A 57,671-nucleotide genomic window follows, 5' to 3' on the forward strand; every position below is an offset into this window, starting at 1 on the left:
AGATAATCAACAGAAAAACCTTGTTTCTCCAGCTCTTCACAAGCCTCAATGACAGAAGGGTGTTCAATTTGGCTTGTAATGATATGTCGTCCCCTCGAAGCGTGCTGAATTACAGCTCCCTTTATAGCCAAATTATTACCTTCAGTCCCTCCCGAAGTGAAATAGATCTCGGAAGGGTGCACGCCCATAATCTCTGCCGTTTGCTTTCGTGCATGCTGCAGCAATTGATCGGCTTTTGCCCCGAATCCATGCAAGGAAGAAGGATTTCCGTAAAAATCACTGGAAACTTTTACAAATGAATCCAGCACTTCTTCATAAGGCTTGGTTGTTGCACTATTATCAAAATATATCATTATAAACACCTTCACTTATTTAATGCCGCTGATAATTCTTAATAGTACCATATCTATATGGAGAAAAAAATTACCCTGCGCTATTTAAACAAACTCCAAAACAGGATAATACTATACTTGTATACTGAAAATTTAGACTTTTAAAATTTTCGACAATTTTTATAATTCATGTGTTACTATGGATTTGCTCAAATATTAAAAGAAAATTCGACAATATTCGGGAGGGATTTCTTTGGAGAAGAAAGCGTTATCATCAAGAGAAATATTTACTATCGGCCTAATGCTTTTCGCCTTGTTCCTAGGTGCAGGAAATATGATTTTCCCCCCTTTCCTTGGACAAGAAGCCGGTAGACATGTTTGGCACGGAATATTTGGATTCCTTATTACTGGAGTCGGCCTTCCGTTATTAGGGGTAATATCCATTGCGAAATCTGGTGGAGATCTTCAAACGTTATCTAGTAGAGTACATCCGGTTTACGGTTTGATATTCACTGCCATTATGTACTTAGCCATCGGACCTTTCTTTGGCATTCCGCGTACAGGGACCGTTTCATTCGAAATCGGCGTCCTTCCATATCTTCCTGAAGATGTAAATGCAAACGGTCTTCCGTTGTTCATATACAGTATTGTATTTTTCGCATTGACGGCATGGCTTTCCATGAACCCATCCAAGCTTGTGGATAGGATAGGAAAGTTTTTGACGCCTGCCTTGATTATCATCCTTGCCGTTTTGGTCATAAAGAGCTTCGTTACACCAATGGGAGAACCATTGGCACCAAGAGGTCCATATGTGGACGGACCATTCTTCAAAGGATTCATAGAGGGATATTTAACAATGGATACAATCGCTGCATTAGTATTTGGAATTGTAGTGATTTCTTCTATTAAAGAAAAAGGGATAACCAATAAATCGACTGTGGCAAAAACATGCATTTATGCCGGCCTGATTGCTGCGGCGGGACTTGCCCTCGTTTATCTGTCATTAGCTCACATCGGGGCTACAAGTACTCAGTCCATCGGAATGCAGGATAATGGCGGAGCATTATTGTCTTCAGCAGCCAAGCACCTTTACGGTGATGCCGGAACACTTATCCTAGGGTTGGCCATTACGTTTGCCTGCATCACTACGTCAGTTGGCTTGGTTTCATCTTGTGCGAAGTATTTTGCAAAAATATTCCCTAAAATGCCCTACCAGCTGCTTGTCATTATTTTATCCCTGTTCAGCATGGTGATTTCCAATATTGGATTGACTCAACTTATTAATGTTTCTCTTCCAGTATTGATTATCATTTATCCATTGGCCATTGTCATGATTATCCTATCCTTTTTCCATAATCAATTTAAAGGATACAGGGCTGTCTATGTCGGGGCTTTAATCCCTACTGGCATTATCAGTCTGATTGATGGATTGAAAACAGCAAACCTTGATGTTTCATTCTTCACAGAAAACCTTTCCTTCCTTCCCTTATTCAATGAGGGGATCGGATGGATCATTCCAGCACTAGCAGGAGCTGTTCTGGGCTTGGTCGTAGCGGTTTCCAGACGCCATACTGCTCATGCAGCTGTGATAAATAGTAGTAATGAAGCCGCCTAAATTAGCTTAAAGAAGCAGTTAGAATACGATAGAAACACAAAAAAGCAGCCAATTGGCTGCTTTTTTTAGTCTTCATTAAGTTCTTGCTGAAGCAGATTTTCAATTCTTTTGAGCGAGCCCGGTTCCACTTCTTCTACTGCTGTTGCAGCCTGTTCAAGAGCTGCCCGGTATTCAAAGCTGCGGAAAGCTGCTTCTGCAGTGCGAAGATGCTCCGCTACAGAGCTGTACTTGCTTCGGTAGCGATTTCCATATTGGATGACTCGTTCAGCAAGCATTACATTTTCAATCAATTCTTCCGTCTTTTCATAGAAATGATTCACTGTGTCGGATGCTTTATGAAGGTGCTCCTGAACCGATTTAATATTTAATGGCTTTTCATTCAAACTGCTGAATACATTTTGAATATTATCTTCTGCTTCTTGAAGAAGCGACAAATAATCGGATGGCAGCCCCGGAATATTGCTTTTAGTGATTAGCCTGCTTGCCTCTGCAAGCTGCCTTCTTAAATCGGCCACCGTTTCCTTTGCATTCATTTCATCCTTGCGGAGGTTCTGCAGATACTCAGAGAATCCTTTTTGCTCTTTTTGAATTTCTTCAAGGTCATCCCTTATTTCCTGCATTTCCTGCTTTAAGATGGAATTCGCAGATTGATTTTCTGCAATCCTTATTTCCAATTGCTCATAGCGCTTCATTAATTGGTTCAGTTTCTTTCCGATATTCCGCTGGATGCTGATATCTTCTTCTACTAATTGATAGCTCTGTTGAACAAATTCTGTATCATTTTTCAACACTGACTGTGATTCTGCAATTTCCTTCAGCAGCGACTTGGTTTTAGGATCATTCTGCACAATGAAATGTTTTGAATGAACTTCATTTTCAAGCGCTTCATATAAGGAATCGATATTTTCCTTCATCTCTTCTATGCCTTTAGAAGCTTCTTGGATCTCAGCATTTTCAAGAAAGGCCATATACATCTGCAGTTCGCCTTCCATCCTTGTAATTTCTTTCTCGATGGAAATATGATCGAGGATGTAGCCATCCGCTTCCATTTCGGCAAAGCCCTCTTTCATTTCAGCCAGCTGTGCAGGAAGATGGTTTTGGCATTCTGAAAGCAGTTCCGGTAATTTCCCCATTGCATCTTCAGTAGCTGCCAGTTCCCCTTTCAATAAAAGGAGGACTTCACGTGCATCTAAATAATCTCCATTTTCTGTCAGTTCATTGAACTCATTGAATTTTTCCGTGAGACTATCTACTTTCTTTTCCAGTGCACCAGCTGATTTTCCATATGTATGGCGGTGAGCAAGCATTTGCTTTTTCACGTGGCGATATGTCTCCTGCAGTTCGTCAATTTCGATTCGATTGCTTTCTTCACTGCCCACAAGGTCCTTAAGTTCGCTCAGGATCAAATCGATTTTTTCTTCTGTTCCTGCAAGCATGTGATCGATCTTCTCTTGGACTTCCTTAGACTTCTTAAAGCGGTAGCGGTCTGCATATTCTTCTGCATCAAAGAGCAATTCTTCCACATCCGGAAGCTTGATCCCTACGATTTCGTCCCAACTCTGTCTCCAGCGTTCGAACATTTCTTCCGTCTGGCCTGTCATATTAAGCTGCTTCACTTTGGAAAGCTCTTCAAGAACAGGCCTATTCATAATATCGATCTTCCATTCTTCCAGACGATCTATTTCTTTAAAATGATTTTTCTTTGTCAGATATCCATATAAAAATAAAATAAATAATAATACGATTCCACCGATGACAAATTCCATCGTCAGCCCCCTGTCCTTCCATGTCGAATAAGACTGTTTTTCTATAAATTATTTAATGATAATTAAATTCATATATAATGTTTTAAGTTTACCATGTAAACGACAATTTTTGACTAATATTTTCACTTTTTTTGCATTTTCATTCCAAATGATAAAATATTTGCTGAATCATGGTGTCTGAAGTCTCCGATTCTATTTGTTGCTTTCAGTTTTCGCCTATTTTAGTATTATATCAGAGTTGTTCAATTATGAAGAAGGAGGAGGGGTCCTTTGCTAAGAGACGGACATATTCACACTCCTTATTGTCCACATGGATCACAGGATCATTTCCAGCAATATATTGAAAGAGCCATTTCCTTGGGCTATAAGGAAATCACGTTTACGGAGCATGCGCCACTGCCCTCAAATTTCAAGGATCCTGCTCCTGCAGAAGACAGCGGGATGAATCACGCCGGACTTGAACAATATATTCAAGACATTGAAAAGCTAAAAAATCAGTACTCTTCGGATTTAAAGATAAATACAGGATTGGAAGTGGATTATATAGAGGGATATGAAAACCAAACGATTGACTTTCTAAATCAGTATGGCCCTCACTTGGAAGATTCGATTCTTTCTGTCCATTTTCTAAAAAAAAATGATGAGTGGTTTTGTTTGGATTACAGTCCTGAGGTTTTTGAAGAAATGATCGGCAACTATGGCGGGCTTCCTGCACTATACGATCATTACTTTCAAACGGTGCTGAAATCGATTGTCGCTGACCTCGGTCCATTTAAGCCTAAAAGGATCGGACATATCACTCTCGTAAAGAAGTTCCAAAAGAAGTTTCCTTTAGAGGACTATGATTATCGGATCATTCAAAAGATCCTTCATGAAATGAAGGCTGGAGGGTATGAAATGGATTACAACGGAGCAGGCTTGTTCAAGCCCTTCTGCAAAGAAAGCTACCCACCAAGGTGGATAGCAGAAGAAGCGGACTCAATGGGAATCCCTCTTGTTTATGGTTCAGATGCACATCAAGCTTCAGACTTGGATCAAGGAAGAAAAGACCTATTTTGATAGGTGCTTTTTCTGCATGGCTGTTTTCGTAAACTTTGTTGTTAAAATCTTAATGCCGATTTTAACGTAAAAATACCTATTATGCACGTTGAAATGAAGTATCCAGGCTCTTTTCAAGTTGAATTTTCTGCATGGGTTGCATAAATTATTCTGATTCAATGCTTAAAGCAACAACCTTTGAGAAAAGAGCCTTCAGCATAGAATCTTTTTTGCATTAATTGATTCTGTCATCGTATCTTTGATCCACTGTTCGATGACTTGAAAGTATCTCGTGGCAAAATAAGCTTCCTGCGGATAAAGATTCCACACTTCCCGCAAGTATTGGCTGTTTAGATAAGGCATTGCAAGCATCCCTTTAAGCTGTATAATCAAGAAACTTTTAGAAGAAGGAGAGTATTTCTCACTATTTACGAGTTGATCAATAATTTCCTTGAAAAGGAAGCGTTCTTTCATTAAATAGGAAGAAATGATTTCTCTAACGACTTGGGAATCGAGAGAAATCTCACGCCATACAAAACGCGTGAGCAAGTGATGTTCACTCTGAAACTGTAAAATATTTTTCACAGCTTTTTTCAAACAAAGATCCGGGGCAGAGTGATCCAGATTTCGAACTTCCATTTCTAAAAATGATAAGTAAGGTTCGAAAAAGGCAACGAGGCATGCCTCCAATAGACCTTGTTTATTATTAAAATAATAGGCAATATTTGCAGGATTGATCCGGGCTTTTTGGGCGATATCCCTTATGGATACACCATCAAACCCTTTTGTATTAAACAAATAAATTGCAGATTCCAATATGGTTTCTTTAGTCGATGTAGCCTGTCTCATATTATGAGTCCCCCTTGTATTCATTTTAGGCCAAGCCTTGAGGGAAATTTGGCGTTTAGACGCGGATGTTTCCGTCGTATTAAAAACTTCTAGGCTGCAAGGCTAAATCCTGTTAAAATATATCGACAATATCTGTTGCCATACTGCAGAATCTGCTGAGAAATGAGGGATTTACGTGTTTAACGTCGAAACGTACAAAGGCACAAGAGATGACCAATATGAATTGGTAAAAAAACAATTAAAAGCATTAATTGAGGATGAACCAAATAGAATTGCCAATTTGAGCAACGCAAGCTCCCTTTTGAATCAATTCCTTGACCGGGTGAATTGGGTAGGGTTTTACTTGTTAGAAGAGAATGAGCTTGTACTTGGACCATTCCAGGGACTTCCGGCATGTGTGAGGATTCCATTGGGCAGAGGTGTATGCGGGACTGCCGCATCCGATAAGAAAACGGTCCTTGTGGAGGATGTTCATGCTTTTCCTGGGCACATTGCCTGTGATGCAGCAAGCAGGTCTGAGATTGTGGTTCCGATGATTAAGGATGGTCAGTTGATTGGGGTTCTTGATATTGATAGTCCTGAGACGAATCGGTTTGATGAGGTCGATAAAAAACACCTGGAAGAATTCACTGCGATCTTAGTCAACCAAATATAATAAATAAAAAAATGAGGCCAACGGATACCGATGGCCTCATTTTTTTATTTCAATCCATTCAATGCTTCTTCCAGGTCGCTCCAGATATCTTCCCACGCTTCCAGTCCTACGGAAAGTCTGATCAGTTGATCGGAAATGCCCATTTCTTCCCTTGCTTCTTTCGGGACGACTGCATGCGTCATGGTAGCAGGGTGCTGAATAAGTGTCTCAGCATCCCCAAGACTCACGGCGATTTTAATCAGATTGAGCCGGTCAAGGAAATCCTGTGCTTCTTCTTTTGTCCCTTTTATCGTAAATGAAATGAGGCCGCCGCCTTTTTTCATCTGTTTCTTCATGATTTCATAGCCCTGGTGGGTTTTTAGACCGGGATAATATACCTCATCCACAAATGGATGAGCGCATAATTTTTCAGCGATGATTTCTGCACTTTGGCAATGGCGGTCAAGGCGGACAGGCAATGTCTTTATTCCACGGAGCAAAAGCCAGGCGTCAAATGGGGAAAGCACCCCGCCGATATCTTTTTGAGTGGTCATAGACACTTCCTTGATCCACTCGCTCTTTCCAGCCACTAGTCCCGCAATGACATCCCCATGGCCGCATAAGTATTTCGTTGCACTATGGATGACAATATCGCACCCAAGCTCCAGCGGTTTTTGAAGATATGGGGAACAGAAAGTATTATCGACGACCACTGGAATCCTCTTTTCTCTTGCAACGGAAGCGACCATTTCTAAATCGATCAGCTGCATGGTTGGATTTATTGGAGTTTCAATATAGATACAGGCTGTTTCAGGCCTGATTGCTTGTTCAACCTGCTCCCTCGATGACATTTCCAAGAATTGATGCGTGATATTGAATTTGGCTTCCATCATTTCCAATAGGCCAAATGTACATCCATAGACACCCTGTGAACAAAGGATATGGTCACCTGTCTTCGTCAGGGCGATCAAGGTGGCTGATACTGCTGCCATGCCAGATGAAAAGGCAAGCGCGGCTTCGGCTTTTTCCATTACCGCCACCCGATCCTCAAGCATCTTCACTGTTGGATTGCCGAGACGGGTATAAATATATCCTTCTTCTTCTCCGCAGAATCTTCTTTCTCCCTGTCTGGCATTCTCAAAAACATAAGTAGAGGTTTGAAAAATCGGAGGTGCCAGACTCCCTTTATACTCTCTGGAATCATAACCGCTATGAATGACTTCTGTTTCAAACCGTGTTTCTTTTTTCATCTCCATCCTCCTATAGAAAGCGCTTACAAAGTTTTGTTTATCTAATACCCCTTCTTATATAGGATATGACATCACACGGAATTTGGAAAGTAATTAGATGAATATAAAAAAACAAGCCCTCCACGGAGCTTGTTCTCTTAAACCATCATTTTTAAATCCTGTTCATGGACGACAGCCTTGTTCTTCCCATTATTTTTCGCAAAATATAGCGCTCTGTCTGCTCTTCTGAAGAGCATCTCCACTTCTTCGGTCTTTCTGATGTTCCAATAAGAAACACCGCAAGAAACCGTTACAGAAGGAGTAGTCTGTTCCTGCACTGTTTTTACAAGTCTGTCCGCCACACTGAATCCTACCCGAAGCGGCGCCCCCGGGAGATAGATTGCCAGCTCTTCCCCTCCCCAGCGTGCACCGATATCGGTCGACCGGATATTTTTTTGGATAAGGTTTGCAACTTGGATAATGACATTGTCACCTGCCTGATGGCCGTACGTATCATTGATCCTTTTAAAATTATCTATATCGACGAGGATAAAGGTCCCTTCCTTCTCCTCCACCATTGAGTTGGCAATGGCATCATCCAAATAATTTCGTGCATATAACTTCGTCAAATAATCTGTAATGACCATTTTTTCAAGCTCTTCCCGGAGCATTGAGTTTGACAACGCCAATGTGGAATGATGTATGAGCGACTGAAGCAGCTTATACATTTCAAACGTAAAGGCATATGGCTTTTCTTGAAGAACAATGCAGAAGCCTTTCATTGAATTGCTATGGACCATCGGGATCGCCATCAGAGAACAATATTCGTAGGAGAACGCTTCGCAGCAATTATTATTCAAATCGCCAATGAAAAGGGAATCACGCTCTTTTTTAATTTTTTCTTTGACGAATTGAATATATTTTTTCCCGCTTTCTTTCTGAAAATAAAGGCTGCTCCCCGGCAGCACTTTGCCTTCCCCATGCTCCTTATTCAACATGATAAACCCAACTTCCGTGGCATGGAAATAGCGTTCAATCTGATTTTTCAGATATTGGATTGTATCTGACAGCCTTAAGTTGGAATTCAGGCGGTGAGATGTTTCATTGATAAGCTGCAAATCTGAAATCAGCCTTCTGGATTGCTGATAAAGCTTTGCATTTTCCAATGCGCTTCCTGCGGTATTGGCGAGGAGGCTGATAAATTCCACTTCATCACCAGGAAAAATGACAGATGCAGGGGCAAGAGCCTGAAGAACCCCATAAACCCCTTGTTTCCCTCTTAAAGGTGCATAAAGAATCGTATTTTTCTCTGTGAAGGAATCTTCTATTTGAATAGTCCCATTCACGTAAGCCTGCATGGCTACCGTATTCTCGGAATCAAATTCAAGATCCTTGATCGGCAGGTCTATATTACGCTCATCATCGTTTGAGAGCATTAAATAATAAGTATAGGATGGATATACCCTCCTCAGGGTGGTGATGATTTCGGCTAAGACATTATCGATATTCATACTGGAATGGAACTTTTCAGTTATCCGGAAAAGCTCCTTGTACTGCTGTTCTTTCCGAATGTTATCAAAAAGCTTATGGAGGCGGTTCAAAAACCGCTCACTTTCCATTTTTGAACCCTTGATGGATTTTTCCAGCTCTGATCCAGTGCCTTTCGGTTTTTCAAAAAACATGATGAGGCTGAAATTATTGTCCATTTGGAATCTGACAGCAGCGTTATAGATTGAAAGTGGACTCTCTTTGATGTGCAGCTGCATATCGACATCTAGTATTTCAGGCAAGATATGATTGGAATGGCCGATAGAAATAAAGGAAGGCAAAGACGGAGGTGCTCCGATGGATTCTGTCAATCTGCAGCGGATTTCCTCTGAATGGTCTTTCATATAGATTGAAGCGTGCAAAACACCGTTCATTTGGCAAAAAAGTTCAAACCATTCCTTAAGTATGCTGCCGAAGCTATTATTTTCATTGACCTTTTCCAATAATTCATAGAGTAGCGATTTATAATGCAAGGTTTGTTCATGATCATTAAAATCATTAGCCATTATCAATTATCCTCACTTTGTCCTTCAAATCTTTCACGCTTCACGTTCAAAAACAGCCATTATCCAAGGGATTTATCATCGTTTAAAAGGAATAATTTAATATTTTATTTCAAAATCAAGATATTTTAATTAATATGAAAAGTATACCATAACATAGACTTTTTTCCTATAAATAATAAAGGGAGACACAAACTAATTTTCTATACTCTATTGACTCCCGTTAATAGAAATAATATAATGGTCTTTGTGTAAAATAATGCAGCTTCAGTACACACCTTTTTGTTTCATTTTATTCCTCCACAGGAGGTGCATCGCGTAACCCGCTGCTGCTAGGGCGATGATGCATGAAAATAAAATGAGCATGATTGTTGATTGTACCTGTTTTTATTTTACAACAAAATAAAAACAAAAAGGAGGAGTCTTAAATGGCTCGATATACTGGTCCAAGCTGGAAACTTTCCCGTCGTCTTGGAATCTCTCTAAGCGGAACTGGAAAAGAATTAGAAAAGCGTCCTTACGCTCCAGGACAACATGGTCCTAACCAACGTAAAAAAATCTCTGAATACGGATTGCAGCTTCAAGAGAAGCAAAAACTTCGTCACATGTATGGTGTGACTGAGCGTCAATTCCGTAATCTTTTTGATAACGCTGGTAAATTGCAAGGTAAACACGGTGAAAACTTCATGATCCTTCTTGAAGCTCGTCTTGACAACGTTGTATACCGTTTAGGTTTAGCGCGCACTCGCCGCCAAGCTCGTCAGCTTGTAAACCACGGTCACATCCTTGTTGACGGAAAACGTGTTGATATCCCTTCATTCCGTGTACAACCTGGCCAAGCAATCAGCTTGCGTGAAAAATCCCGCAGCCTTTCAATCGTTAAAGAAGCAGTTGAAGTTAACAACTTCGTACCTGATTTCTTAACTTTTGATGCAGATAAGTTAGAAGGAACTTTCACTCGTATGCCTGAACGTTCTGAACTTCCTGCTGAAATCAATGAAGCATTAATCGTTGAGTTCTACTCTCGTTAATCGATTTGATCCTAAAAGCCTGTCAACTTTGACAGGCTTTTTTGCTGTCTATAATATTTTTCCGCATCAGAAAGTGTGAACGAAGTTTTTATCGTCCTGAAAACGGTTATGTTAGTAAGGAGGTGATTATTGTGTTCGAAAAACGGACAGGTGAAGTATTGACCGACATTATGATCGATTGGGGCATAGACCATATTTATGGACTACCCGGAGATTCAATTAACGAATTAATGGACGATCTGCGAAAGAAAAAGGAAGAAATTCAATTTATTCAAGTACGGCATGAAGAGACAGCTGCGCTGGCCGCTGCGTCATATGGAAAACTTACAGGGAAACTTGGTGTATGCCTTTCCATTGCCGGCCCAGGTGCTGTCCACTTATTGAATGGTCTTTATGATGCTAAAGAAGATGGGGCACCCGTTCTTGCGCTTGTAGGACAGGTTACAAGTGATGAAGTTGGAACCGACTCCTTTCAGGAACTACATCTGGAAAGGCTATTTTCAGATGTTGCGGTTTTCAGCAAGCGGGTCCAATCTGAACACCAGCTTCCTGATTTATTGAACCAGGCGATCCGTTCGGCCTATACAGAAAATGGCGTGAGTGTATTGATCATTCCAGACGACTTATCAGCTCAAGCCTATAAAACAAAAGAACCGCTTACTTCTTCTGTAAAAGTCGAACAAGATGTTTTCCCTTCCATCCAGCAGCTTGAAAAAGCACATGGACTCATTAAAAAAGCAAAAAAACCGATCATCCTGGCAGGCAGGGGCACAAAGCACGCCCGCGATGAGCTTCTCTCTTTTGCAGAAAAAATCGGCTCTCCTATCATTGTCAGCCTGTTAGGAAAAGGAGTCATACCTGATGAACATCCGTATTGTCTTGGGCATCTCGGCCAAATCGGAACGCGGCCTGCCTACCATGCAATGAAAGATACAGACCTTCTCATAATGATCGGAACTTCCTTTCCATATCGCAAATTCCTGCCGAAGGAAGTAGAAGCTATTCAAATCGATGTCGATCCAAGAAAAATCGGAAAGCGCTACCCTATTACACAAGGACTAGTCGGAGATTCCAAAGCCGTTCTTTCATGGTTAAGTGCGAAAAATGACTATACGCCGGATACCGCCTATCTAGAAAAGGCACAGGAGCAGATGGCTTCATGGAGAAAAGATCTGGTCGAAGAAAAAGAGGATAAAACAGAGCGTCTTCGCGGTGCCCAAGTCATGCGGGAGCTGCAAAAGGTATTGGCGGATGATGCAATCCTTTCAGTGGATGTAGGAAATGTTACGGTATGGACTTCCCGCTATTTAAACCTCACAAATCAAAAAATGATTGTATCAGGATACTTAGCAACGATGGGCTGCGGCCTGCCGGGGGCGATTGCCGGGAAGATTGCCTATCCTGACAAACAGGTCGTCGCAGTATGCGGAGATGGCGGATTCACTATGGTCATGCATGATTTTGTTACAGCTGTTAAGTATAACCTTCCGATAATGGTTGTCATCCTTAACAACAGTAAAATTGGTATGATTCAATATGAGCAGCAGGAGATTGGTCATTTAAACTACGAAACTGATTTGGCGGATATCGATTTTGCCCAATTCGCTCAAGCATGCGGCGGGGAAGGTTATCGTGTCCAAAATCCCGATGAACTGGAATCAGCCATGAAAAAGGCGGCATTATCTAAGAAGCCTGTGATTCTTGATGTCATGATTGAACTGCAGCCTCCGCTTCCGGGAAAAATAACATATGATCAAGCAGTACATTATACAGAATACTTAATTCAGGAATTTTTTGAAAAAGGGCATGTGGATATGCCTCCGTTCAAAAAAGCATTGAAGCGCCTGTTTTGATACAGCAAAAAGCCAGCATCCAATTAGGAAGCTGGCTTTTTGGTTTAAATATATTTAATCATGTAGTACTTCTTTTTCCCTCTGCGGATGATGGTGAATTCGCCGCCCATTTTGTCTTCTTGTGACAATATGTGGGCCGTGTCCGTATTTCTTTCGCCGTTGATGTAGACTGCGCCGTTTTGGATATCTTCCCTTGCCTGGCGCTTGGACGGAGAAATCTTTGCATTGACCAATACATCGACCAGTACTGCTTCTTCATCCCTTTTTTGTTCATAGGTCGGTACATCTTTGAATCCCTGCTTGATTTCAGCTGAGCTCAATTTCTTGATATCACCGCTGAATAAAGCTTCAGTAATTTTAATAGCCTGCTCTAGTGCTCCTTCTCCATGAATCAACCGAGTCATTTCTTCGGCAAGTGTTTTTTGCGCCATTCTCAAATGCGCTTCTTCTTCCACTGCTTTTTCTAATGCATCAATCTCTTCATGCGAGAGGAATGTGAAATATTTGAGATATTTCACTACATCCGCATCTGCTGTATTGATCCAGAATTGATAGAATTCATATGGAGACGTTTTTTCAGGATCCAGCCAAATTGCGCCGCCTTCTGTTTTTCCGAATTTCGTTCCGTCCGCTTTCGTCACTAACGGAATTGTCAGACCGAATGCTTTTGCTTCACTTCCCTGCATCTTGCGGATCAATTCAAGACCTGTCGTAATATTGCCCCATTGATCGCTTCCGCCGATTTGAAGGCGGCAATTATAATTAGCGTAAAGATGGTTGAAGTCCATTGCCTGTAAAATCGTGTATGTGAACTCTGTAAAAGAAATCCCCGTTTCTAAGCGTGATGCAATGGTATCCTTCGCGAGCATGTAGTTGATCCCGATGTGCTTTCCGAAGTCCCTCAAGAATGTCACCATGTCGATCGCGCCGATCCAATCATAGTTGTTCGTCATCTGCGCTCCATTGTCGCCGCTGAAATCAAAGATGCTTTCAAGCTGCCCTTTTAGGCAGTCAGCGTTATGCTGGACCGTTTCCAGGGTTTGAAGTTGTCTTTCTTCACTCTTGCCGCTTGGATCACCGATTAGTCCTGTTGCGCCTCCAACCAGTACGATCGGACGATGCCCATGCTCTTGGAACCTTCTCAATGTCAGGAAAGGAAGAAGATGTCCAATATGCATGCTGTCTGCTGTCGGATCGACCCCACAATAAATGGAGATTTTTTCTGTTTCCAATAGTTCTTCCAGACCTTTTTCATCTGTCTGCTGGTAGATGATCCCCCGCCACTTCAAATCATTTAATAATTCCACTTTTATTTCCTCCTTTAATTGCTGGTCGAATGCCTTTTTAGGCAAAGAACAAAAGCGCAAGCGCCTCGATCAGCCCCGACCAGCATAAGACGGAACTCGAAGGAAATCCTGATTTCCGTAGAGGTGCGGCTTATGACTCGAGGGGCTAGGCGCTGGAGCTGGACGTCGACTACCTTGTATGAACTATCCACAAGGTAATATTTTATAATTTCCTAGACAACAAAAAAAGCCTCCCCATCTGCAGGGACGCTTTGATGCGCGGTACCACCCAACTTGAGAATATACTATTCTCCACTCTACTTGATAACGGGATTCCCGTTCGCTGCTACTTCCATATTCACAGCAAAAGCTCAAAGCCGTAATTCATCAGTCTATTTGCATCGGTTTGCACCACCCACCGACTCTCTTCAAAACAGGGATAGCTGACTACTTAAACTCATCGTTGCCTCATATTGAATTTTTTGTTCGATAGCATTTTTTTATCACAACAAAAAAAATTTGTCAAATGAATTGAAGAAATATGGAGAACCTTGTCAACTCGCACCTGCATTATATGCTATAATTAATTTGATTTTAGGGGGACTGATGATATGAAGGAAAAATGGAAACGATTATCCGAAAAGCTCAGTACATACTATCATAAAGCACAAAATAAAAAAATTCAAAAAAGCGCCAGAATTACATACGGGGTCCTCTGGAACCTCCTTTTGATATTTTTGGTTGTATTAGTCATGGGCTTTTCTTTTGCAGGCGGAGTCGGTGCAGGCTATTTTGCCTCACTTGTCCATAAGGAGCCCATCCGATCTTATGCCGAAATGAAAAAGAACATATACAACTATGAAGAAACTTCCAATCTTTATTTCGCAAATGATGTATATCTAGGCAAACTTCGATCTGATCTGGAACGTGAAGAAGTGTCCATCAAAGATGTTTCGCCTTATTTGAAAGATGCCATCGTGGCTACCGAGGATCAGTATTTTTATGAACATCACGGAGTTGTGCCGAAGTCCATTTTCCGGGCATTGTTCCAGGAGTTTACGAACTCTTCTGTCCAGACAGGCGGAAGTACACTTACACAGCAATTGATTAAAAATCAGATCCTCACGAATGAAGTATCATTCGAACGGAAAGCAAAAGAAATCCTCCTCGCACTTCGTTTGGAGAAATTCTTTAAAAAAGATGAAATATTGGAAGCTTACTTGAATGTTTCCACTTTCGGGAGGAATTCTTCCGGAAGAAACATTGCAGGTGTACAATCAGCAGCAAAGGGCCTTTTTGGGGTGGAAGCAAAAGATTTAAATCTTCCTCAATCCGCGTTCATTGCTGGGCTTCCGCAAAGCCCATTCGGCTATACCCCTTTTACCAATCAAGGAAAACTTAAAGATAAAGAGGGGCTTCAGCCTGGATTGGATCGAATGAAGATCGTCCTTCAGCGGATGCATGACAACGGTTTTATTTCCGACAAAGAATATCAGTCGGCATCAAACTATGATATTGTGAAAGATTTCATCCCTTCAAAACCAAGTGTTTTGGAAAAATACCCATATTTGACTTTTGAAATAGAAGACAGGGCATCTGATGTCATGGCGGGCATCCTCGCTAAAAAAGACGGGTATACAGAAGAAGACTTGAAAAAAGATAAAGAATTAAAAGGCAAATATAAAACATTAGCCGGCCGAAACCTTCGCCAAAACGGCTATCAGATTCATACAACCATCAACAAGGATATATATGACAAGATGCAGAAGGCCAAAGATCAATATGATAGCTATGGCCCTACATTGAAGGATACCGTAAAAGATCCAGATACCGGGGAGAATATTAAAAAGCCTGCACCTGTTCAGGTCGGGGCAATATTGATTGAAAATGAAACAGGTAAAATCCTGAGCTTTGTCGGGGGCAGGGATTTCAATATCGAACAAGTGAACCATGCAACACAATCCCGGAGATCCACTGGTTCCACCATTAAACCACTGGCAGTATACGGACCAGCCATGGAACTTGGAAAATCAGCTCCAGGCGCCATCATCCCGGATGTTGAAATGTACTTGAATCCGCAGGACCCAGGCAATGCATGGCCGCACAACTATAATGCATCGAAATTCAGCGGCCTCGTGTCAGCCCGATACGCACTGGCTAAATCACTGAACGTCCCTGCCGTTAAGACTTACGAAAGCATCTTGGATCAGCAGCCGGCACACTTCTTGGATAAAATGGGCTTCAGCTCGTTGACGAAAACGGACTACTATATCCCTTCCCTTGCACTCGGAGGGCTCACCAACGGGGTGACAGTTGAAGAAAACGTCAATGCGTTCGCAACATTTGCCAATGGCGGTCAATTTGTGGATGCCTATCTGATTGATAAAATTACTGATAAAGATGGAAATACCGTCTATCAGCATGAAAGCACTCCAGTGGACGTATTCAGTCCGCAGACTTCTTATCTCATGATCGATATGATGAGAGACGTATTGAAGTATGGAACAGCTGCTTCCGTTCCATACCGATTGAAGTTCTCCACTGATTGGGCAGGGAAAACCGGTACTTCCCAGGATCAAAAAGATTCCTGGTTCATTGCAACGAATCCAAAGGTGACATTCGGCACATGGACAGGCTATGATACACCGAGAGATTTGAAAAAAGCATTAAACGGAATTGGCGGTCCTACTTACAGTCTAAGAAACCTTGGCATTTGGGAAGCATTGATGAATTCCGCCTACGAGGCAGCACCAGAGGAAATTGCTCCAAAAGAACGCTTTAAAATGCCTGGTGGAATCGTCAGCAGATCCTACTGCGCAGTTTCCGGCATGCTGCCTTCAGAAGCGTGCAGCAAAGCAGGACTTGTTGAAACGGATATATTCAATGCGAAATATGTCCCTAATGAAAAAGACGACAGCCTAGTGGATGGAAAGTATGTTCAGGCAGGCGGAAAGAAATATCTTGCCCTTCCAACGACGCCATCCGAGTTCTCAAGCTCCGGCCTGATATTGAATCCTGATTTCGTAAAAGAAATAACCGGGGGGAAAATGGTCAGTCCTGATGCCCGCCAGCTTATTCCGAATAACAGCAGCTGGAATAAGATTTTGGTTGCGGATGACAAAATGGAAGACGATGGAGCTATTCCTTCACCTGTCAGCGCATCAGCGTCCGGATCCACAGTGGCTTGGTCTCCTTCTTCCAGCAAGGATGTCATTGGATACCGCGTCTACAGAATCACAGGCGGAAATGCAATGCAGCGAGCAGCATCAGTGCATGCCGGCGGATCGCTTTCAACAAGTGTATCCAGCGGACGATATGTTGTTGCAGCCGTTGATATAGCAGGAAATGAATCCATTGAATCAAATACGGTTACAATCGGGGGAGCAAGCCCAAGTAAGCCTGAGAAACCGGATAAGCCTGAGAAGCCAGGCAAACCGGACAAACCTGAAAAACCGGATAAACCAGCTGATGGAGATGGGGGAACAGAACCAGGAGGCTCAGACACTGAAACAGGCACTACCCCACCTCCTGATTCTACTACTCCTTAAAAAGCTATAAGAAAAGAGAGCCGCTCAATCGAGCGGCTCTCTTTCTTTCATTTTATTAATCTTCCATTGTCGACAAGTCGCCTGTTGGAAGGTCTAATTCCCATGCTTTCAATACCCTGCGCATAATCTTGCCGCTTCGTGTCTTAGGCAGTTTATCGCGGAACTCAATTTCTCTCGGAGCCGCGTGTGCTGCAAGACCTTTCTTTACAAACTGGCGGATTTCTTCTTTCAGTTCATCAGTGGCTTCATATCCAGTTCGAAGTGCTACGAATGCTTTGATGATTTCTCCTCGGACAGGATCAGGCTTCCCGATGACACCCGCTTCCGCAATGGCAGGATGCTCAACCAATTTGCTCTCCACTTCAAACGGCCCGACTCTCTCCCCGGAAGTCATGATGACATCATCCACCCTGCCCTGGAACCAGAAATAGCCGTCTTTGTCCATGTAGGCAGAATCCCCGGATACATACCAGTCACCAGGCATGAAATAGGATTGATACTTAGGCTCATTTTTCCAAATGGTGTGCATCATGGACGGCCAGCCTTTTTTAATGGCAAGGTTGCCCATGCGGTTTGGAGGAAGTTCCTTTCCCTGGTCATCCACGATGGCCGCTTTGACGCCAGGAATCGGTTTCCCCATGGAGCCAGGCTTAATTTCCATGCATGGATAGTTGCAGATCAACTGGGCGCCCGTTTCCGTCATCCACCATGTGTCATGAATCCTTAGGTTGAACACCTTCATTCCCCAGCGAACCACTTCAGGATTCAGCGGCTCTCCTACACTCAGGATATGTCTTAGGGAAGAAAGATTGAATTTCTTCACAATGTCGTCCCCTGCCCCCATCAGCATCCGGAAAGCAGTCGGAGCGCTGTACCAGACCGTCACACCGAAATCTTCGATCGTTTGATACCAATTTTCCGGACTGAATCTTCCCCCTACAATGACGTTCGATGTCCCTGTTAGCCAAGGGCCGAAAATTCCGTATGAAGTCCCTGTGACCCAGCCGGGATCGGCTGTGCACCAATAGACATCATCTTCTTTTAAATCAAGGACCCACTTGGCAGTCTGATAGTGCTGGATCATGGCATTATGGACATGAAGGACGCCTTTTGGCTTGCCGGTCGAACCTGATGTATAATGCAGGATTAATCCATCAGTGCGGTCGACCCATTCAATCTCGGCATGCTTGCTTGCTGTTTCCATTTTTTTAAGGAAGTCGATGTATTTTCCTTCTTCTTTCACATCATTTCCTACAAGGAAAATATGCTTTAATGCAGGAAGTTCATCGACAGGTACTCGCTCAAGCAATTCCGGAGTCGTCACAAGCACTTTTGCTTCGCTATCCTCGAGGCGGTCCTTGACTGCCCCCTCCATGAATGCTTCAAATAACGGGCCTACAATGGCGCCTAATTTGATTGCTCCAAGTACGGCAAAATAAAGCTCAGGAGACCTTGGCATAAAGATGAATACGCGGTCGCCTTTTTCTACATCCCCAAAAGAGCGGAAGACATTTGCCGCCTTATTGGTTTCTTCTTTCATATCTTTAAATGTATACTTTTCATTTCTTGATGCATCACGGTAATAAAGTGCTACCTTGTTTTTACGATGAGTTTCTGCATGGCGGTCGATGGCTTCATATGCCAAATTGACCTTACCCGTTTCATACCAGCTAAACTGGTTTTCAACATCTTTCCAGTTAAAGGAATCATACGTTTCATTATAGTTCTTTAAATTAAAGTCACCTTGTATTGCTGATAGCGCTTCCACTTTCATTTTCCGTATCCCCCTTTATGTAAAATTACAATAATATTATAGTACAAAAAAGAATTTTTCTCAATTTTTTAACATTTCAAAGTTTTCATCCTCCCTTTCAATTGTTAAAATATTTATAGAGGCTCTATGATGAAAACGCTTTACTGTTATTTGTATTTGTATAATGATAGAGTTATGAATTTTATCAGTTTGATAGAGAAAACCCTTGAAGGTGGTGACTCCATGGAACATAAAAAAACTTACAATGTAATGGAATTAAAGACAGCAAAAGGGAATTTGACCATTGAAGGCCCCATTTCTCCCAAACAGCTGGAGGAGATGGAATTTCACGAGGATCTGACATCCTTCAGGCCCCCTCACCAACAGCATAAAGCCCTTATCGAAATCGCAGGCCTCCCGGAGGGCAGGATCATAGCGGCAAGAGATCACAATACCGTTGTCGGCTACGTTACCTATCTTTACCCCGACCCTCTTGAAAGGTGGTCGCATGGAAAGATGGAAAATCTGATTGAACTGGGGGCAATTGAAGTAATCCCTAAGTATAGAGGCAGTTCAGTCGGTAAAAACCTCTTGAAAGTTTCCATGATGGATCAGGCAATGGAAGATTACATCATAATCACTACAGAATATTATTGGCATTGGGATTTAAAAGGGACAGGTTTAAATGTTTGGGAGTACCGCAAAGTCATGGAAAAAATGATGAATGCAGGTGGACTCGTCTGGTATGCAACAGATGATCCCGAGATAAGTTCACACCCAGCCAACTGCTTGATGGCAAGGATCGGCTCCCGAATTGATGCTGATTCCGTTCAACAGTTTGATAAACTCCGCTTCATGAATCGATTTATGTATTAAACAGCAATGTAAAGGAGCTGATTAGATGATTATTGAACAAATCATGAAGACACATGTGGAGACATTGACGCCACAACACACTTTAAAATCAGCCATAGAGCTTATGAGAGCAAAAAAAATCCGCCACATCCCAATCGTCAATGAAAACAATGAAGTGGTCGGACTGGTGACAGATCGTGATGTGAAAGATGCAGCACCTTCCATTTTCGAGGAAAATGGAAGCCGGGAAGAATTTGCTGCTCCACTTCAACGAATCATGCAGAAGGACATCATTACGGGTCATCCATTGGACTTTGTGGAAGAGGCGGCCTCCCTATTTTACGAGCACCATATTGGGTGCATGCCGATTACGCGCGATAAAAAACTTGTAGGAATCATTACAGAAACCGACCTGCTTTATACCCTTGTGGAACTGACAGGCGGAAATCAGCCAGGCTCCCAAATAGAAGTCAAAGTCCCGAATAAAGCAGGAATGCTTTCAGAAGTTGCCGGAATCATCAGCAGCCATAAAGCAAACGTACATAGCGTCTTAGTGTACCCTGACAAAGAGAACTCTGAACACAAGATACTTGTATTCAGGGTAGGAACGATGAATCCGGTTAATGTCATCAATGCTTTAAAAAGTGAAGGCCATGTGGTCCTTTGGCCGAATATGCCGGGTATGCCATCATGAAAAAAGAGGCTTTATTCGTCTATTCGGATGATTTGCTCAACTATCGTTTCTCAGAGCATCATCCGTTTAATCAGCAAAGATTGACATTGACTTTGGATTTGTTGAAGGACCTTCATGCAATACAGGACAGTGATATCATCCCTCCAAGAATGGCATCTGAGGAAGAGTTATTCCTTGCCCTCAATCCATCCTTTGTAGAAGCAGTCAAAGCGGCTGGTGAAGGTCGGATGGGCGCTGAGAAGGCTGAAGATTTTGGTCTGGGGACCGAGGATACGCCGATTTTCCCCAAAATGCATGAAGCTAGTTCCTTAATGGCAGGCGGCACCTTGGAAGCTGTTGATGCGGTTATGAGCGGCAGATGCGACCATGCCCTTCATCTTGGCGGCGGACTGCACCATGGCTTTAGGGGAAAAGCGTCTGGATTTTGTATTTATAACGACTGCTCCATTGCCATCAAGTATTTACGGGAAAAATATAATGCACGTGTTCTCTACGTAGATACTGATGCCCACCACGGGGACGGGGTGCAATGGTCTTTCTTTGATGACGACCAGGTTTGTACGCTCTCGATACATGAAACGGGAAGATATCTTTTCCCCGGCACAGGGAACGTTCATGAAAAAGGAAGCGGGAAGGGCTATGGGTACTCCTTCAATATTCCACTTGATGCCTTTACAGAAGATGAATCATGGCTTTTGGCATATGAAACATCATTCAGGGAAATCATTGAGTTTTTTAAACCTGATGTCATCCTGACTCAAAATGGAGCAGATGCCCATTATTTCGACCCGCTAACGCATTTATCTTCTACCATGAATATTTATCGGGAAATCCCACGTATTGCCCACGAATTGGCCCATGCCTACTGTGGAGGAAAGTGGATTGCCGTCGGAGGCGGGGGCTATGACATCTGGAGAGTGGTTCCACGTGCATGGTCATACATATGGCTGGAAATGACAGGGCAAATGGATAAACTGGAAGAGCAGCTTCCCCAATCATGGCTGGAAAAATGGCAGCCGCAATCACCTGTTTCCCTGATTCCAACCTGGCAGGATCCACAGGAGATGTACAAGCCCATTCCACGCAAACAGGAAATTAACGAGAAAAATGCCCAGACTGTCGAAAAAGCGCTCTATTCCATCCGAAAGGAAACGAGGTAAATAAAAAAGATGGGCTTTCTAACGTTATGAAAGCCCATCTTTTTTATATGTCCAGCCCCAGAGACTCTTTCAGGGCGGGTCCGCTTTTCTTTGTCCAGCTCCTCCGCCCAGCCCCTCGAGTCATAAGCCGTACCTCTACGGAAATCAGGATTTCCTTCGAGTTCCGTCTTATGCTGGTCGGGGCTTTCAGGCCGGCTCCGCTTTTCTACTTCGTGGAATCCCGATGTTCAATTCTGTGAGGCAGAACTACGATATGATCTTTTACTTCTTCTTTGTTCATATATTTAGTCAGCAAACGCATCGAAACTGCCCCAATATCATAAAGCGGCTGTACGATCGATGTCAGCTGCGGCCTAACCATCAAAGCAAGTTTTGTATTATCGGATGTAATCACTTCGAGGTCATCCGGGATAGTCAGTCCGGCATCCTGCGCTCCATGCACGACGCCAAGGGCCATTTCATCGTTCCCAGCAATGACTGCCGTCGGTTTGTCTTCCATTTCCCCAAGCTTCTGCCATGCCTCCAAACCGGAATCATATGTGTAGTCCCCTTCAATGACCAGCTCTTCATTATAAGCAATTCCTGATTCCTCAAGAGCTTTTTTGTAGCCTTCAAGCTTCTGTCCACTATTGATAGTATCGTGAAAAGGTCCTACCACAAATGCAATTTGTTTATGCCCCTTGCCGGCAAATTCCTTAACAGCATCATACGCCGCCTGGTAGTAGTCGATATTAACGGAAGGAATTTTTTCAGATGATTCTACAGAACCTGCAAGAACAATGGGGACAGGGGAGCGTTCAAACTCAGCTGTATGTTCTTCGGTGATGTTTCCGCCCATGAAGACGATCCCATCCACCTGTTTTCCGAGCATCGTATTCAACAGATGAAGTTCCTTTTCTTTGTTTTGATCGGAATTGCTCAAAATGATGTTATATTTATACATTGTTGCGATATCCTCAATTCCCCTTGCCAGCTCTGCAAAGAAAATATTAGAGATATCAGGGATAATGACACCAACCGTTGTGGTCTTTTTGCTTGCCAATCCACGCGCCACGGCATTAGGACGGTATCCAAGCCGTTCAATGACATCGAGGACTTTCTTTCTTGTCGCAGGTTTTACATTCGGGTTTCCGTTCACAACCCTTGATACAGTTGCCATCGAAACATTAGCCTCGCGTGCAACATCATATATAGTAATATTCACTTGTACCACTCTCCTATGTCGAATTCAGCATTATTGTTCCTATAATACGATAGTAAGCTCTTTCAATCAACGAATTCCCTTCTATTTTGCCAAGCTTTTACCCATTTCAGTATAAAAATTCATTAAATCCTCAAATAATGAGAAAAACCGGCCTGCAAGAGACCGGTTTAGGGAAATATCTACTTATAAATCCCACTGAATTTACAGTTTTACTGGGTGTGCAGAAGAAAGAAGAGAACGGTAGAATTCATCGAACTGCTCCAAGTCCATCTGCTGTGCTGAATCGGATAATGCGACTGCCGGATCAGGATGGACTTCAGCCATTACTCCATCTGCTCCAATTGCCAATGCAGCCTTCGCCGTAGGAAGCAATAAATCCCTTCTGCCTGTTGAATGAGTGACATCAACAAATACAGGCAGATGCGTTTCCTGCTTCAAGATAGGTACTGCCGAAATGTCCAGTGTGTTTCTTGTAGCACGCTCATATGTGCGGATTCCCCGCTCACAGAGGATGATCTGGCCATTTCCCTGTGCCATGATATATTCTGCTGCATTGATGAATTCATCAATGGTTGCGGCTAGCCCTCTCTTCAATAATACAGGCTTATTGACGGCACCAGCAGCTTTCAACAATTCGAAATTCTGCATATTTCTTGCACCGATCTGGATGACATCAATATATTCCAAGGCATGTTCAATATCAGCCGGATTGACAATTTCGCTGACGACAGCCATGTCAAAATCATCGGCAATTCTTTTTAAAATCTTCAGTCCTTCGATGCCAAGCCCCTGGAAGTCATAAGGAGATGTACGAGGTTTGAAAGCTCCTCCCCTTAATAGCTTCAATCCTTTTGATTTAATGGATTGTGCCACTGCTGCCACCTGTTCGTAAGACTCTACAGCACAAGGGCCGAAAACGAAGTGAGGATTTCCATCTCCGATTTTTTCCCCTTTGATCTCCACAATCGTATCTTCCGCTTTTTTCTTGCGGGACACAAGAAGAGCTTTGCGGTGGTCATCTTCCTGAAGCTCCAGAGCCGCTTTGAAGATTTGTTTGAACATATGCTCGATGGTGGAATTTTCAAAAGGTCCATCATTATGCTGCTTAATCAGATTGAGCATGTCTCTTTCGCGGAGCGGATCGTAGCGGTTTACACCTTGTTTTTCTTTGACTTTTCCAATTTCCTGAACCAAACGTGCTCTATCGTTTACTAGCTTTAGAATCTCAAGGTTCATTTCATCGACTTGCTGCCTTAATTGATCAAGTTCTTGGTTGCTCATTGATGGTCATCCTTTCCCTCGCGGTTATTTAAAAGAATTATCCAATGGGACAAATCTTTTCCATATACTAAAAGTGTGATACATTTTTTTATATTAGGATTTATTATAAATGATTGCAGACAAGATGTCACGAGAAATAACTTTATTAATTAAACGCTTTTAAGTATTAAAGCATAGTATGACAAACATCAAAAGTAGGTGTATAGCTGTGCAAGAAAAAGAAAAGATTTTTGCTCTCGATATTGGAACCCGATCAGTAGTCGGAATTATCCTCGAGGAAATAAATTCAGTTTACCATGTGCAAGAGCTGCTTGTAAAAGAACATAAAGAACGAGCCATGCTGGATGGACAAATCCATGATGTACCCGCTGTATCCCAAGTCATTCAAGAAATCAAAAAAGAGTTGGAGACAAGACACGGCACACTTTCAAAAGTATGTGTCGCAGCTGCCGGAAGGGCATTAAAAACAGAACGTTCCAGTGTATTCCTTTCAATAAAAGGCAAGAACATACTGACCAAACAGGATGTCCTGCATCTGGAGCTCAGCGCAGTCCAGCAGGCACAGGCCCACGCAGCTGAAAAATATGACAATGAAAAAAGCTACTATTATTATTGTGTCGGCTATTCCGTACTTCATTATCGATTAGACGGAGAAGAAATCGGGAGTCTTGTCGATCAACAGGGTGATGAAGCGTCGGTAGAAATCATTGCAACCTTCCTCCCTCGCGTCGTAGTGGAATCGTTGATTGCTGCCCTGAACCGGGCGGGTCTTGAAATGGAAGCATTGACCCTTGAACCTATTGCCGCTATAAATGTCCTTATTCCTCCATCTATGAGGAGATTGAATGTTGCTTTAGTAGATATCGGCGCAGGGACTTCTGACATCGCATTGACCAATATGGGGACTGTCGTTGCCTATGGAATGGTCCCAGTCGCAGGAGATGAAATCACAGAGGCCCTCAGCGATGCCCTGCTTCTCGACTTTCCTAATGCAGAAACAGCCAAACGGCAGCTTCTTGGTAATGAACAGGTTGAAATTGAAGATATTTTAGGGATTCAATCGACAGTTGAAAAATCAGAAGTCATCTCAATGATTTCAAATTCCATTGATAAACTGGCTAAAAGCATTTCCAATGAAATTCTTTCCTTGAATAATGGGCATTCTCCAAAAGCTGTCATGCTAGTCGGTGGAGGGAGCATGACCCCTGAATTGCCGGAAAGGATTGCAGAATGCCTCAATCTTCCTGCTAACCGGGTGGCAATCAGGGGCTCTGATGCAATCCAAGGGCTGGAGGTTGATCCAAGCATCAGCAGCGGCCCGGAATATGTTACACCTATCGGAATCGCCATAGCTGCAAAGAAATCCCCTGTCCAATACATCACTGTATATGTCAATGATCGGCCTGTCCGCTTATTTGAAGTGAAAAAACTCACAGTAGGGGATTGTCTGCTAGCATCCGGACAAAAAATTTCCCGTCTTTACGGGAAGCCCGGAATGGCCATCATCATTGAGTTCAATGGCCAAGTCGTCACCGTTCCCGGTGAACACGGTCATCCACCAGTCATCGAGAAAAATGGGGAGATCTGCGATTTGGATGAAGAAGTCTCTCACGGTGACTCCATTACTGCGTTGAACGGAAAAGATGGCGGGCCAGCCAGTGTACGGATAATAGATTTCATTGATCAAGTCCCGATTAAAACAATCCATTTAAATGGTTTAGTGCAAAAAGTCGGAATGACTGTTTATCGAAATGGAAGGAAAGCTGAACTCGAGGAATATCTTGAAGATAAAGATAAGATCCATATGTCTTTCCCGCAAACTATCGAAGAATTGATGAAGGATGCCGAAGAAAAGGATGCCATTCACCAATTGAAGCCATTTCGCATTAAAATTAACGGAAAAGACACCTTTCTTCCTGCATATTCAGGCAAGGTTCAGCTAAATGGAAAAGAAGTAAAAGCAACTGAAAGCTTTGAAGATGGAGATGAGATTGAAGTCATTCCATTTAAGAATCCTTCCCTGGAAGAAATCGCACAGAAAAAACAATGGGACCTGGATCGATCCATTACTGTCCGATTTAATGGAGAAGCACTTTCTATTTCCAAGCCTTTAACCGTCATCAGAAGAAACGGGATGATTTTGAATAAAGCAGATGTGTTGGATTTCGGGGATGAAATTGAAGTGCTGCAAAAAGAAGCAGAGCCATTTATATTCCAGGACTTATTCCGCCATGTAGAAATAGAAATGCCGCCGGATTCACGCGGTCAGTTCAGATTATTAAAAAACAATGAAGACACAACTTTTTACGATGAAATTGTTTCCGGAGACGACCTGGAGATTCTATGGCCGATGGCGGCCAAATAAAAAAACAGGCACTTAAGCCTGTTTTTTTATTTGAACAAATGTTTGTCCAATTCTTTTTTTGTAATGTTCCAGTGTGATGCATGCCAAACAGGCTTCCCGTTTTCGATAAGAAAAACTTGTGGGGATTCATGTTTAATCTGGAATTCATCTGCAAGCTGGCTTGAAAGCTCCCTTGCTTCCTGCACAGCTAAATAATAGCCTTTGGCATCAGAATCCTGAAGAAAGGAATTGAATTCTTGAAACGCATTACCGCTGATTGGACAAGTAAGGCTGTGTTTCATAAAGAAAAAACGGTTTTCTTTTTCCATCAATTCTTTAAACTGATCCATTGATTCAATTTTCATCTTAATCATCTCCTGGGAAAAAATAAAACGGTGAAGCTATCGTATCACTTCACCGTTCATTAAACAAACTTATTTGCTCATGCTTTGCTCTGTTTCATCAAACGCTTTTTTTGTTTCTTCAAGCTTTTGGTTAACATCATCAGCAGTTGTGCCTGCATCACTTGTTTCGCCCGGTTCTGCATCGCCTGCTGTACGTAGATTCTTTACTTTATTGATCAGATCATTTGTTTGTACTGCTTGAGAAAGAGCTGACGTTTTTTCTTTTGCTACTGCTGCCCACTCATTTCCTTTTTCCACTGCAGTATCTTTGAATGTGGATGACTTCTCCTTAAGCTGCATAGCTTGCAAGTTCAAATCATCACGCAATTCCTTGCCGGATTTAGGAGCTAAGAATAAGGCTGTCGTCGCACCTACAATCCCGCCAATCAATGCGCCAATCAGAAAGTCTTTTGTATTCATATTTTGATCGTTTCTCTCTGTTGTATTTGTTTCGGAAACTTGAGCCATTTTAATTCCTCCCTAAATTTTTTAAGATCTTGATCTTTGAATGACATGTTCCCTCAATTCCTGCGGCTTTGTTTCAGCAGGAAGATTTGGGGCAGGTTTTTCATTTCTTTTTGACTTGAATTTATCCTTCAGTTCCATAAAGACACTGCTCCATTGAACTACCTGGGATATTTTATCTTGATTTCTCTCCACTTCAGAGGAAATGGAAGTTGTAACCTTTTTGATGGATTGATTCAATCCCTGAATTGATGTTCCTACATCCTTCACTGCGTAGACAACTGTATTCAGACTTTCAGATTTTTCTTGAATGTCCTCAGCAAGACTGTTTGTTTTATGAAGGAGTTCAGTCGTTTCCCGGGTTACTCCCTGGAGCTGCCCTTCAAGCCCAGTAAGCGTAGAAGATACGCTGTCCATCGTTGTTGTCAAGGATTTTAGTGTCTTTGATAGATTTATGACCAAGATAAGAAAAGCGATCGCAATAAGTGCAATGCTCAAATAAAGAATCAAAATCACTATGTATCCACCTCCTAATTTATATATCTTCTTTACCCCCATCTTCTTTGGAGCAAACGACTTTATTATATTTTCTAGAGGAAACAAAATTATCCTTCTTTCCAGCTTAAATTTTTTCAAATAAACCTTTCCCGCTCAACATTCTTCATGAATTCGGTTACAATGACAATGTGCAACAAAATTGTGGCAAATTAGGAGGAACTACATATGAAAGATCCGCGGATTGAAAAGCTCGCCAAAAACTTAATCAATTATTCTGTACAGCTTCAGTCAGGTGAGAAAGTTCTTATTGAAAACTTCGGGCTTCAAAAGGAACTAGTCGCAGCCCTTGTAAAAGAAGCATATGCAGCTGGAGGCTACCCATTTGTTTCATTGAAGGATCAGCAGGTTGACCGCGCCCTTCTTATGGGAGCACAGGAAGAGCAATTCAACATGATTGCTGATTTTGAAGCTCAAGTCATGAGCCAGATGGATGCTTACATCGGTCTTCGTTCCGGAGATAATATCAATGAACAGTCTGATGTTCCTGGTGATAAAATGAAAATCCATGGAAGCACTGTAGGAAAGAAAGTACATAGGGAAATTCGTGTGCCAAAAACGAAATGGGTCGTCCTTCGATACCCTAATGCAGCAATGGCGCAATTAGCCAAAATGAGCACTGAAGGTTTTGAAGATTTTTATTTCGATGTCTGCAACCTTGACTACAGCAAAATGGATAAGGCAATGGACAGTCTCGTTGAATTAATGAACCGCACAGACAAGGTGCGCCTGACAGGGGAAGGAACTGACTTGACTTTCTCCATTAAGGACATCCCGGCTGTAAAATGTGCGGGCCGCTTGAACATCCCTGATGGTGAAGTGTATTCTGCTCCTGTGAAAGATTCGGTTAACGGAACAATCGCATACAATACGCCTTCTCCATATCAAGGATTTACATTCGAAAATGTCAAATTGACTTTCAAAGATGGAAAGATCGTTGAAGCGACAGCAAATGATTCAGATCGCATCAATAAGATTTTTGATACTGATGAAGGTGCCCGCTATGTAGGGGAATTTGCAATTGGGGTCAATCCATATATCTTACATCCGATGCAGGATATCCTATTTGATGAGAAGATCGATGGCAGCTTCCATTTCACTCCTGGTGAATGCTATGAGGATGCATACAATGGGAACCATTCCAACATCCATTGGGATATGGTCATGATCCAAAGACCGGAATACGGCGGGGGAGAAATCTATTTTGATGATGTTCTCATCAGAAAAGACGGCCGTTTCGTCCTGCCGGAATTGGAATGTTTAAATCCTGAAAACTTGAAATAAATGTAATTAATAAAAGGAAGCCGCTTCTCAGCGGCTTCCTTTTACTATATTCACGCCTCTTTAAGGCTGTCCGTCTTTAATTCTTCGTAGGCTGATTGGAATTTTTGAATATCCCCCGCACCCATGAAAATAATGACGCTGTCCCTGTATGCCAATAATGGGGAAGTATCTGTCTCATTGATCAGATGCGACCCTTCAATTTTTTCACGGAGATCGTGAATGGAAAGCTTTCCATGATTTTCACGCGCAGATCCAAAGATGTCGCATAAGAATACATGGTCTGCTTCGCTCAAACTCTTGGCAAAATCTGTTAGGAACGTCTGAGTCCTTGTGAAAGTATGAGGCTGAAAAACAGCTACTAATTCTTTCCCCGGGAACTTTTGCCTTGCTGATTCGATCGTCGCTTTTATTTCCGTTGGATGGTGGGCATAGTCATCGATGATGATTTGATCCCCAAGTACTTTTTCGGTGAACCTTCTTTTTACGCCGCCATAGCTCATGAATTGCTTCTGTACAGCTTCCGCATCAATCTCTTCATAATGGCAAACCGCAATGACTGATAATGCATTAAGTACATTATGATCACCATATTGAGGGATTTTAAAGCTTGCATAGAAATTGTTCCTCACAAATACGTCGAAGGATGTACCAGTTTCACCCCTCTCCACATTCCTTGCCTGGAAGTCATTCTCTTCATCAAATCCATAGAATAGCACCGGTACTTTTGCCTGGATTTTTTGAAGCTGTTCATCATCGCCGCATGCAAAGATCCCTTTTTTCACTTGAAGAGCCATTTCCTGAAACGCGGAAAAGACATCATCGATATTGGCAAAATAATCAGGGTGGTCAAAATCGATGTTTGTCATAATCGCATAGTCAGGGAAATAGGAAAGGAAATGTCTTCTGTATTCACATGCTTCAAATACAAAATACTCCGCATCCGCGTCCCCTTTTCCGGTACCGTCCCCGATCAAATAGGATGTAGGTTTAGCCCCTCTCATAATATGGGCCAATAAACCGGTAGTGGATGTTTTGCCATGTGCTCCTGTTACAGCGATGCTTGTAAAGCGCTGCATGAAGTCGCCCAGAAATTTATGATATCTGATGACCGGAAGCCCTAATTTTAGCGCTTCGTCAATTTCTTCATGAGTATCTGGATAAGCATTTCCTGCGATCACGGTCATTCCAGGCTGAATATTTCCGCGCTGAAAAGGCATGATTTTGATTCCTGAATCCTCAAGGGATGCCTGAGTGAAAAAGTATTTCTCAACATCAGAACCTTGGACATTATAATTCATATCGTGAAGGACTTGCGCCAGAGCGCTCATTCCTGAACCCTTAATGCCTACGAAATGGTATAAAGTCATAATAGAACCTCCAACATTCGTCTATCTGTAAGCAGTATATGAAATCAATCTTTTTTTTGCGATGGTCCACATTTCTGATCATGAACTCATTAAATTTAAATTAAAAGTATTTAACGCAATTTTCATATTGAATCATTATAGCATTAATTATTCACTGTGACTATGTAGTGTCTGTACATCAGGGGAAAATGCATATTTCATACTATTTTCTTTCAAATAGGTGCGCCATGCCAAACCATTATGTTCCAATGATGCTTTTTTATAATCCTTTAAGAGCATGTCAATCCTCTCAGGGGTATTTACCACAAAAATATCTCCGACTAACATTTCTTTTGTCAATAATGGAATTTTTCTTAGAAAAGCGTATCCTTTAGAGACATTTCTCGAAGCGGCGGACTTAATCTGCACCTCTTTGCACGAGGCCGTTAAATTCCTCGCCTTGAATTCTCTATCTGAGTGAACTTCAGTGATTTCGACGGGCTCCAGGGCTGCAGTCAAAAAGAGAGCCCCTTGTATAAAGTCGGGCTCTGTCCATTGCTGCTGCCGGCTGTACAAAAATGTATGAAAGATTGTTTTGCCGCTGATTGTTTTATAATCAAAAAGGAACCATTGAAAAAATGCTTCTTCCAGCCAATCGGAAAGGGGCTCGGCATTCGAGATGCCGGTCATGCTGCAAAAAATATGCTTTCCCCTCACCTTTTCGCGGATATTGGCAGATCGTTCTGCATATCCACGGGCCATATCATAGATATTCGAGGCTTTTTCTTCAGCCAAACGCTGCTTTTTCTCCTTGAACTCATGAAAATTCAACAAAGAATCTGCTTTGTTAGGCATGTCAATTCCATTCCACTTTTTCTAATCTAGGATTAAGGCGGAGTCTCCTTCCAGCTTTCGCCTGCGGAGCACCGTCAAGCACCACGTTATCTCCTGTAAATCCAATATTGATCTTCAATAGACTGCTGCCGATGCCATACATGTCGACCGGTACACCGGATTTTTCAAAATCCATAATACGATCTTCGCTGAATCCACCTGACACGACAATCTTTACGTGGCCAAATCCCTCATCGTCAAGGGCCTTTCTCAATGCAAATATCAATTGAGCATTGACACCGCGGGGATCAAAAGTACCTAAAAGATGCTGATTGCGCAAGAAATATTTATCAATCATGGTCCTTGAGGTATCCACTCGGACGCCTTTTAAATCTTGGCCGAATTCCCTTGCAACCTTAAGTGAATCAGTAATGACATCATTATTATAATCCACCAATGAGATCAATTCGTCTTCAGGGAAAGTTTCCTGATATGCCTTCGTTGCTTCCACGATATCTCCATTGAACAGTTGTATCAAGGCATGAGGCATAGTCCCCATTCCCTTTTTGCCCCACCATTCACTCATTGCGTGAGTAGCCTGCGCCGTAGCGCCGCCGATGAATGCAGCATATCCATCGCCTGCTTGTGTAGTAAAGTGGTCATCACGGTCTCCCATGAAAATGACCGGTTTTTGCTTGCCTGAAACGGCTGCCGCTTTGACTACATTATATACATTCGTAGCAACGGAAGTCCTTCTGGCTAAGATGCCATCAATCAATCCTTCCAGGTAGCCGAAATCCTGATATCTTCCTTCTATTGTGAGCACTGTTTCAAACGGGCTGATCTTATCCCCGTCTTTTAATGACTTGATGACTAATTCTTCGGGATTGTCCGAAAATGTATGAAGCAAGGCAATCACTTCATCCGTTCCGCACAGAACAGCTTCATTCTTCTGGAAGAACTGCATCGTGACACGGCTCTCTGGTTTGAATTTACGTGCGATTTCGCGTGTTTTTAAAAAATAGACAGCCGAGAACCAGCCTTCCTTCACTCTTTCGTCGAACTTAAATGTATGATTCGTCAAGCGGTTGATTTTCCCTTGAACTTTTAACTCGATTTCCTTCATTCTCAAAAGCTCCTTAAAAAGTCACTTTGCCCATTTTCAATTGCAGAAAAGGACTTGATTACGTTTAGTATGTTTAGACATAAGTAAAGAATACCATGTTCTATAAACTAGGACTAGTATCCTGAATCGATTCTAACTCACCTTCGGAGATTAGTACATCCCTTGGCTTGGTCCCGCGTGATTCAGATATGATTCCTTGCTTTTCAAGCAGGTCGATCAAACGGGCTGCCCGGTTATAGCCGATATGGAATCTTCTTTGAAGGGAAGACGTCGAAGCGCCGCCTTGGTCGACAATGAATTCACACGCTTCAAAAAAGAGCGGGTCTTCTTCTTCAACAACTTGCGTTTTCTTCAGCAGTTCTTCCTGTTCGAACAGATAATCGGGCTCCTGTTGTGAGCGTACATGATCGACAATCATATCAATCTCATCATCGGAAACAAATGTACCTTGCAGCCTGAATGGCTTGGATGCCCCGTTTTCCAGGAACAGCATATCCCCTTTGCCTAAGAGCTTTTCTGCTCCGCTGATGTCGATGATGGTCCTTGAATCGATTTGAGAAGAAACCGAAAACGCAATCCTTGTCGGAACATTCGCTTTGATCAATCCTGTAATGACATCCACCGACGGCCTTTGAGTAGCGATGATCAAGTGGATTCCGCATGCACGGGCTTTTTGGGCAATTCGACAAATCGCCTCTTCTACATCGGCCGGGGACATCATCATAAGATCTGCCAATTCATCGATGACGATGACAATATAAGGAAGCTTGTCGCTGTATTGTTTATTTTTCTCTGCTAAATCATTGAATCGAGTGATATCCCTTGCACCCGCATGGGCAAATAATTGATAGCGCCGCTCCATTTCTTCCACCGCCCACTTCAAGGCTCCCGTAGCTGCTTTGACATCTGTGATCACCGGACTGACAAGGTGTGGAATATGGTTGTAAGGGGCCAATTCCACCATTTTCGGGTCAATCAACAGAAGCTTTAATTCATGCGGCTTTGCTTTATAAAGCAAACTTAAAAGAATGGAATTGATGCAGACGCTTTTTCCTGAACCCGTTGCACCTGCAATCAAGCCATGCGGCATCTTTTTTAAATCTGTGACGATCGGATTCCCTGAGATATCCAATCCGAGTGCAGCTGTCAAAGGCGAGCTGCTCTCTTGGAAGGCTGGGCTTGAAATGATTTCACTTATCCAGACAGGTCTTCCCGATTTGTTCGGTACTTCGATTCCGATTGTATGCTTGCCCGGAATCGGTGCTTCAATCCTGATATCCTTTGCTGCCAGGCTTAATTTGATATCGTCGGAAAGATTTGTAATCTTATTCACTTTTACACCTGGAGCGGGCTGTACTTCAAATCTTGTGACAGCAGGTCCTTGAGTGACATTCACGACTTGTGCCTGAACATTGAAGTTAGCAAGTGTTTCATTCAATAATTCACTTTGCTGCCTGAGCCAATCATCACTTGGCTCTTCATCTACCGGAGGATTAAGATATTCGTATGGCGGCAGGGAGTATCCATTTGACAGCCCCTTATCATTTTCCACTGATCCAGATAGAACTTCTTCCACTGCAGGCTTTTTTTCCTCCATTACACATGGAACAGGCTCATCTTTAATACTGGCTTCAATGGAAGGTCTGACCATTCCTACGCTTTTTTTTTGTTCATATTTTGTCCGGTCTTGTTTTGTCATGATGACATTAAACGGCAGGTGTGAACGTTTCTTTTGTTCTTCTTGACGGACTTCTTCTATTCTCTCAACTGCTTCTGTTTCTTCTTCGGCTTCAAGTGCAGCAGAAGTTTCAGTTGATTGCATGGCTTGTTGTACAAAGGAATGATCCTCAATATCTTCAGAAGCTTGCTCTACTTCCTCATTTATCTCCTGAGTGTCCTCAACTTTCAGAATCTCTTTATCTTCTAATATTTCAGACTCAAACGATTCCATTTGAGGTTCAATAATCGTTTCTTCAACAGATGTAACCTGCTCTTCAGGCTCTTCTCTTGCTTCAATGATTTCATCCGTTTCCTTCAAATTAATATCAGCTGCCTCTGTTTTTTCTAGGATCGGCAGCGGGGTGTGTTCCATTGCTGGAGATATCTCTTCTTCCTTCTTAAAAAGGGATGAAGGAATATCTATATTATTTGTAATGGCAGCAGTGACAGTTTTTATTCCGCTTAATTCAATTTCAACTTTTTCATTAGGCTTAGGCCGATTGAAGCCGTATATCGGCGAAGGGATTTCAGTCGGTGTAAAGGGCCTGCTGAGTTTCGGTTTGATCGTGGGACGGCTCGTATGGTTGTGCTGTTCATTTCTAGAGGGCTCATCCTTCACCGGCAGCTTCTCTTTTTGCTTTTCTAAACCCTTTGGCAGCGGCTTCTCTTTTTTCAGTCGTACATCCTGCTTCTCTACAGGCTGCTGCCTCATTTGCTGTCTTCTTTGCTCCCTTGCCTTTCCTTGATCAGGAATCAATGGGAAACGGAATTCTCCTTTTGGATACTGATAGGTCATTCGTGTTTCAATTTCTTTTCCTTTGGATGCCCTCTGGGGTCCTTCCATTTGAGATGGAAGTTCAGAGCTTTCATGTGTTATATGTTCATATTCACCTTCGATATTTTCATCTGATTTGAGTATTTTTGCGATTTTTTTAAACCAGCTCATATGTATCACTCTTTCTGTAGTAATCTTTCTTATTGTAACAGTTTCCGACAGAATTTCGAGCGAATATATAAAAGGACACAACGAAAAACTCGCTGTTTAGACAAAATCCACTAGAAAAAACGACTCCTTTTTCCCATCACATAACAAAAAATGTAATTAATTCTGGGATATAAGAGAATTCAAAGGACTCCAATCCCCCTATTTTTTTAGTAATTAAAGACAAAAAACCGGCTCCATTGAGCCAGTTTTCGTTTACAAATTTCATTCATATATGCTTAAAAAATAAATGGCTGTCCTGCGGAGTATTTTTCATCTTCCAATACAAGGATTCCTTTTTCTTGAGGGGCATCAGGCAGAGCCAATTCCCTTGCTGAGCAAATCATCCCGCTTGATGGGACACCCCTTAATTCAGCATCCTTGATAATCATTCCGCTTGGCATTACAGCCCCAACTTTTGCTACTACCACTTTTTGTGCTTCATCGACATTCGGTGCACCACAGACGATTTGAAGCACTTCTCCGCTGCCTACATCCACTTTGCAGATATTCAATTTATCCGCGTTTGGATGTTTTTCTTTGGACTGAACATATCCGACAACAAATTTTGGAGAAAAGTCAGCTTCCAACTTATCTTCAAACCCATTTTTAGAAAGGGCATCATTGATAACAGCCAATTTTTCTTCATTCATTTCGACAGATCCGGACTCATTCAGTTCCAAGTATTGGGATGCGTTGAAAAGATTAAAACCAATCAATTCCTTGGATTCGCTGTTATTAATTTTTACGGCATCTCCTTTGCGCTCAAAGGAGTGAACCTCTCTTTCTGCATCACCTAAGACGATGATTAACGTATCGCCGATTCCTTCTTTATTATAAAAAACGTTCATGATCTCTTTTTCCTCCTTATTTTTTACGATTCTTTCCTAATATGAATATCGGGTCCAATTCGCCATTTTCATATAAAAATGACAACGCGGTAATCGGAACAGTGCCAGCTGCGAAAAAGCTCATTGTCATTTGGGCCAGGATGTCATATCCTGTTTCATTGCGGATATCCCCAATGATTAATACGTCCTGATGGGGAACAGCGAGAGTCATTTCCCCTTCCATTTTCTCAGACATGCCCTCGAGGAATGAAGCATTGAGAATCCTGCTTGCATCATATCCATCGTTTGTATTAAGGAAATAAAACTCATTCCCGGCAACGTTGTCAGATTTCATTTTCACAGGCAGGGATCGGACGTTGAAAAGAGCGGTTTCCTTGATATGCTCCTTGCTCCATCCTTCCTGAGCTGAAAACTCTTCATCAATCAGCCTGTAGGTATTCCCGAGATCCAAGGCGTAGTAGATTCGGGTTTCTGCAGTATGCTCGTCCGTGATAAAAGCTGTACCTTCGGAGCTTTCCATTGGAAACGAAGTGGAGCGGATGACAGGAAAGATATTCTTTTCTTTTCCTTTTCCTTCGGTTTTCGTGCCCATTACACCGAGGGCTTCGTTTACATAGTAAACAACTTCATCAATGGCTTTTTCTTTTTGCTCCTGCCACTTTGCCACGATTCCCGGCAAGGTGATATTGATTCCTTTTTTTGTGTCCGTATTTTCTATGCGGAGCACTTCTTTTTCGCGGTCATATGTAAAAGTTCTATGCGGCGCTTCTAATCGTGCCTGCAATTCTTTTTTCATTTTGATTGTGTCCATTTTCATTTTGACCCCTCCTTCTAGAGTAGGAGATTGAATTGCCATGTTTCATTTTACAATAAAACCCCCTGCAAGTACAAAACGAGTTTACGGAAATTCCGCAAACTCGTTTTGAGTCACAACTAAATTATAACCCTTTAATGAATGATTCGATTTCTTCTTTTGTTTTTCTGTCTTTGCTTACGAATCTTCCTGTTTCTTTTCCTTCGTTGAATGCAACGAAGCTTGGGATGCCGTATACGTCCAGTGCTGCGCATAGGTCTATGAATTGATCTCTATCTACATAAACGAATGTGAATTCAGGAAAGTCTGCTTCTACTTCAGGTAGGAATGGGTCAATGAAACGGCAATCAGGACACCAGTCTGCAGAAAACATAAAGATATGCTTTCCGGTATTTTTTAATTCCTCGAACTGTTCCATTCTTTGCAATTTTTCCATGTCTATTTGCCTCCAGTTTCTATCTTCATCTGGCCAAATTTAATCCAGCCGCGTTTCCTCATATATTCCGATAGTATCAGGCTGATGACTGCAGGTCCAATGATATGCAATAGCAGGACCTTGATTAATACTTCCATGGAAAAGCCCATAGTCGTGAATGCCATGATCTGCCCCACGAGGCCGCTCGTTCCCATCCCGGCACCTGCTGGATTGTTCTCCATCGGGAATAGCGTTGTACCAAAAGGAGCCAAAATGACTCCGGCAACAGTGGGTGGAACTAATATAAGCGGATGCCTCACAATATTAGGCACCTGAAGCATCGAAGTCCCAAGCCCCTGTGCGAGCAGACCGCCCATTTTATTTTCACGATAGCTGCTGACAGCAAATCCAATCATTTGCGCACTGCAGCCAATCGTTGCAGCACCTGCAGCAATACCGCTTAGTCCAAGCATAAAAGCAATGGCCGCACTTGAGATCGGCGCAGTCAAGGCAAGCCCCATCAATAAGGCAACAAGGATTCCCATGATGATTGGCCTTTGCAGTGTCGCCCAGCTGATCCAGCTCCCGAACATCGTCATAAAATCAGCAATAAATGGTCCGATCAAGTAAGCAACTGAATACCCTGCAAGAATCGTGGCGAATGGCGTAACGATAATATCAATTTTTGTTTCCTTGCTGATTAGTTTACCGATTTCACAAGAAATTAATGCAGCCGCGTAACTGCCCGCAGGACCTCCTAGTTCTGCACCTGCTGCTCCTGTTATGGCACCTGCAAAAATGACCAACGGCGGAGCACCCAGCCCGTAAGCAACAGCTACTCCAATGGCGGGACCCATCAAACCCATTGCCAATGTCCCCATATCTATGAAAAACGGCAGATGAAGCTGTTCGCCTATCGTTTTCATAATCAGTCCAATGATCAGCGAACTAAACAATCCTAGTGCCATGTATCCGAGTGCATCAATTAAATAGGCCTTAACAGAAACATGAACGCCTTTTCTTTTAAGAAATTCTTTCATCCATATCCCCCTCATAAACATCTTTTCAATTTACTAGTGTAAAGACAGTTGTATGTTTTGTCTAGACAAATATTACATTGTTCTTAAAGGTCGAAAGGACTTTTAGAAAGCAAAAAACGCTCGTGGGCATCCAAATAGAATGCCCACGGGCGTTTTTACTTTTTATTTCGATATTCAGCGGAAGAAACGATTTCCATCATCATTTCTGCGGTGGAAGCAACCTTTCTTGTTTTTACTTCAGTCGTCATCTTGATGCCCCCGATGCCCGTACTGACCTCGTAGAGATCCTTCTTCACCTTATTGATGATAAGGAAGCCAAAGCGGCCATCGTCTTTATATGTTTTTGTTAGATATGGCGCCTCTCCCTGCCCGGTGCTCATCTTGTAGACAAGGTCGCTGTCTTCTGCTTCTTTTGTATTATAAAAAAGGATATAGATATTGGCACCTTTTTTTAGTATGACATTATTTGCGGTCTCTTTTTTGACAGACATCCCAAAAGGAAGATGGACTTTTAATTCTTTCAGTTTTTCATCTGCCTCTTTCGGTTCTGCTTCAAAAGCCTTTTTCACCGAAGACGCAGCATCCTTCGATTGGTCTTTGATGGATGCACTGCACCCCGCAGAAAAAAGGAGTACGGCTGAAATAATGGCAAATAGCAAGTTCTTTTTCATGATGGCTTCCTCCCATTAACTTGAAGCTTTATACATATGTTACCCTTATATGTAAAATTTTTTCAAGCTATTGATGGAGAATTTAAGATTTCATATGATAAAGGTACTGTCCGACAAGAAGCTTGAGGATATGTTCGAACATCTCATCCCTATTGACCAGCCCTCCTGAAAAGATGCCTACAGCTCCATTTCCTTTACCTACATCTTTCATTTGACAGAACTGATCCATGACCGGCCCCAATTCCAAACCGCCTCTCAGCTTTTCCGAAATTTCATTCGGCAGCAAAATCCTTGCTCCTCCTGCAACAATCGGCTTTTCATTTCCAAATGATAACGCTCCCCAATTACACAAGAATAATCCGTTCTCTGTTTCCACTACACCGCCTTCAAGACCGATCCCTATATCAGCCCCGGCTACTTTCCTGGAAAATTCAGCCCTGTTGATTGCTCCTTCAATTGTTTCCTTATCTGAAAACGGCTGGCTGCTAACGCCGGAGGGAGCATCAATGCTGACTACCTCGATATTCTCAAATTCATTTGAAACGATATTTTTAACTGCATTCACCTTTGCCGGATTTTTTGATCCAATGGCAGCCTTCACATCGTACACCTTCCTTTTATGACAAAAGCGCAAGCGCCTTGTTCAGCCCCGACCAGCATAAGACGGAACTCGAGGGAAATCCTGATTTCCGTAGAGGTACGGCTTATGACTCGAGGGGCTAGGCGCTGGAGCTGGATGCCGATTAACTTTTATCAAAATTACTCATAAGGTAACATTTTATAATATCCTAGACAACATGGAAAAGAGGGGCTGCATGATGCGCATCCCCCCTTCTAAAATTGATAATCTCAGCTTCAGCTATTCTGTCTGATTGACTCGACTGTTGTGCGGTCGCATGATTTGACTAATTTCACAAGAAGTTCTTTAGCAGCTGCATAATCATCGATATGGATCATGGATGCATGTGTATGGATGTAGCGTGAACAAATTCCTACAACGGCACTCGGCACCCCATTATTGGATAAATGGACGCTTCCTGCATCTGTACCGCCTTGTGAGACAAAATACTGATATGGAATTTTATTGGTTTCAGCCGTATCCAAGACGAATTCACGCATCCCTCTATGCGTCACCATTGAACGGTCTAAAATGCGAAGCAATGTTCCTTTGCCCAGCTGTCCAAATTCATTCTTATCCCCTGACATATCGTTTGCAGGACTTGCATCCATTGCGAAGAAAATATCAGGGTTGATCATATTGGCAGCCGTTTTGGCTCCCCGCAGTCCGACTTCTTCCTGTACTGTCGCACCTGAATATAAGATATTTGGCAGTTTTTCATCTTTCAATTCTTTTAGCAGTTCAATGGATAAACCACAGCCATAGCGGTTATCCCATGCTTTTGCCAGGATTTTCTTTTCATTTGCCATTGGAGTGAAAGGGCAGATCGGGAGGATTGGCTGTCCTGGCTTGATGCCAATTTTTTGAGCATCCTTTCTATCATCTGCTCCGATATCAATCAGCATGTTTTTGATATCCATCGGCTTATTGCGCTGTTCATCTCCTAATAAATGTGGAGGAATGGATCCTATGACACCAATCACGGGGCCATTGTCTGTAATGATTTGGACCCTTTGAGCCAGCAATACTTGACTCCACCAGCCGCCAAGTGTCTGAAAACGGATCATTCCATTCTCTGTAACGGAAGTCACCATGAATCCTACTTCATCCATATGGCCTGCTGCCATCACGACAGGGCCGTTCTCAATTCCCTTTTTCACCCCGAAAATGCTTCCAAGGCCATCTTGCACAATTTCATCTGAATATTTCTCAAGCTCTGAACGCATGAATGCCCTTACTTGATGCTCATTCCCGGGAGCACCGGGCAGTTCAGTCAATGTTTTAAAAAGATCCAACGTTTCTTGATTCATCTGAAAAGTCTCCTTTAAATGGATTCTATTATGTACCCTTTTATTTTACAGAACTTTCATTTCCGTTGCCACCTATGTGTCGTCGAATTCACAGTCAATTCCGAAAAATAAGTTGCTTCATTAGGTGTATTGAATATTTTTTAGTATAATTAAGATATCATTGAAATTGGCTGGAGGGTAAGAGGATGAATTGGAAATCATTTGTCGCAGGGGCAGCCGCAGGAATCACAGCCGGCTTCCTCATGAATGAAGCAGTGAAAAGAAACGTATCCGTTTCTGCAGAAAGTGTCCTGGCAAAAGTTAAACGCGCTTTCAAAGAAGATGGGCCGATTGACGGGTCATGGATCCAAATGAAAGCAGAACCTTATCAAAAACATGCTATAAAAGCGGATGTTTACCGGGGCGGCATCTCCCGCCAGCGAAATGGACAGCTGCAGCAATTTGAATTTATCGCAGATGCCCACACAGGCACAGTGATTGATATTAAGCTGATTTAAATCAAAAGGCATTCTCCTCAACCTAGTGAGGGGAATGCCTTTTTTGCTCTCGAGAAATGAGTTATCAGCGGTTACGTTTCACTTCATCTGCAATACTGCCGTCTTTCCCCCATTTAACCGCTCTATAAATGGCGTCATGATAGAAGAAGAACCATGCCCCCTCCTCGATTCCTCCAGGGATCCATTTTTGCTTGGCTTCAATTGAATCCATTGGATAGTCATCGTAGGCAAGGACCCATAGGACGTTTTGATGGGCATGAGTAGGCATTAAATCAGCCATATGAACGAGCTTTTCTTCACCTGTTTCAATGACGATGATGGAATGGCCGTCGCTATGCCCCCCTGTGTGGAACATTTTGAGGCCTTTTACGACTTCCATTTCTCCGTGGAAAGGAATGACTTGTTCTTGAATGGCTTCCCAATTTTCTTTCCAATATGTATTCCGGGAGCGTATATTCGGGTTCCTCATTTCATTCCATTCGACATCTGACGTATATATCAGGGCATTTGGAAAAGCGGAGACCATCTTTTCTCCTTCCCATTTTGTCAATCCGCATGCATGATCAAAATGCATATGTGTCATGCAAATGATATCGATGTCTGCAGGCGATAGATTTAATTCCTTTAATTCTTTTTCGAGCTGGGATTCTTCTGTAACCCCGTAGTTGCGCTTTTGTTTATCTGTAAGCTTTCCGGACCCGATGCCTGCTTCAATCAGGATATTCTTTCCTTCCAATTGTAAAAGAATAGGATCTGTCCTTAACTCAATCTGATTTTTTTCGTTTACGGGATATTTATTCTCCCAAAGCGGCTTAGGGACGACGCCGAACATGGCTCCTCCGTCCATATTTGTGACGCCTCCGTTTAGCCATGTCAATTTTACATTTCCAACCGTTAATGTTTCCATCATGCATTCCTCCTTTGTCCATAATCTATTTTAACAGAATTATCAATTATCAAAAAATAAAAGGAGTCCCCGCAGTCGGGAGACTCCTCCATAGATCACTATTTATTTTGATATCTCGCTTCGCTGCGGTAGATTCTTTGCCCTTTGGCCGAGAATTTTTCTTCGTACTCGGTCATGATATTGCCTTCATAGTCGCTTTTGTGCAGATCAAGACTGACGTAGGTCAACAGCAGGCCATACTCGGAAAAGCTTGTAAGGGAGTATTCAAAAAGCCCTTGGTTATCTGTCTTGAAATGGATCTCTCCACCATCGACAAGGATGTCTTCGTAAATCTTCAGGAATGATTTATATGTCAGACGCCTTTTCGCATGTCTTGTCTTTGGCCATGGATCAGAGAAATTCAGATAGACCCTGTCAACATCGCCTTTAGTGAAGTATTCTTTCAGGTCTTTTGCATTGACGTTCAACAGCTTCACATTCGTCAGCTCTTCCTCAATGATGCGGTCCAAAGCAGTCACAATGACGCTCTCAAACAATTCAATCCCAAGGTAATTTACATCAGGGTTTGCTTTTGCCATTTCTGTTACAAATCGCCCTTTTCCCGTACCTACTTCAATATGGATCGGGTTGTCATTGCCGAAGATTTCGGACCATTTCCCACGGTGATCTTCTGGATTCGCTACTACATATTGAGGATTTTGCTCTATTTTATCCTTTGCCCAAGGTTTATTTCGTACACGCATCTTGACACCTCATTTTCCTTTTTATCGTTGAAAACAATACCATGCTTATCCATTTCGCGCAAGTACTCTTAAAAATCCGACGATACGCGAGTATGAATAAATAAAAAAAGAATCCACAGAATAACCATGAATTCTTTTTTTGAAAGGAATGATTCGATGTCACTGACGTATGAACATCAAATGCAGATATTGAAAGATATATTAAGCAACCATCAGACAGATTGTTGCGGTTCGGTTTCAGAATGTGAGCAAGTGGAGCGTTTAGTGAAATCTTTAATGGCAAATACAGCTATTTCAGATAATATAAGGCCCGTTTTACAGCAAATTTATGATTATAGCCATAATGGCATAAGTGCACCCAATTTAAATGATCATATCAATGGGTATCAAGAAAACCTCTCCCAATGGGTGAATGATATGAACAGCTACTCTTAAAGAATGGATTGCAGGTACTCAAGCCAGTGATTCATTTCATGGAAGCGTCCCTTGGCTTTATGCCATTGGATGGAAAGCAGGGTCTGGGAAACGACATACCATTTCATCCTGAGCTTCAGGCTGTCGGTCAAAGTCATTCCATACTGATTCAGCCAATCCTCCCATTTGTCCTCCGGGATGTACCAATATAGGAGCATTCCTATATCAATGGCAGGATCAGCGATCATCGCGCCGTCCCAATCGATCAGATACAGCTGGTTGCGGTCCGAAAGCAGCCAGTTGTTATGATTGACATCCCCATGGCATACCACATATTCATCGAACTGGATGAACTCGATGTTTTCCTGCAGAAAAGAAATGGCTTCATTCACTTTAGGCAGTTTCAACAAATCAAAATCAAGTGTGGTCTCCACTTCAGCCAGCATCATTTCTGGTTCAAAACGGACTTTGCCAAGACGTTCAAGCATCGTCAGCAGTGGCTTGGAAATATGAATTTTATTTAATAGCTTTGCTACACGATCTTGCAGCATCTCATCAGGATCAAGTTCCCTCCCGCTCAGCCAATGCTGAGCAGTAATGACATCGCCGTTTTCCATCCGCTTGGTCCATACAAGCTTCGGAACGATTCCTTCTGCGGACAGCACAGCAAGGAATGGAGAGGAGTTACGCTTCAGAAAAAGCCGCTGCTCTTGATGCTTAGCAAAAAAAGCTTCTCCCGTTGCCCCCCCGGCGGGCACTATTTCCCAATCTTGATCGAATAAGTGTTCCAACATGATTCACCTTCGTTTATGTTTCGTTGTAGGATGTGTGCTGAAAAAAATCATTCAAGAAATCACAAAAAGTTGAAGTGCATTGCATTTCAACTTTGAATCTATTTAAAGTGGATAATTTATGAACTTAAAACTATCATATTCCATAAATTTTATCGTTTCTTCCCCATCTTCGTCAAGTTTACCCTTTTCAATTTCCTTCCGGACCGCATAAAGCTGCGGATTCCGCAGCTTCATACTACACACAATGTATAGCCCTATGCTACATAAATCATCATACTGATGGCTTCTGCTTCCACCCATTTTCCTTCTGCAGTTTGCAGGTTCTCTAAGAACATCGATTGTCCATTTCCTAAAAGCATCCATCTATTTTTGATTTCCGGGAGTTTCACTTTCTTTTTCTCATCTGGATTCAACACTATGAAAATGTGATTCCATTTTCCAAGGTGTCCTACATCCCGATAATGGAACCCGATTGTATTCCCTTGAATCGGAACAATCTCAATATGTTCCTTGATCTCTGAATGACCGCTCATCCTGAATGCGGCATGCATTTTTCGAAAGGCAATCAAGTCTTTGATATAGTTTACATTATCTTGGAACTCCAGACATCTATCCCAGTCCAGCCAGTTGATAGAGTCGGGTTCTTTATAGCTGTTGTCGATGCCTTTTTTGGTACGGAAAAATTCCTGGCCGGCATGCAAAAAAGGAATGCCCATTGCGAGGATCGTGATGGATGTAGCGAGTCTGTGTCTTTTTTGATTCAGCTCAAACTCACCAGGAAAGCAAAAATTGATTTTATCCCATAATGTATGATTATCGTGCGATTCCACATAATTAATGGATTGCCGAGGGGAAAGGAAGATTCCTTCTGCACCTTTATGGCACCCGCTGCTGCCCATGAATGCCTCAATGGCGGAAGGGACAAGCCTGCTTTTCCCCAATGCATATCCACGGTTATATAAGTCAAAGATGCTCCCTTTGATAGTGTCGCGGAAGAAATCGTTGAAAAAGGATATCCCAGGCATCTTCTTGGCATTTTTCAACGCTGCTTTCTCTTCTTGTGGAAGCGGGGTGTTTAGATCCCATCCCTCTCCCAATATCAGACAGCCCGGATGCAATTCTTCAGCGAGTTTCTTTACTTCTGACATCGTTTGGATATCCAAGATTCCCATTAAATCAAGCCTGAACCCATCCACTTTGTATTCTTCAAGCCAAAATCGAACGGAATCTAATATGAACTTCCTTCCCATCCGCCGGTCAGAGGCAAAGTCGTTCCCTACTCCCGTTCCGTTGGAGGGCATTCCAAATTCATCGTGGCGGAAATAATAGCCTGGAACCAATTGTTCAAAAGAAGATGTTTCTCTGATATACACATGATTGTAGACTACATCCATTATGACCGCGAGTCCTTTGTGATGGATGGCGTCTATCATATTCTTTAATTCCGTGATCCTTGAATAGGGGTCATTTGGATTTGAGCTGTAGCTCCCTTCAGGCACATTGAAAAACAGGGGATTATATCCCCAATTATAAGCATTATCTGTATTTTCATCGGGTATGCCCCCGAAATCATTGAAGGGCAGAAGTTCCAAATGAGTCGGGCCTAAATCTGCAATATAATTCAGTCCGGTTACCTGGCCGCCATCATTCATTGAAGGGCTTGCAGAAAATCCAACATATGTTCCTTTCTGGTCTATACCGCTTTTCGGATGGCTTGTTGCATCTCTTATGTGGACTTCATATATAATCGCATCGTTAGGTGAGGAGAACACCGGGCGGGAAATTCTCTCTTTTCTTGTTTTGTTCAAGTCAACTATGACGCCCCACTCGCTGTTTTTGGAAACAGCCACTGCATATGGATCAACAGCCTGCCTCCATTCTTTATTGACGCAGACTTCGTATTTGTAGAAGATTCCGTCCATGTTCTCCTTGATCTCCAGCACCCAAGCCCCTTTTTCCTTTCGAATCATGGGCCATTTTTTGCTTTCTGATGTCCCCGGATGAAACGTTATGAGATTTGCTGCAGCTGCAGACGGCGCCCACAGGGTGAAACTACTTGATTCACTGGAATAGCTGCAGCCCAGGAACCCATTGAAGTAATGCATTTCGTCAAATGCAGAGGTTCTGATGACTGAACCGATCTGAAGGTCTGTTTTTTCTCCAAACTCATTTATGATGTAATGGATCTGCCCAAATGGAGGCGTTTTCTGCAATTTGCAAATATACTTCTTTTCAGTCTCCAGAAGAATCGCTTCTTGGACTTCCAACTTGCTTATTCCATCTCCCGTTTCCAGCCAAAAATCGGCAGACTCTCCATTCCGATGATGATAGGGAATGAGAACTGCCACTGTATCCATTGAATCCAGATATGCCTTATATAATCGCTTCTCCTGATCCATCACTAACACCTCTTATAAAATCACCCAGCTATTTGGACGAATCTCGATATGTACAGGGGTCTTCCCAATATATTCCCCGTCTGCATGGACAGGGATGGCGCTTTTGGATTCTATCGTGATGTTCTTTCCTTCGAACGTCTTAACTTCTTTGAATCGGATATGGCCGCCCCAAAAAACAGAAATAAAAACGGTGAGGAGCTTCCATTTTGGCAAGCCATTCAGGACAGTAATATTGAATAGACCATCGTTCGGCTTTGCGGCAGGGGAAATTTTCATTCCACCGCCATAGTATGGATGATTGGAGACCGTAATAAACCACATCCGCGGGAAGTGAAATTCCTCCCCGTCGATATGAAGGACAGCGGGTCCCGGTTTATAGGATATAAGTTCCTTTATTAAATAAAATGCATAGATCAGCTTTCCAAGCGACAGCTTGTTCAGCCACTTTTTCAAATTGGATTGATTCGCTTTGACTGTAATTTGAGCATCAAAGCCTGCACCTATACTATTCACGAAATGCCCTTTTGGATACTCTGAGGTATGGAATGAACCGGCATCCAATTCCATTCCTTCCTCTTCCATTAACGCAAGTATGCGCTTCAAGCTATCCCTCGGGCTCTTCGGCAAACCGAATCCCCTTGCGAAGTCGTTCCCGGATCCAGCAGGTATATAAGCCACCTTCATCCCTTCAAAACCAATTGCCCCATTGATCACTTCATTGACTGTGCCGTCGCCGCCGACAGCTGTGACCACTGCACGGTCCTCTGGCAATCTGGCAATCTCATTAACTATTTCAGTCGCATGCTGGGGGGATTCTGTGAAATGGATAGAATGCGGCGAGTCTTGCAGCTCTTTTTTCAGTTCGTTCCAAATCTTCAGGGAATATCCATTCTTTGCTTGCGGGTTGACAATGAAATGCAATGCAGCCATCAATCCATTTCCTCCTCTTCGATAAGGAGGTTATTGTCAGCATTCCATCCTTGCCGTTTAAATCCAACGGTATGGGTATGCTCAAATAAAGCCTGTACTGCTTTTAACTGCATATGTTTAATTGGAGAATTGAGATTCCTCTGCTGGTCAAACCAATCATTGAATGTTCGTTTATCCAAGAGAGCCGTATCGTATGGGCCATTTGGATAATCAATATAGCCGTCCCTGAATACAACCGCTTTTTTAATAGGAAACTCTACTTGATGAAGTTGAAAAATACGGGCAATTATTTTTTCCATACGTGACAAAGCTATAAGTGGATTCAGTGTCTTACTGGAATCTTTTCCATCCCTTTTTTCCCAGAAGTGCTCTTTGGAACCTATATAGACAGCATCCTGATTACCCTCCAAAAAAGTCAAACACCAAATGGCGGTTGGTGAAGCAACCATGATATCCATATCAACCGGTGCATTTTTCACTAAGAATACAGGCTCATATAAGACAAGGAACGAATCCGGGAATCTTTGCAGCAAGAAACGAAGCTTCACGTCGTCAAAATACTTATCATCGATATATGACTTCGCTGTTATGGTAGAGCTTGCCCATTTCAATTGAAAGGCAAGGAGCTGATTCAAAAAATCCTGTTTCAGCTCATCTTCTGTCATTGGATGATCTGAATGAAACGTGAAGGCTGGAACCTCATCTTCCGTCTGAAAAGGGACTTCGCTCTCTTCCTCTGCTTGGTCCCTCCTGAAAAAGTCCTTTACCTTGTCAAAAATGCCCTGCTTTCCTTCGACCATTTGCTTGAATTCTTGGAGTTTCAGAAATTCGGCATCCCCATTTTTTTGGTCTTCCCATTCCTGTTTCCATTTTCCCCAATGCTGCTTCTTCAATCGAATATATTGGGTCGGATAACGATAAATATCAGTTTCGTATCGGGAAATATAGTCTTGAAGTTTAATTAGCTGCGCCATTTATTTCTCCCCCTCTGCTGTCTCCTTAAGAATCCATTTTTTAACTGCTTCATATTTAGGAATCCGATCAAGATGTGTCTGATAGAGAATGATTTCGGAAATACTAAACGAAGGTTTATCAACTTTTGCTTCGGAAGCTTTTCGAAGTTCATCGCTGCTGAACAATTTTTGTCCATCCCATTTTCTGGCCAATGTTATGTGGGGATTGAATGGCTTCTTATCTAATTCCATACCTGCTGATTCAACCGCTTCTTTGACAGCATTCTGCAGCCTATTAAGATACTCGGGCACATGAATTCCATCTCAGAAAACCCGTGGGGAATCCTGCTTTCCAAAAACACCAAGATCGGCTAAAGATGCGGGGAGATCACTGTATCCCGCAATGGCTTTAGCAACATTCTCCTTCACTTTAAGAAGCTGTCTTTCCGGAACCTCTCCAAGAAAAGCGAGAGTTAAATGGTAGTCCTCCCAATGCACCCATTTTTTGAAGGGAAACGGATTTTTGATTTCTTGACACCATTGTTTCAGAAATTGCTTCACTTCTTTTGGAAGGGAAACGGCAATAAAATAATGTGGTTTTGTCATTTTCAACGTCCTTTAATTAAAATCGTTATTCATATTTTAGCAAAATTTCCACTGTTTCACACATAAGGTTTTTTCAAATGCCCTCAGGCGTATCGGTTGATTGAGATCCCGGAACAAAGTAAGATGAAAATAGAGATCATTGCTTCAGGAAAGGAAGTTTTATCATGAAAGTTGTTAATAACATTGCCGAATTAATCGGTGAAACTCCACTTGTAAAATTAAATAGGCTGAACCCTGAAAAAGGGGCAGATGTATATGTGAAGCTTGAATTTTATAATCCAAGTAAAAGCGTCAAAGACCGTGCAGCATTCAATATGATCATTGAGGCGGAAGAAAAGGGGCTTCTTAAGGAAGGAGCTACGATCATTGAACCGACGAGCGGGAATACTGGAATCGGCCTGGCAATGAATGCTGCTGCCCGCGGATATAAAGCCATCCTCGTTATGCCGGATACGATGACGCAGGAAAGAATCAACCTTTTGAAGGCATACGGTGCTAAAGTAGTATTGACGCCGGGGGACGAAAAAATGCCAGGTGCCATTAAGAAAGCCAAGGAACTTTGCGAAGAAATCGAGAATAGCTACATGCCGATGCAATTCGAAAACCAGGCCAATCCAGATGCACACCGCAAGACCACTGCCCTTGAAATCATCGAAGCTGTGGAAGAACTCGGCAAACCTCTTTCCGCATTTGTGGCAACAGCCGGTACAGGCGGGACAATAACCGGTACAGGAGAAGTATTGAAGGAAAAATATCCGGACATCCAAATCCATGTGGCTGAGCCAGCTGGATCACCAGTCCTTTCAGGAGGCAAACCGGGTAAACATAAATTAGTGGGTACGAGTCCGGGATTCGTTCCAGATACACTGAATCAAGAAGTATACGATAAAATCTATCAAATTAAAGACGAAGATGCTTATGAAACAGCACGAAGAATGGCAAGGGAAGAAGGAATTCTTGTAGGCCCTTCATCAGGCGCTGCCTGCTTTGCGGCCATTGAAACAGCGAAGACCATGCCGGAAGGCTCCATTGTGATCTGCATCGCCTGCGATACAGGGGAACGCTATCTCTCCGGTGATCTGTTCAATTTTTAATTTAACAAAAAAGAGGCATGGACCTTTATCGGGTCCATGCCTCTTTTTCTATATCATTGCAGCTTAAGTATTCTGAAGGAGCGTGCATTCCTTTTGGATATGCTGAGAGAACAGTTCTTGAAGCTTTCTTGTCATCGATCCCGGCACCCCTTCACCGATCACCGTTTTATCAACCTGGATGATCGGCATGACTTCTGAAGTAGTGCTTCCAAGAAACACTTCGTCCGCTGCCAGCAACTGTTCAACTGTAAATTCCTTTTCTACGAATGGAACAGCATTTTCTGCACACACCTTCTGGATCACTTGACGCGTGATTCCGTTAAGGATCAGATTGGTTGCAGGATGTGTCATGACAGTTCCATCTTTGACGATGAATACATTGGAGGACGATCCTTCCGTCACAATCTCCCCGCGATGCTGAATTGCTTCGTAGCAATCCGACTCAGCAGCTTTCTGCTTCGCCAAAATGTTGCCTAGAAGATTCAAGCTTTTGATATCGCACCGCAGCCAGCGTATATCTTCGACCAGCAGGGTTTTAACCCCTTTATCAAGCGAAGCCTCTGGCCTTGGCATTTCTCTCGTATAAGCGATGTAGGAGCATGCCACATCTTTTAGAGGAAATGCATGCTGCCGCGGGGCAATCCCCCGGGAGAACTGCATATAAATGATTCCAGTTTCAAGCATATTTTCATCGATGAGCCTTGCTGCATGACTTTTGATTTCATCCTTTTGATAATGGATTTTCAGGCCAATCTTTTCAGCACTTTCATAGAGACGCTTCAGATGTTCTTCAGCTGTATACATCTTGCCGTTGTAAACTCTGATGACTTCGTAAATGCCATCCCCGAATTGATAGCCTCTGTCTTCAATATCCATTACCGCATCTTTGCGTTCAATCAGTTCCCCATTAACGATGACTTTTTCCATCCTGCTCCCCCGTTTCTATCAAATGTGTATATCTATTTCCTTACTCCCCGGCCAACTCAAAGATTGCCTGTGCGTATAATGCAGTTGCCCTGAAAAGATCTTCAAGGAACATGTATTCATCTTTCTGATGGGCGACATCCGGTCTACCCGGAAATAGGGGCCCAAATGCCACTCCGGATTTCAAGGAACGGGCGTAAGTTCCTCCGCCTATGCTGATTAGCTCCGCTTTCTCACCAGTCTGCTCTTCGTAGACTTTCTTCAGCTTTTGAATAAGTGGATCGCTTTCTTCCACATGATGCGGTTTGGAATCAGTGAAGTTTTCGACTGCTATCCCCTGTTCCTCAAGCTTTTTCCATACTGCTTCCTTCTTTTCATCCAAATCAAATGTGACAGGATAACGCATATTCAACCCAAGTCGTCCGCCTTTACCTTCTTCATAATGAAGCTTGCCGACATTGATGGTCAGATCCCCTGTAATTTCATCACTGTAAGCGAAGCCCATCGCTTTGCCCCTTGAATCCTGGAAAAATGTCTTTTGGATAAATTGTATGAAAGATGCAGCATTTTCATCCATTTGAAAACCAGCTAAAAAATTGGCCAGATGAAGTCCAGCACTCTTTCCTAAGTCCGGCTCCATTCCATGGGCAGACTGACCTTTCATTTCAAGAATCAGGTCCCCGCTCTCTACATAACATTTCCCTTCAAGCTCCCATTTCTTTATGTAGTCATCAAACTGCTGTATAAGGTCTGAATGGTCTCCCTCCACTTCCAGGATTGCTTTTGCAAAATCAGGAACCATATTGTATCTTCTGCCTGAATCGAACTTTGTAACAGTCATGAACGATGCTTTGGCTTCTCCTGACGGCTTCCACACTAAATCATAATCTGCTATTCCTTTTTCGGCATAGATGATAGGGAAGTCAGCATCCGGAGCAAATCCCATTGCCGGCATTTCTTCTTTGCTGAAATAGTGCTCGACACATCTCCAATCACTTTCTTCATCTGTCCCAATGATCATCCTTACTCTTTTTGAGAGAGGAAGCCCAAGTTCTTTTACAATTTTCATGGCATAATAGGCAGCCATAGTCGGCCCCTTATCATCGATTGCGCCGCGCGCGTAAATCTTTCCATCACTGATTTCCCCGCCATATGGGTCAAACGTCCATCCATCTCCTTCTGGCACTACATCAACATGGCACAGAATCCCTAACAGTTCATCCCCTGCACCCATTTCAAGATGGCCTCCATAGGAATCAACATTTTTGCTTGTGAAACCGTCTTTCTCTCCCAGTTCCAATAGATACATCAGGGCTTCTTTCACCCCTTGTCCAAATGGTGCATCTTCTGAGCGATTCTCCTCATCGAGTACACTTTTAATTTGGAGAAATTTCTGCAGATCCCCAAGAAGATCTTCCTTACGCTTTTCCACTTCTTCCATCCAATTGATATTTGTCATCAATCATGCTCCTTCCAATAATCGATATTCATTTATGTAATGTATGTTACTACTATCAAACATTAAAAGACAACTTGTCCACCCTTAAAAATAGTAAATCACATCACGATATGTTTCTATTCCACTAAAAATGGATAAATAACTGTTAAAGGCATATTTCCAGGCAGATGCTTCATACTATTAAAGAAATAAAGGTGAATGTTGGAAACAGATTAATTTTTTTGTAAAATTCAGCATTTTCCTAGATATTTCTTTTTAGTAGGAGTACAATATAGGTGTCTGACATCTTAGAAAAAAATAATCGTGAATCGTAAAGGAGTTGTCTGCTCGGAGATCATTATTGCAAGGTGATTAAAGGTCATTCCTTTAATCTAGGAAGCCGTCCGTAATCTTTGCCAAAGGTAAAATGATGAGGGAGTGGTTTTTTGAAACCTTCAACAAACCGAATGTTAACCCGGATTAAATCAGTGTATATGTTCATTAAAGACCATGGGACTGTATCTACTCAAGATTTAGTAGATGAATTCGGAATTACACCCCGTACCGTTCAAAGAGACTTAAATGTATTAGAATATAATAATCTAGTTGAAAGTCCAAGTCGGGGAAAATGGTCAACCACTGAGAAGCGAGTTAAGATGTCATCGTGAAACACTAAAGAATCTCTTTTTTCGAGAGGCTCGTACTGAATTTTAATATCGAATTAATTTTAAAGGGGCTGGTCCATATGTGCAGTGCACATTATTGGGCCAGCCCCTTTACGGCTATTATTCATTCGATTTTAGCATTTCTACTTCTTCATCCGTCAACTCACGATAATCACCGAGTTCCAGTTCTTCATCCAAGGGGAGCGGCCCCATTGATATCCTCTTCAAATACATGACTCTTTTGCCGACAGATTCAAACATCCTCTTCACCTGATGGAATTTACCCTCAGTAATGGTCAATTCAATATCCGAAGTGATGCCTGATTTAAGGATTTTTAAAATGCCCGGCTTTGTATGGTAGCCGTCATCAAGCGTAACCCCATCTGCAAATGCCTTTACATCCTCTTCTGTCACTTCTTGGTCGATGACAGCAAAATATGTTTTAGGAACATGCTTCTTCGGGGAAAGGAGCTGATGTGAAAGATGTCCGTCATTTGTCAAGATTAAAAGACCTTCTGTATCTTTATCGAGCCTCCCTACTGGAAACGGGGACCTGGCCGCATCCTCCATGGCCAAAATATCCACAACCGTTTCATCCCTGGAGTCTTCCGTAGCCGAAACAACGCCTGGAGGCTTATTCATCATGAAGTAAACAAACTCTTTATAAATGACTTCTTCGCCATTCACTATTACGGCATCTTCTTCAGGATTCACATGCATCTTGGCATCCTTGACTACTTCCCCGTTCAGCTTGATGCCGCCAGTCTTCAAGAGTTTCTTTACTTCTTTTCTGCTTCCGTACCCGACATTAGCTAATAATTTATCTATTCTCAAATGAATCTCTTCCCTTCAGAAAAAGCGGAATCTAGAGCCTAGAATCCGCTTTTTTATTTCTTAAGATATCCTCAATTTTTGTTTTATGCGCAAGAGGCGGCTTCCGAACAGTTTATCCGCCAGTTTCGATTTTAACCCAAGGTAGCCGTAGACAACCGCCCCGATTCCTCCACAAATAAGGATAATCACTAGGGACTGCCATTTGACCGCTGGGTTTAATAGATGGGTGATGCCCTTATAGCTTAGGATGACAATAACAGCCATTACAGCATTCATGGCTGTAATCAGCATGGTTCTCCTGATCGCCAGTTTAAATGAATAGTTGGCAAAAACTTTTATGACAACCAGGTTAATGATGATGGATGCAGCATATCCTATGGCTGTTGCATAAACAGCCCCCTCTGTCTGATAGAGCTTGATCAGAGGGATATTCAATGCAAGCTTCACTAACAGCCCGACGAGCAAACTCAAAATTGTGAACCTCTGCTCGTTTATTCCCTGCATGATGGCAGCCGTTACTGAATACAAAGCAAAAAGAATTGCAACCGGGGCGTAATTCGCTAAAATCCCTGTACCAAACCCGCTGTGGCTGTAGAATACAGTATAGACCGGCTCTGCCAATAGGGATAATCCGATTGCAGCAGGCATCGTAATGAAAAGAAGGACCTGAAATGTTTGATCCAGCTGTCTCTTCAAGGTTTTTAAACTGTTTGTCGTATAGGATTCCGTTATCAACGGAACAAGCGTCAATGCGAAGGCAGTTGCCAAGGAAACCGGGATGATGACAAGCTTATGGACCGTAAAGCTCAAGGTTCCGAGTGCATCCATACTTTCTTTAGCCTTGCCGATTTCAAACATTGCCCTTGAAAACGTCATTTGGTCGATAAGCTGATAAAGCGGATTGGCAATTCCAACAAGTACAAAAGGAATCGCATAGACGATGATTTCCTTGAACATATCCTTTACAGAAATATCGAGCGTCCCTTTATCTTCCTCTAATAGTTCATCCAAAAATGGCTTCCTTTTCTTCCAGTACCAAATAAGAAGAATCAGACTGGCGATCCCGCCTATAAAGGCCGCAAATGTGGCTACGCTGATAGCCGAAACGATCGTTCCTTTGATGACATATAGAACGACGTATGCACCTGCGAGAAGGAATACTATCCTCGCCAGCTGTTCCACAACCTGAGAAACAGCTGATGGCCCCATCGATTGGTGTCCTTGGAAAAACCCCCTGATCAAACTCATGAATGGAATGATGATCAGTGCAAAGCTTACGGCGCGAATGACTACGGATACGTCTGCAACAGAATATTTGCTGCTGCTCGCATCCTTCATGACAAATTCGGCAAAATACGGTGCGAAAATATACATGATCAAGAAGGAGATGAATCCGGTGGCAAGCATGAGCAATATACCTGATTTAAATAATTTTCTGCCGACCGCGTATTCCTCTATTGCATTATATTTGGCAATGTATTTTGAAACCGCAAGCGGTACACCGCCTGTGGCAACACTAATGAATATGGTATATGGCACGTATCCGAATTGATAGAGCTGCATTGCGCTCTCGCCATTTCCACTTTTATTGATGATGGCATAAAAAGGGATAACATAAAAAAGGCCAAGCACCTTGGATAAAATCGTTCCCAAAGTCAATACAAATGTTCCGCGAATTAATTTAGAAGACATATGATCCCTTCCTGAGTTCAACATAAAAAACACTAGTAGTAGTTTACAACTTACGACGGGAAATGACAATTTATTCGTCAAAGATTGCTTCTTTTGCCACACCTCTTTAAAATAACAGGCATAGTGTATTGTTTTTCAAGGAAAGGAAAAGGTGTTTTTAATGAAATTTGATGTAATCATCATCGGCGGCGGACCTTCCGGCTTGATGGCTTCTATTGCTGCAGCCGAACATAAGGCGAAAGTGCTGTTGATTGATAAAGGAAATAAATTAGGACGCAAGCTTGCCATTTCGGGAGGGGGGCGCTGCAATGTCACCAACCGCCTTCCGATTGAAGAAATCATCAAGCATATCCCAGGCAACGGACGTTTTCTATATAGTGCTTTTTCTGAGTTTAACAACGAAGATATCATTGCCTTTTTTGAAAACTTAGGAATCGAATTGAAAGAAGAAGATCACGGCAGGATGTTCCCTGTTTCCAATAAGGCTCAGTCGGTGGTCGATGCTCTTCTCAACAGGATGGAACAGCTTCATGTGGTGACCTATACAGACACATCTGTTAAAGATGTAGTCTATGAAAATGGCCGCACTGCAGGAGTGGTCCTGATGGATGGCAGTAAAATCTCCGCTGATTCGGTTGTCATTGCTGTGGGAGGAAAATCCGTTCCCCATACAGGATCGACCGGCGACGGATATCCTTGGGCAAAAAAAGCCGGCCACACCATCACAGATCTATTCCCTACAGAAGTGCCATTGACTTCAAGCGAGCCATTCATCAAGGAAAAAACGCTTCAGGGACTTTCTTTAAGATCCGTGGGCGTCAGTGTCCTGAATCCTAAAGGCAAAGCGCTCATAACGCATCAAATGGATATGATTTTCACACATTTTGGGATTTCCGGACCTGCTGTTCTCCGCTGCAGCCAATTTGTAGTAAAAGCGATAAAAAAATGGAATTTAAAAAATGTAACGATCAGTCTCGATGCGAGACCAGATAAGAATGCGGAAGAATTATTTCAAGAAATCAATAAACAAATGAAGGAAGATGCAAAGAAAGCGGTCAAAAACAGTTTGAAAGGGCTCCTTCCTGAACGGTATCTTTTATTCCTGCTTGAAAAGAGCGAAATAGATCCGAATGCCCAAAGCGGAACAATTTCCTCAGAAAAAATCAGGACTCTGACAGAGCTGTGCAAACAATTCAAGTTTACAGTCAATGGGACGCTCCCCATTGAAAAAGCGTTCGTGACAGGCGGCGGCATTTCAGTAAAGGAAATCGAACCGAAGACAATGGCTTCCAAGATTATGCCGGGGCTGTTCTTCTGTGGAGAAGTTTTGGACATCCACGGCTACACAGGAGGATATAACATCACTTCCGCCTTGGTGACAGGAAGACTGGCAGGCATGAATGCAGCTTTACAAGCGAAAAAATGAAAAGAATCAGGGAGAACGACTCCCTGATTCTTTTTACTTCCGATAAATGACCATCCCGCTGAAGCAGTAAATCTGTTCATCTGAATCTTCCGGAATTGCGGCGATATGGTATTTGATATCAACTATTTTCCGCTCATCCAGACCTTTTAGAAAATGATTCAAATCGTGCTCCAAATCCTTTTCGTGCTCACAGTCAAAAACTTTTACTTGTATCATTACAGATCCCTCTAGTCAATTTTTTAACTAGTATGGGCAGGAAAGGTCATTTTCAAAACATTCAGCCTATTATTTTTTCGGTTCAGTCGGGCCTGTCCATTCGAGCATTCCGCCAACCATATTTCTCACTTTATATCCGTGGTCCATCAAGTACATGCCTACATTTTCGCTTCTGCGTCCG

53 protein-coding genes and 1 other annotated feature (2 of these 54 cut by a window edge) are annotated in these 57,671 nt (G+C 42.6%); of the genes, 16 read left to right on the top strand and 37 right to left on the bottom strand.

The annotated features are described in order from the left end of the window. Positions 1 to 353: the beginning of a cysteine desulfurase family protein gene (locus DFR59_RS08285; RefSeq protein WP_114745157.1), read on the bottom strand. The gene continues 799 nt to the left of window position 1, outside the view; the window shows 353 of its 1,152 coding nt (coding positions 1–353); its start codon is at positions 351 to 353; its stop codon lies beyond the left edge, outside the window. Between the two features lie 232 nt (positions 354 to 585). Here DFR59_RS08285 and brnQ point away from each other — a divergent pair, with 232 nt between their 5' ends. Further along, positions 586 to 1,947: a branched-chain amino acid transport system II carrier protein gene (gene brnQ, locus DFR59_RS08290; RefSeq protein WP_114745158.1), complete on the top strand. Its 1,362-nt coding sequence runs from the start codon at positions 586 to 588 to the stop codon at positions 1,945 to 1,947. A 65-nt stretch (positions 1,948 to 2,012) separates the two neighbouring features. On the opposite strand, the gene ezrA is transcribed toward brnQ, so the two are convergent. Then, complete coding sequence (gene ezrA / locus DFR59_RS08295) at positions 2,013 to 3,713, bottom strand: septation ring formation regulator EzrA (protein WP_114745159.1); 1,701 nt, start codon at positions 3,711 to 3,713, stop codon at positions 2,013 to 2,015. Between the two features lie 270 nt (positions 3,714 to 3,983). On the opposite strand from ezrA, the gene hisJ reads away from it, so the two are divergent. Beyond that, positions 3,984 to 4,772 carry a histidinol-phosphatase HisJ gene (hisJ, locus tag DFR59_RS08300; protein ID WP_114745160.1) on the top strand — a complete coding sequence of 263 codons (789 nt, stop codon included), beginning with the start codon at positions 3,984 to 3,986 and terminating at the stop codon, positions 4,770 to 4,772. Positions 4,773 to 4,964: 192 nt separating this feature from the next. Here hisJ and refZ read toward each other — a convergent pair whose 3' ends face one another. Continuing rightward, positions 4,965 to 5,600 (bottom strand): forespore capture DNA-binding protein RefZ, encoded by a 636-nt coding sequence (gene refZ / locus DFR59_RS08305; protein WP_114745161.1) that lies wholly within the window; start codon positions 5,598 to 5,600, stop codon positions 4,965 to 4,967. Between the two features lie 175 nt (positions 5,601 to 5,775). On the opposite strand from refZ, the gene DFR59_RS08310 reads away from it, so the two are divergent. Beyond that, positions 5,776 to 6,255: a GAF domain-containing protein gene (locus tag DFR59_RS08310; RefSeq protein ID WP_114745162.1), complete on the top strand. Its 480-nt coding sequence runs from the start codon at positions 5,776 to 5,778 to the stop codon at positions 6,253 to 6,255. A gap of 44 nt (positions 6,256 to 6,299) precedes the next feature. Here DFR59_RS08310 and megL read toward each other — a convergent pair whose 3' ends face one another. Both megL and DFR59_RS08320 read right to left on the bottom strand, forming a co-directional pair. After that, positions 6,300 to 7,484: a methionine gamma-lyase gene (gene megL, locus DFR59_RS08315; protein WP_425454702.1), complete on the bottom strand. Its 1,185-nt coding sequence runs from the start codon at positions 7,482 to 7,484 to the stop codon at positions 6,300 to 6,302. Positions 7,485 to 7,621: 137 nt separating this feature from the next. Then, complete coding sequence (locus DFR59_RS08320; protein ID WP_245948414.1) at positions 7,622 to 9,517, bottom strand: sensor domain-containing diguanylate cyclase; 1,896 nt, start codon at positions 9,515 to 9,517, stop codon at positions 7,622 to 7,624. 425 nt (positions 9,518 to 9,942) lie between these two features. On the opposite strand from DFR59_RS08320, the gene rpsD reads away from it, so the two are divergent. Together rpsD and DFR59_RS08330 are read left to right on the top strand one after the other, a co-directional pair. Beyond that, complete coding sequence (gene rpsD / locus DFR59_RS08325) at positions 9,943 to 10,545, top strand: 30S ribosomal protein S4 (RefSeq protein WP_114745164.1); 603 nt, start codon at positions 9,943 to 9,945, stop codon at positions 10,543 to 10,545. 131 nt (positions 10,546 to 10,676) lie between these two features. Then, positions 10,677 to 12,398 carry a pyruvate oxidase gene (locus DFR59_RS08330; protein ID WP_114745165.1) on the top strand — a complete coding sequence of 574 codons (1,722 nt, stop codon included), beginning with the start codon at positions 10,677 to 10,679 and terminating at the stop codon, positions 12,396 to 12,398. Positions 12,399 to 12,442: 44 nt separating this feature from the next. Here the strand turns inward: DFR59_RS08330 and tyrS are convergent, their stop codons facing one another. Continuing rightward, positions 12,443 to 13,705 carry a tyrosine--tRNA ligase gene (gene tyrS, locus DFR59_RS08335; protein ID WP_114745166.1) on the bottom strand — a complete coding sequence of 421 codons (1,263 nt, stop codon included), beginning with the start codon at positions 13,703 to 13,705 and terminating at the stop codon, positions 12,443 to 12,445. Between the two features lie 239 nt (positions 13,706 to 13,944). Further along, positions 13,945 to 14,157 (bottom strand) — a binding site (T-box leader). A gap of 138 nt (positions 14,158 to 14,295) precedes the next feature. Between tyrS and DFR59_RS08340 the strand changes: the two genes are divergently transcribed. Then, positions 14,296 to 17,232 carry a transglycosylase domain-containing protein gene (locus DFR59_RS08340; protein ID WP_114745167.1) on the top strand — a complete coding sequence of 979 codons (2,937 nt, stop codon included), beginning with the start codon at positions 14,296 to 14,298 and terminating at the stop codon, positions 17,230 to 17,232. Positions 17,233 to 17,287: 55 nt separating this feature from the next. Here DFR59_RS08340 and acsA read toward each other — a convergent pair whose 3' ends face one another. Further along, entirely contained in the window at positions 17,288 to 19,006 is a 1,719-nt protein-coding gene (gene acsA, locus DFR59_RS08345; protein ID WP_114745168.1) for an acetate--CoA ligase, read from the bottom strand. 222 nt (positions 19,007 to 19,228) lie between these two features. Here acsA and DFR59_RS08350 point away from each other — a divergent pair, with 222 nt between their 5' ends. The 3 genes from DFR59_RS08350 to DFR59_RS08360 are packed head-to-tail and all read left to right on the top strand — an operon-like array spanning position 19,229 to position 21,694. Continuing rightward, positions 19,229 to 19,861, top strand: coding sequence for a GNAT family N-acetyltransferase (locus tag DFR59_RS08350; protein WP_114745169.1), 633 nt, complete (start codon positions 19,229 to 19,231; stop codon positions 19,859 to 19,861). 25 nt (positions 19,862 to 19,886) lie between these two features. Then, entirely contained in the window at positions 19,887 to 20,534 is a 648-nt protein-coding gene (locus DFR59_RS08355; protein ID WP_114745170.1) for an acetoin utilization AcuB family protein, read from the top strand. After that, positions 20,531 to 21,694 (top strand): acetoin utilization protein AcuC, encoded by a 1,164-nt coding sequence (locus DFR59_RS08360; RefSeq protein WP_114745275.1) that lies wholly within the window; start codon positions 20,531 to 20,533, stop codon positions 21,692 to 21,694. The genes DFR59_RS08355 and DFR59_RS08360 overlap by 4 nt, the downstream gene beginning before the upstream one ends. 205 nt (positions 21,695 to 21,899) lie before the next feature. On the opposite strand, the gene ccpA is transcribed toward DFR59_RS08360, so the two are convergent. Both ccpA and DFR59_RS08370 read right to left on the bottom strand, forming a co-directional pair. Beyond that, on the bottom strand, positions 21,900 to 22,898 hold the full coding sequence (ccpA, locus tag DFR59_RS08365; RefSeq protein ID WP_114745171.1) for a catabolite control protein A: 999 nt from the start codon (positions 22,896 to 22,898) through the stop codon (positions 21,900 to 21,902). Between the two features lie 201 nt (positions 22,899 to 23,099). Then, a complete protein-coding gene (locus DFR59_RS08370) occupies positions 23,100 to 24,179 on the bottom strand; it encodes a bifunctional 3-deoxy-7-phosphoheptulonate synthase/chorismate mutase (protein WP_114745172.1) in 1,080 nt (359 codons plus the stop codon). A gap of 208 nt (positions 24,180 to 24,387) precedes the next feature. Between DFR59_RS08370 and DFR59_RS08375 the strand changes: the two genes are divergently transcribed. Continuing rightward, positions 24,388 to 26,544 (top strand): cell division protein FtsA, encoded by a 2,157-nt coding sequence (locus DFR59_RS08375; RefSeq protein WP_114745173.1) that lies wholly within the window; start codon positions 24,388 to 24,390, stop codon positions 26,542 to 26,544. Positions 26,545 to 26,570: 26 nt separating this feature from the next. Here the strand turns inward: DFR59_RS08375 and ytxJ are convergent, their stop codons facing one another. Genes ytxJ through DFR59_RS08390 form a run of 3 tightly spaced genes read right to left on the bottom strand, consistent with a single transcriptional unit; the run spans position 26,571 to position 27,908 of the window. Next, positions 26,571 to 26,897: a bacillithiol system redox-active protein YtxJ gene (ytxJ, locus tag DFR59_RS08380; protein WP_114745174.1), complete on the bottom strand. Its 327-nt coding sequence runs from the start codon at positions 26,895 to 26,897 to the stop codon at positions 26,571 to 26,573. Positions 26,898 to 26,957: 60 nt separating this feature from the next. Further along, positions 26,958 to 27,395: a YtxH domain-containing protein gene (locus DFR59_RS08385; RefSeq protein ID WP_114745175.1), complete on the bottom strand. Its 438-nt coding sequence runs from the start codon at positions 27,393 to 27,395 to the stop codon at positions 26,958 to 26,960. A gap of 21 nt (positions 27,396 to 27,416) precedes the next feature. Then, entirely contained in the window at positions 27,417 to 27,908 is a 492-nt protein-coding gene (locus DFR59_RS08390) for a DUF948 domain-containing protein (RefSeq protein ID WP_114745176.1), read from the bottom strand. Between the two features lie 207 nt (positions 27,909 to 28,115). Here DFR59_RS08390 and DFR59_RS08395 point away from each other — a divergent pair, with 207 nt between their 5' ends. Next, positions 28,116 to 29,231, top strand: coding sequence for an aminopeptidase (locus DFR59_RS08395; protein ID WP_114745177.1), 1,116 nt, complete (start codon positions 28,116 to 28,118; stop codon positions 29,229 to 29,231). Positions 29,232 to 29,281: 50 nt separating this feature from the next. Here DFR59_RS08395 and murC read toward each other — a convergent pair whose 3' ends face one another. The 11 genes from murC to DFR59_RS08450 all read right to left on the bottom strand — a co-directional run bounded on the left by murC (position 29,282) and on the right by DFR59_RS08450 (position 40,958). Beyond that, complete coding sequence (gene murC, locus DFR59_RS08400; protein WP_114745178.1) at positions 29,282 to 30,598, bottom strand: UDP-N-acetylmuramate--L-alanine ligase; 1,317 nt, start codon at positions 30,596 to 30,598, stop codon at positions 29,282 to 29,284. 147 nt (positions 30,599 to 30,745) lie between these two features. Further along, positions 30,746 to 31,432 (bottom strand): hypothetical protein, encoded by a 687-nt coding sequence (locus DFR59_RS08405; RefSeq protein ID WP_114745179.1) that lies wholly within the window; start codon positions 31,430 to 31,432, stop codon positions 30,746 to 30,748. A 1-nt stretch (position 31,433) separates the two neighbouring features. Continuing rightward, positions 31,434 to 32,537, bottom strand: coding sequence for a nicotinate phosphoribosyltransferase (locus DFR59_RS08410; protein WP_114745180.1), 1,104 nt, complete (start codon positions 32,535 to 32,537; stop codon positions 31,434 to 31,436). Positions 32,538 to 32,637: 100 nt separating this feature from the next. After that, entirely contained in the window at positions 32,638 to 35,202 is a 2,565-nt protein-coding gene (locus DFR59_RS08415) for a DNA translocase FtsK (RefSeq protein WP_114745181.1), read from the bottom strand. A gap of 275 nt (positions 35,203 to 35,477) precedes the next feature. Next, positions 35,478 to 36,089, bottom strand: coding sequence for a YtpR family tRNA-binding protein (ytpR, locus tag DFR59_RS08420; protein ID WP_114745182.1), 612 nt, complete (start codon positions 36,087 to 36,089; stop codon positions 35,478 to 35,480). A gap of 16 nt (positions 36,090 to 36,105) precedes the next feature. Continuing rightward, positions 36,106 to 36,900, bottom strand: a complete 795-nt coding sequence (locus tag DFR59_RS08425; protein WP_114745276.1) for a DUF1444 domain-containing protein — start codon at positions 36,898 to 36,900, stop codon at positions 36,106 to 36,108. Positions 36,901 to 37,027: 127 nt separating this feature from the next. After that, complete coding sequence (locus DFR59_RS08430; protein WP_114745183.1) at positions 37,028 to 37,339, bottom strand: thioredoxin family protein; 312 nt, start codon at positions 37,337 to 37,339, stop codon at positions 37,028 to 37,030. A gap of 2 nt (positions 37,340 to 37,341) precedes the next feature. Further along, the gene (locus DFR59_RS08435) at positions 37,342 to 38,358 is read right to left on the bottom strand and encodes a PTS sugar transporter subunit IIC (protein ID WP_114745184.1); all 1,017 of its coding nucleotides are present in this window, start codon (positions 38,356 to 38,358) and stop codon (positions 37,342 to 37,344) included. A gap of 155 nt (positions 38,359 to 38,513) precedes the next feature. After that, the gene (locus DFR59_RS08440) at positions 38,514 to 39,029 is read right to left on the bottom strand and encodes a hypothetical protein (RefSeq protein WP_114745185.1); all 516 of its coding nucleotides are present in this window, start codon (positions 39,027 to 39,029) and stop codon (positions 38,514 to 38,516) included. Positions 39,030 to 39,111: 82 nt separating this feature from the next. Then, complete coding sequence (locus DFR59_RS08445) at positions 39,112 to 39,630, bottom strand: DUF84 family protein (RefSeq protein ID WP_114745186.1); 519 nt, start codon at positions 39,628 to 39,630, stop codon at positions 39,112 to 39,114. A gap of 254 nt (positions 39,631 to 39,884) precedes the next feature. Next, positions 39,885 to 40,958: a M42 family metallopeptidase gene (locus DFR59_RS08450; RefSeq protein ID WP_114745187.1), complete on the bottom strand. Its 1,074-nt coding sequence runs from the start codon at positions 40,956 to 40,958 to the stop codon at positions 39,885 to 39,887. Between the two features lie 185 nt (positions 40,959 to 41,143). Here DFR59_RS08450 and DFR59_RS08455 point away from each other — a divergent pair, with 185 nt between their 5' ends. Next, positions 41,144 to 41,455 carry a PepSY domain-containing protein gene (locus DFR59_RS08455; RefSeq protein ID WP_114745188.1) on the top strand — a complete coding sequence of 104 codons (312 nt, stop codon included), beginning with the start codon at positions 41,144 to 41,146 and terminating at the stop codon, positions 41,453 to 41,455. A gap of 64 nt (positions 41,456 to 41,519) precedes the next feature. Here DFR59_RS08455 and DFR59_RS08460 read toward each other — a convergent pair whose 3' ends face one another. After that, positions 41,520 to 42,362 carry a YtnP family quorum-quenching lactonase gene (locus DFR59_RS08460; protein ID WP_114745189.1) on the bottom strand — a complete coding sequence of 281 codons (843 nt, stop codon included), beginning with the start codon at positions 42,360 to 42,362 and terminating at the stop codon, positions 41,520 to 41,522. 98 nt (positions 42,363 to 42,460) lie between these two features. Continuing rightward, positions 42,461 to 43,105, bottom strand: coding sequence for a tRNA (guanosine(46)-N7)-methyltransferase TrmB (gene trmB / locus DFR59_RS08465; RefSeq protein WP_114745190.1), 645 nt, complete (start codon positions 43,103 to 43,105; stop codon positions 42,461 to 42,463). 156 nt (positions 43,106 to 43,261) lie between these two features. Between trmB and DFR59_RS08470 the strand changes: the two genes are divergently transcribed. Further along, entirely contained in the window at positions 43,262 to 43,540 is a 279-nt protein-coding gene (locus DFR59_RS08470; protein WP_114745191.1) for a YtzH-like family protein, read from the top strand. Here the strand turns inward: DFR59_RS08470 and DFR59_RS08475 are convergent. The 6 genes from DFR59_RS08475 to thpR all read right to left on the bottom strand — a co-directional run bounded on the left by DFR59_RS08475 (position 43,537) and on the right by thpR (position 49,201). Continuing rightward, positions 43,537 to 44,310, bottom strand: a complete 774-nt coding sequence (locus DFR59_RS08475; RefSeq protein ID WP_114745192.1) for a phosphotransferase family protein — start codon at positions 44,308 to 44,310, stop codon at positions 43,537 to 43,539. The genes DFR59_RS08470 and DFR59_RS08475 overlap by 4 nt on opposite strands. 257 nt (positions 44,311 to 44,567) lie before the next feature. Continuing rightward, positions 44,568 to 46,712 carry a type I pullulanase gene (gene pulA / locus DFR59_RS08480; RefSeq protein WP_114745193.1) on the bottom strand — a complete coding sequence of 715 codons (2,145 nt, stop codon included), beginning with the start codon at positions 46,710 to 46,712 and terminating at the stop codon, positions 44,568 to 44,570. Between the two features lie 12 nt (positions 46,713 to 46,724). After that, complete coding sequence (locus tag DFR59_RS08485; RefSeq protein ID WP_114745194.1) at positions 46,725 to 47,642, bottom strand: diacylglycerol/lipid kinase family protein; 918 nt, start codon at positions 47,640 to 47,642, stop codon at positions 46,725 to 46,727. Then, positions 47,642 to 48,616 carry a nuclease-related domain-containing protein gene (locus DFR59_RS08490; RefSeq protein WP_211318537.1) on the bottom strand — a complete coding sequence of 325 codons (975 nt, stop codon included), beginning with the start codon at positions 48,614 to 48,616 and terminating at the stop codon, positions 47,642 to 47,644. The genes DFR59_RS08485 and DFR59_RS08490 overlap by 1 nt, the downstream gene beginning before the upstream one ends. Beyond that, the gene (locus tag DFR59_RS08495) at positions 48,617 to 48,907 is read right to left on the bottom strand and encodes a 2'-5' RNA ligase family protein (protein ID WP_158538355.1); all 291 of its coding nucleotides are present in this window, start codon (positions 48,905 to 48,907) and stop codon (positions 48,617 to 48,619) included. Between the two features lie 12 nt (positions 48,908 to 48,919). Next, entirely contained in the window at positions 48,920 to 49,201 is a 282-nt protein-coding gene (gene thpR / locus DFR59_RS08500) for an RNA 2',3'-cyclic phosphodiesterase (protein ID WP_114745196.1), read from the bottom strand. 164 nt (positions 49,202 to 49,365) lie between these two features. Between thpR and cysK the strand changes: the two genes are divergently transcribed. Continuing rightward, the gene (gene cysK / locus DFR59_RS08505) at positions 49,366 to 50,295 is read left to right on the top strand and encodes a cysteine synthase A (protein ID WP_114745197.1); all 930 of its coding nucleotides are present in this window, start codon (positions 49,366 to 49,368) and stop codon (positions 50,293 to 50,295) included. A 63-nt stretch (positions 50,296 to 50,358) separates the two neighbouring features. Here the strand turns inward: cysK and dat are convergent, their stop codons facing one another. Both dat and pepV read right to left on the bottom strand, forming a co-directional pair. Continuing rightward, positions 50,359 to 51,222, bottom strand: coding sequence for a D-amino-acid transaminase (gene dat, locus DFR59_RS08510; protein ID WP_114745198.1), 864 nt, complete (start codon positions 51,220 to 51,222; stop codon positions 50,359 to 50,361). Positions 51,223 to 51,262: 40 nt separating this feature from the next. After that, positions 51,263 to 52,678 (bottom strand): dipeptidase PepV, encoded by a 1,416-nt coding sequence (gene pepV, locus DFR59_RS08515; RefSeq protein ID WP_114745199.1) that lies wholly within the window; start codon positions 52,676 to 52,678, stop codon positions 51,263 to 51,265. A 425-nt stretch (positions 52,679 to 53,103) separates the two neighbouring features. Here pepV and DFR59_RS08520 point away from each other — a divergent pair, with 425 nt between their 5' ends. Then, positions 53,104 to 53,325 carry a DeoR family transcriptional regulator gene (locus tag DFR59_RS08520; RefSeq protein ID WP_114745200.1) on the top strand — a complete coding sequence of 74 codons (222 nt, stop codon included), beginning with the start codon at positions 53,104 to 53,106 and terminating at the stop codon, positions 53,323 to 53,325. A gap of 117 nt (positions 53,326 to 53,442) precedes the next feature. On the opposite strand, the gene DFR59_RS08525 is transcribed toward DFR59_RS08520, so the two are convergent. Then, complete coding sequence (locus tag DFR59_RS08525; RefSeq protein ID WP_114745201.1) at positions 53,443 to 54,156, bottom strand: pseudouridine synthase; 714 nt, start codon at positions 54,154 to 54,156, stop codon at positions 53,443 to 53,445. Positions 54,157 to 54,216: 60 nt separating this feature from the next. Next, entirely contained in the window at positions 54,217 to 55,848 is a 1,632-nt protein-coding gene (locus tag DFR59_RS08530; protein WP_114745202.1) for a putative polysaccharide biosynthesis protein, read from the bottom strand. Between the two features lie 160 nt (positions 55,849 to 56,008). Here DFR59_RS08530 and DFR59_RS08535 point away from each other — a divergent pair, with 160 nt between their 5' ends. Further along, positions 56,009 to 57,274 (top strand): BaiN/RdsA family NAD(P)/FAD-dependent oxidoreductase, encoded by a 1,266-nt coding sequence (locus DFR59_RS08535; protein WP_114745203.1) that lies wholly within the window; start codon positions 56,009 to 56,011, stop codon positions 57,272 to 57,274. A gap of 33 nt (positions 57,275 to 57,307) precedes the next feature. Here DFR59_RS08535 and DFR59_RS08540 read toward each other — a convergent pair whose 3' ends face one another. Both DFR59_RS08540 and DFR59_RS08545 read right to left on the bottom strand, forming a co-directional pair. After that, positions 57,308 to 57,490 (bottom strand): sporulation protein Cse60, encoded by a 183-nt coding sequence (locus DFR59_RS08540; RefSeq protein WP_114745204.1) that lies wholly within the window; start codon positions 57,488 to 57,490, stop codon positions 57,308 to 57,310. Between the two features lie 69 nt (positions 57,491 to 57,559). Then, positions 57,560 to 57,671, bottom strand: partial view of a rhodanese-like domain-containing protein gene (locus DFR59_RS08545; RefSeq protein ID WP_114745205.1) — the final stretch only. 203 nt of this gene lie beyond the right edge of the window; the window shows 112 of its 315 coding nt (coding positions 204–315); its start codon lies off the right edge, out of view; it ends in the stop codon at positions 57,560 to 57,562.

The organism is Falsibacillus pallidus, assembly GCF_003350505.1.
Classification (GTDB): domain Bacteria; phylum Bacillota; class Bacilli; order Bacillales; family DSM-25281; genus Falsibacillus; species Falsibacillus pallidus.

Coding starts and splice junctions, on each gene's coding strand:
- pulA (WP_114745193.1), bottom strand. CDS start 46,712: ATGGATCAGGAGAAGCGATTATATAAGGCATATCTGGATTCAATGGAT.
- ezrA (WP_114745159.1), bottom strand. CDS start 3,713: ATGGAATTTGTCATCGGTGGAATCGTATTATTATTTATTTTATTTTTA.
- DFR59_RS08320 (WP_245948414.1), bottom strand. CDS start 9,517: ATGGCTAATGATTTTAATGATCATGAACAAACCTTGCATTATAAATCG.
- thpR (WP_114745196.1), bottom strand. CDS start 49,201: ATGACAAAACCACATTATTTTATTGCCGTTTCCCTTCCAAAAGAAGTG.
- DFR59_RS08540 (WP_114745204.1), bottom strand. CDS start 57,490: ATGATACAAGTAAAAGTTTTTGACTGTGAGCACGAAAAGGATTTGGAG.
- trmB (WP_114745190.1), bottom strand. CDS start 43,105: ATGCGTGTACGAAATAAACCTTGGGCAAAGGATAAAATAGAGCAAAAT.
- murC (WP_114745178.1), bottom strand. CDS start 30,598: ATGACTTTATACCATTTCGTAGGCATTAAGGGTTCAGGAATGAGCGCT.
- DFR59_RS08405 (WP_114745179.1), bottom strand. CDS start 31,432: ATGCCTAACAAAGCAGATTCTTTGTTGAATTTTCATGAGTTCAAGGAG.
- DFR59_RS08530 (WP_114745202.1), bottom strand. CDS start 55,848: ATGTCTTCTAAATTAATTCGCGGAACATTTGTATTGACTTTGGGAACG.
- cysK (WP_114745197.1), top strand. CDS start 49,366: ATGAAAGTTGTTAATAACATTGCCGAATTAATCGGTGAAACTCCACTT.
- DFR59_RS08450 (WP_114745187.1), bottom strand. CDS start 40,958: ATGAATCAAGAAACGTTGGATCTTTTTAAAACATTGACTGAACTGCCC.
- DFR59_RS08360 (WP_114745275.1), top strand. CDS start 20,531: ATGAAAAAAGAGGCTTTATTCGTCTATTCGGATGATTTGCTCAACTAT.
- ytxJ (WP_114745174.1), bottom strand. CDS start 26,897: ATGATTAAGATGAAAATTGAATCAATGGATCAGTTTAAAGAATTGATG.
- DFR59_RS08395 (WP_114745177.1), top strand. CDS start 28,116: ATGAAAGATCCGCGGATTGAAAAGCTCGCCAAAAACTTAATCAATTAT.
- DFR59_RS08470 (WP_114745191.1), top strand. CDS start 43,262: ATGTCACTGACGTATGAACATCAAATGCAGATATTGAAAGATATATTA.
- DFR59_RS08385 (WP_114745175.1), bottom strand. CDS start 27,395: ATGGCTCAAGTTTCCGAAACAAATACAACAGAGAGAAACGATCAAAAT.
- DFR59_RS08535 (WP_114745203.1), top strand. CDS start 56,009: ATGAAATTTGATGTAATCATCATCGGCGGCGGACCTTCCGGCTTGATG.
- DFR59_RS08430 (WP_114745183.1), bottom strand. CDS start 37,339: ATGGAAAAATTGCAAAGAATGGAACAGTTCGAGGAATTAAAAAATACC.
- DFR59_RS08455 (WP_114745188.1), top strand. CDS start 41,144: ATGAATTGGAAATCATTTGTCGCAGGGGCAGCCGCAGGAATCACAGCC.
- DFR59_RS08460 (WP_114745189.1), bottom strand. CDS start 42,362: ATGGAAACATTAACGGTTGGAAATGTAAAATTGACATGGCTAAACGGA.
- megL (WP_425454702.1), bottom strand. CDS start 7,484: ATGAAAAAAGAAACACGGTTTGAAACAGAAGTCATTCATAGCGGTTAT.
- DFR59_RS08415 (WP_114745181.1), bottom strand. CDS start 35,202: ATGAGCTGGTTTAAAAAAATCGCAAAAATACTCAAATCAGATGAAAAT.
- DFR59_RS08355 (WP_114745170.1), top strand. CDS start 19,887: ATGATTATTGAACAAATCATGAAGACACATGTGGAGACATTGACGCCA.
- rpsD (WP_114745164.1), top strand. CDS start 9,943: ATGGCTCGATATACTGGTCCAAGCTGGAAACTTTCCCGTCGTCTTGGA.
- acsA (WP_114745168.1), bottom strand. CDS start 19,006: ATGAAAGTGGAAGCGCTATCAGCAATACAAGGTGACTTTAATTTAAAG.
- DFR59_RS08440 (WP_114745185.1), bottom strand. CDS start 39,029: ATGAAAAAGAACTTGCTATTTGCCATTATTTCAGCCGTACTCCTTTTT.
- dat (WP_114745198.1), bottom strand. CDS start 51,222: ATGGAAAAAGTCATCGTTAATGGGGAACTGATTGAACGCAAAGATGCG.
- ytpR (WP_114745182.1), bottom strand. CDS start 36,089: ATGAACGTTTTTTATAATAAAGAAGGAATCGGCGATACGTTAATCATC.
- DFR59_RS08410 (WP_114745180.1), bottom strand. CDS start 32,537: ATGAAGGAAATCGAGTTAAAAGTTCAAGGGAAAATCAACCGCTTGACG.
- DFR59_RS08485 (WP_114745194.1), bottom strand. CDS start 47,642: ATGGCTGCATTGCATTTCATTGTCAACCCGCAAGCAAAGAATGGATAT.
- DFR59_RS08435 (WP_114745184.1), bottom strand. CDS start 38,358: ATGAAAGAATTTCTTAAAAGAAAAGGCGTTCATGTTTCTGTTAAGGCC.
- DFR59_RS08370 (WP_114745172.1), bottom strand. CDS start 24,179: ATGAGCAACCAAGAACTTGATCAATTAAGGCAGCAAGTCGATGAAATG.
- DFR59_RS08425 (WP_114745276.1), bottom strand. CDS start 36,900: ATGGACACAATCAAAATGAAAAAAGAATTGCAGGCACGATTAGAAGCG.
- DFR59_RS08350 (WP_114745169.1), top strand. CDS start 19,229: ATGGAACATAAAAAAACTTACAATGTAATGGAATTAAAGACAGCAAAA.
- pepV (WP_114745199.1), bottom strand. CDS start 52,678: ATGACAAATATCAATTGGATGGAAGAAGTGGAAAAGCGTAAGGAAGAT.
- DFR59_RS08490 (WP_211318537.1), bottom strand. CDS start 48,616: ATGGCGCAGCTAATTAAACTTCAAGACTATATTTCCCGATACGAAACT.
- DFR59_RS08340 (WP_114745167.1), top strand. CDS start 14,296: ATGAAGGAAAAATGGAAACGATTATCCGAAAAGCTCAGTACATACTAT.
- refZ (WP_114745161.1), bottom strand. CDS start 5,600: ATGAGACAGGCTACATCGACTAAAGAAACCATATTGGAATCTGCAATT.